Source organism: Nonomuraea sp. NPDC050478, from assembly GCF_044458265.1.
Classification (GTDB): Bacteria; Actinomycetota; Actinomycetes; order Streptosporangiales; family Streptosporangiaceae; genus Nonomuraea; species Nonomuraea ferruginea.
This window is the reverse complement of sequence record NZ_JBITHT010000016.1, coordinates 1-56,119: the sequence shown is the minus strand read 5'-3', so window position 1 is coordinate 56,119 and position 56,119 is coordinate 1. Positions and strand designations below refer to the sequence as shown.

The window sequence follows — 56,119 nt, the reverse complement described above, 5'->3', positions numbered from 1 at the left end:
AGGGCCTTCCGCCGTTTCCACAAAGTCGCAAGCCACCGACCTGCGGTTTCGCACCCGAACATGCCCTGGATCACGGATTAGCTGCGGAACGCGGGCGTCACGGCGTCTGAGCAGGTCGCGGTGCCAACGCAGGATAGTCTCCGGGCGCACCAGCAGCGCAAGGTGTCGCAGTTTCCCCCTCGGCAGGAGGCCGAGAAGTCCGGCGAGCACGAAGCGGTCACCGGACGTGAAGGCGGGCGTGGCCACTTGGCGCTGCAGGACCGTCAGCCCCCGGCGTCCTGCGCTCCGCAAGGCCATGACCTGGCCGGACGGGATTGTCGGCAGGCGCACAGTTGGCCGCGAACGGCCTCACGGCACGGCGTCTACTGCCCCGTATTTCCGCTCGGCCGTGGGGCCTGCTGTTGCCGGCGCCGCTCCCGGTCCTTTGGGTCCACATAGACCGTCACCTGCGGAGAACGTGGGCGGGACTCGGCGCCGTAGTTCGTGCGTTCGATGTCGTTGGCGATCTCGTCCAGCAGGTTGGCGTTAGTGGGGCCATAGAGGATGACGGTCATGAAGGTCGGCTCCCGACTCTCGGGCTCGGATCCGTCCCACATCTGCAGCTTTGAAAGGATGTAGGTGATGCCATGCCCCGAGGGGATCAGGTGCTTCACCGGTTCCACAGTCGAGTAGAGCGTCATCAGCAGATCGGACGGTATCTGCATTTCGCGGTTATCCAGCGCCTGAGCCGTCTGGAAGAGTCCCCGAATCACCGCAGCCGCGTGACGCAGGGCGCGAACCGCGTCGTCACTGCTACCGGGTGACGCCATGCCAGCTGTCAGTGCTCGGTTCTGGTGCCCGCACGGCGGCGGTCGTCCGCGCTGCGGCCCGATGGGCCCGGCCGGGACGGGCCATGCGTGCGCTGCCAGTTGGGCGGACCATCCTCCTCCGCGAGTTGCAGGCCCACAGTCACCGAAACCAGAGCCAACGGTGGCAGCCCGGCGAAGTCGTCGGCAACCCGCCACGAGGGCAGGCGGGCACGTCGTAGAACCCGGACCGAGATGGCGACCAACCCAGCCAGGTACAGATCGACGAGATCGACGGGGGTACGGGCCCGCTGCCAGTGAAACTCATCGAGCTGGGCAGCGCGCAACAGTCGGCCATGGGCGTACGCCACCTCGCTGACGAACTGGGTCAGGGCGAGCCGCGCCGGAGGCCCATCGGTCACGAGACCGGCCAGCGCCAGGCCGGCGCCCCACCAGTCGGCGAGGGCCGTCCCGGTCGCTCCGACCGGAGCCGACCCGCGAGCCTGCACCGCCTCCGCGAGGAATTCTGGCAGCTCGTCGCCATCAAGCATCTGGTCCACGTTCGACATTGCGGTCAAGAGCAGGGCGACCTGCTGCGCCGGGGCTTGCACGGCAAACCACCGGTCGAAGAGAGGCTGCATGCCAAGTGGAGGGGGAACGAAGTGATCGGTAAGCAGCGAACGGAGCTCCGTTGCGGCCGTGGCCGCCGGCCGGAGATCTCCGGTGGCGGCCACCCCCAGGAAGTCTCCAAAGGGGAGGCCGAGCTGCAGATAGCTGTCCGCAGCTCGCAGCAGGGCCCGTTTGCCGGTCTCGGTGTTCAGCAGGAGACGTGCCATGGCGCACTCCCGCCAGGCGTCGGCGCTCTCGGCGGTCCGGACCCACTCCGGGCGTCCTCTGTCTACCCTTTGATCATTGAGTCGACGGCGAAGCTCCTCCGTGGTCTCGCCGTCACTCACGATCTTAATGACAGCTTGCTGCCCCTCCGCAACAGGTCCGTCGCGGAGCAGTCCCATCAGCTGAGCTGGCGTGAACCGGGGCGGGCCGAGGTTTGCGTACGTGGCGTGGAAGCGGCCCCGGGCCTCGACCGCAGCAGACTCCAGGGCCAGGGCGGCCCACACCGGGGCCGGGAGAGTCATAGCATTTCCCGGATGTCCAGTAGCGCCACGGGATGCGTGAACGCCAGGTTCAACAAGACGTCGGTCTCGACCAGTGCGCCGGTGCTGTCCGGAGCCCAGCGCGTCGCGTAGAGAATCTGCCGCGACGGAACATTGACCTTCGCCGTCACCTCTCCCTGCAGGTACCAGGGCGAGTAGGAGCGAAGATGCTTCAGCTCCCGGACCTCCTCGGCGACCCCGGGAATCGTTGGAGCGGGTCGAACGCCCACGAGAACGTAGCAAATGAAGATCCAGCCCGGGCAGGGAGGGTGTCGCGGATCGGTGTAATCGGTGCAGGCAAACTCCAGCGCGGTGCGGAAGGCGCCGTGCGTGACATTAGTCTGCTTCGTAACGTCGCGGTCGACGACGCCTGCGGCGAGCGAGATGAATGGCGTTATCTGGAAAAAGTGCTTGCCGGTACGCGGATCGCGGCGACTGTAGTGGTTGACGTGTAGATCCAGATTCGGTTCAGTCAGGCGCCCGAGTATCTGGTCGAGCGGCAGTGGTGCGGCGGCCCCCAGCTCTAGCCAGCCCCGGCATCGGATGCCTGATCCGCCGCCGAGGATGTCGACGGCGGTGGCCTCGTCCAGCTTGGCCACACCCTTGCAGCACCATTGAACAATCATGTTGTACCGACTTCGCCCGCCTCGGGCAGGCCAACCTCGCCGCTGACCTGACGGAGTAGGGCATCGTAGGCGGCGGCAACCTTCTCCTGCGCCGTGCGATCGGCCTCTGCGGCGAAGTACGCGTTCCATCGCGGATCCCATCCGTCGCCGTACGCCTCGCTGCGGTTCCCATGCCTGGACGTCGGACCGGTGCGGAGTTGAGCGTTGTGGCCGGGCGCAGAGTACGTCTTGTAAGCCTTCGCGGAGAAATGTTCGTATGCCTCGATAGTCGCTGGCCGGAAGAATGGTCGATTGGCGTAGAACAGGCGGTCGAGCGATCTCTTCCGCTGCAAAATGTCCAGGGGCGACAATTCCTTCCAGTTGCCGACCCAAGCGAAGTAGCAATGGAGGTCGTTCAGCTCGGGGAGCGCCTCGCTCAGCAGAGCGATGCGCTTTTCCACCAGTTTCTGGTTCACCCACTGGCGGGTCTCCAGGCGCTTGGTGGCCTTGGTCACCTGGAAGGCTACGGCCACGACCGCCAGCGGCGTTAGAGCCGACACGATCAGCTTGGCGATCTCCAAGGTGCTCCACACTAGGTGGCTCCCTCTCATCTAGGCATCTCATTCTCCGCCACGAGGTGGGTCCGGCGACAGATGTCCTCGCAAGCTTCAGCGCGCCGTCCAATCGACTGCCCTGATACTGCTGCTCCGCCGCCTGCCCGTGCCGCAACGCGCTACCGGCCTGGATCTTGGCCTGCTCCAGGCTGCCCGCGTAGGTGTTCGACGCACTGCCCGCGCCGCGATGAGCCTTGCCCAGTTTGGCCAGCTCGCCGGGCAACGTCTGCAACGCCTCGGCGTACTTGACCGCGTCATCGCCGCGCATGTTCAGCGCCGACTGTTCCCCGACACCCCGTTCAGCCGGGCCGTATTGTCCTCGGCCAGCTTTGCCTGCTTCAACAGGCGCCTCGCCAACGCCAGCACCTGCGCCGGATCCCCCGGAGCAGGATCGCCCGCCAGCCCGAGAGCCTCCTAACCCGCGGCTTTCACGGCGAATTTGAGCCGACCTGATCATTCACATAAGAAAAGCGCCTCCGAGCTGGGAGGATCGGACTTGTCTAAGGCCCCGTCCAACCCAGATCAGAAGGCACTTTCCGAGTGAACTCTATCGCTTCTCGCCGCAAGATCACCGTGTCCGCCGACGGACGCGGGCTGGTCTCCCACAGTGGTGGTCTGCTGCTGGCGCAGACACTGCGCATCACCGGGCTGGACAAGGACCTGTCGCAGCGGCTGGAGCAGTGGCGGCCCGGTCGAGCCGTACATGACCCCGCGAAGATCATCACTGATCTGGCCCTCACCCTGGCACTCGGCGGGGACTGCCTGGCCGACATCGCGATGCTGCGCTCCCAGCCTGAGCTGTTCGGTCCAGTCGCCTCCGACCCGACCGTCTCGCGCCTGATCGACCGGCTCGCCGCCGATCCGGTCCGCGCGCTGAAGGCCATCCGCGCCGCTCGTGCCACCGCCCGCGACCGCGTCTGGCACCTGGCCGGACCGCAGGCTCCCGGAGCCGACGGCCAGCCCGTGATCGTCGACCTCGACGCCACCATCGTCATCTCCCACTCCGACAAGCAGCATGCGGCACCGACCTGGAAGAAGAGCTACGGCTTCCACCCGATGACCGCCTTCGCCGACCACCCCGACGGTGGCGGCGAGCCCCTGGCCCTGATACTGCGGCCCGGCAACGCCGGCTCCAACACCGCCACCGACCACATCGAGACCACCCGCCTGGCCCTGGCCCAGCTGCCCAAGCACCGGCGACGCAACGTCCTGGTCCGCACCGACTCCGGTGGCGGCACCCGCGACTTCCTCGCCTGGCTGACGCGCCCCGGACGATGGCTGAAGTACTCCATCGGCTTCACCATCACCGACGACATCGCCACCGCCATCCTCAAGCTCCCGGCCACCGCCTGGACGCCCGCCTACAACGCCGACCGCCGGCCCCGCCCGGGTGCCTGGGTCGCCGAGATCACCGGCCTGCTGCAGCTGACCGGCTGGCCCAAGGGCATGCGGGTCATCGTCCGCAAGGAACGCCCGCACCCCGGCGCCCAACTGCGCTTCACCGACCTCGACGGACACCGCTTCACCTGCTTCGTCACCGGCACCGCAGGCGGCCAGCTCGCCGACCTGGAACTACGTCACGCCGCCGAGCCCGCGCCGAAGACCGCATCCGCGCCGCCAAGGACACCGGCCTGCGCAACCTGCCCCTGCACGACTTCACCCAGAACCAGATCTGGCTCGAGATCGTCGCCCTGGCCTGCGAACTGCTCGCGTGGATGCAACTGCTCGCCCTGCATGGCACCGACGCCCGCCGCTACGAGCCCAAACGCCTGCGACTGCGCCTGCTCGCCGTCGCCGGCCGCCTGGTGCACGGAGGCCGCCGCCTGCGTCTCCGCATCCCCACGCGATGGCCCTGGGCTGGCCAGGTTCTTACTGCCCTGGCCCGCCTGCACGCCCTGCCGGCACCAACCTGACCAGCACCAACCCGCCCCACGATCAGGAAAGGAAACCCTGCGGGCCCGTGGAACCCCGCCCACCCGGCGCGACAGCCGGGCACCCACGCTGGGCACAGCGAGGAAATCCACCTCCAGCCGAAGACCTCAGCCGACCAACTCAAGGCCGAGAAAGATCGAGGCTAACCACCCGTCATGTGACCACCCAACCTCGCCAACCCCTGATGAGGTTTCGCGCGGATGTACGCAACCGGCCAAGCCAGCAGTTCAACAACCAAACCAGAACGGCATGGATCGACTACGCAACCTTGCCCTGACGGCCAAATGCGCTGACGTGTGACTGCTCGCAAGTTGCTCGTACGCGTTCTATTTCCGCGATATCCGGGCCTCCATGCCGCATGTGTAACCTCACCAGCACCGGCCCGCCGCGCGCGAGGCAGGGACAAATGGCGTATCACGTCGAATGGTCAAGAACGCATGGTTGCTCGGTGGTTGCTCGCGTGTGCACGGCACGGGCCGACACGCGTGGATAGCAACCGACACAGCGGTGAAGAAAATCGCGGAAAGAGCAATACAAAACAACACATTGCGACAGCGGACGACACTTACCGAGGATTCTCATAATCCGTGGGTCGTGGGTTCAAGTCCCACCCGCCCTACCCACTTCACCAGGTACGCAGCACCCTATCCCGCTTCCGCGGGCGGGGGAAGCGGCGCTTGGGGGACCGAAGGGGGACCGCCAGTTTCGGACCCCTCCTTCAGCATGATCTTCCGAGGCACCAGACGAACCGCCGCCTCCGCTGCCGCCCTGGCCACATCCGGCAGCACCGCCGTGTAGATGTCGGACGTGATCCCGATCGACGAGTGCCGAAGCATCGCCGACACGTACTTCATGTCCGTCCCCGCCGCCAGGCTGAGCGTGGCCGCGCCATGCCGGAGATCGTGAAGGCGGATCGGCGGCAGCCCGGCGGCGAACACCAGCCGCCAGAAGTGCTCCGACACCCAGTCCGGGGTCAGCTCCGAACCGTCCTCCTGCGTGAAGATGCGGCCGGTCTCCTTCCACGAGCTGCCCCACGCCAGCTTCTCCGCCAACTGCCGCCGGCGGTGCGCCCGCAGTACGGCCAGCGTTCCCGAATCCAGCGCGACGGCCGCCTCCGATGCCCGCGACTTCGGTTTCCCCTCCTCCACCCGGCCACCGACGTTGGACAGTTGCTTAGCCACCGTCAGAACGCCTTCCTCCAGCTCGCCGTCCACCCACCGCGCACCGCACGCCTCCCCGCGCCGCAGCCCCCGGAACGCCACCAGGTGATACAAGGCATAGAGCCGGTCCGGGACGGCATGGTCGAGGAACGCGCCGAGCTGGGCCGGCGTCCACACCATGACTGGCGAAGGGCGCGGCGTCGCCAGCCACACCCGGAACCGTTCCAACGGCTTCTGGGACTTCTCTTTCGTGGCCTGCTCCGCCGCCAGCCGCTGCTCGAACTCCGCGGTGAAGGCTTCCACTCGCGGTTGGGTCCACACCAGGGCTTGCGGCCTCTCCCCCGCATCCAGCTTCACCAGCGTGGCGGCGTTGAACGACACCAGGTGGTCTCGCTCGGCGTCGGCCAGCACCGTCCGGATCGTCGCCTTGACTCTCTGCTTCGTCGACGATCCGGTCGGACGCTTTCCTCGCACGCTCGCGCGTACCTGCGGGTCGTCGGACTCTCGCGCCGCGAGCAGGGCCGCGTTCTTCTCGTCGATCCGCGTGAACACTTCCTCGACCTTCGGCGCGAACAGCCTGTCGAGGCGTACCTCGTCGAGCACCTCACCGAAGTGCGTGTCGTGGTGCGAGATGTAGCCGATCAGCGTCGACTCTCGGATGTCCTTCAACCTGCGACGCCGGACCACCCATTGCTTCCAGTACTCGCCGAAGGTCATCGCCTGGAGCGGCTGACCGGCCCTGAACTTGCGCTGTACCTCCTCGTACTCCGGCATCGGCGCCTTCTTCCGATGCGCCGCTTTGATCACGGCGAGGATCTCCATCCGCGCCTGATGCCCGTCTGGGCCAGGATCGGGGATGTCGAGCAGGCGCCCGATCGCCTGGAAGTACGCGGTCACCTCGTCCGCCGAGGCGAAGCCGCCCAGCTTCAGGTAGCTGCGTTTCCCATCCGGCCCTGGCGGGAGTTCCTCCTTGCCGTACCAAACGCCGTGTCTGGGATTCCACGAGCCGTCCTTCCGGCGCAGCTTCGGGCACTTCGCGCCGAGCTCACGGCCGTTCTGTCGGCACTTGCATCGTCTGAACGGATTGCCCGTCAAGGCTCACCTCATTCCCGATTCGCGGCTAGATGCCTCCGACCTTTTTTGCTTCCTGGTAGTCCTCGACGCTCACCCCCAGTTCTGCGGCCAGTTCCTCAGCGGGCTGCCGGGGTTCTCGGCCTAGCCAGTGCAGGGCTATCCGGGCCGCTAGGCTTTCCAGGTGATCCTGGCGATCTTCCGGTTCCCGGTCGCTGATCTGCCGCAGCCTACGGTCGATTTCCTTCGTGACCGCGTCGGTGGGATGTGTGGTGCCGCGCTCGTAAGCGTCGATGACACCGATGGCGGCCTCCTGCATCCTGGTGCGCACCAGCGCCTCAGTGACGTGGTAGATGAGGTCCGGCACCACCCGTACCGGGGTGCTCGGGATCTTGGTGGTGAACAGCTCCCGCAGGTGAATGAGGTCGGCCACGATGCTGTGGCGCCGGCGGGCCTCTTGCGCTGGTGGGGTCAGGTCGCGCCAGTCGCCCATGGCCTGCAGGATCCGGTGCAGCGTGGCGTAGCCGGCCGTCGCCTCGTGCCAGGAGTCGGCGTCCCGCCAGAAGGCAATCGACTGCTCGGCTGTGTCCGGGTCGACTCTTCGCTGCGCCAGGAAGCCCTCGTAGGCGGCGCGGCTCTGCTCTTGGGCCAAGCGGTGACGCAGGCGGGCCCAGGCCAGGAGGAAGTGGGCGTACTGCTCTGTGGCGTTGCGGCCTTCATGGGAGACCGTACGGCTCAGGTCGTGCAGGTCCCGGCCTTCGGCGTCGTCCATGGGGAGCGGGAGTTCTTCCAGGGCGATGCCGAACACGCGGGCCAGCGCGATGGCCTCGTCCACGCTGATCGCACGACGGCTGCCGTCGGGCTTGGGGTTGACGATCTTAGAGATGGCGGACTGGTGGGTGGGACATCCGGCGTTGGTGAGCTCCTGGGCCATGCGTTCCTGTGACCAGCCGCGGCGGCGCATCTCCCAGGCGATGCGCAGGGCGACGTTCTCCTCACTGAGGCTGCGCACTCCCGACTGATTGGGCTGGTCTGGATCACTTCGTTTCCCGGCTGCCGACACGCGTCACTCCTTGACACCATCCGAGCTTCATCCTGAAGGGATGGAATATTACCAATGATCGGGTTGATCGGCCACCATCGATCATGCCATCCTGATCGCGAGCGTCAACCCATCCCATTCGCGATGAACCGCTCGGCGCTGTCCGACACGGTCCAGGCGGATCCCTCATCAGAAAGGCGCGTCCTCATGGCCGAGGCATTGACTACAGCGGAACTGCTTGCTCTGCCCGTCACCGTCGACATCGTGACCGCCGCACGAGCGTTCGGCATCGGCCGGACCAAAGCGCACGAACTCGCCCGCAAGGGCGAGTTTCCCTGCCCCGTCCTCCGGGTCGGCCACACCTACCGCGTCGGCCGCGCCGCCCTCCTTCGCTGCCTCGACATCGACGACCCCGCACTCTCGCCCGCGCCGCCCGCTCAGGCAACCGACCTCGCCTCTTGAGCCAGGTCGCCCTATGAACTCCCCGTACGCACGGATCTTGCAGGCGCTCTACGACAGGACCGGCTACGCCCCCCGCGGCTCACGCACTCAGAAGAGCGCGGTCTGTCCCGCCCATGACGATCGACAGCCGTCGTTGTCCGTCGGCGTCACCAGCGACGGCATCGTCATGATCACCTGCCACGGAGGGCCGAAATGCCCCGTCCAGGACGTCATGCAGGCGCTCGATCTGCCCATGTCCGCCCTATGGCCCGAGCAATTACGAAACCCACACTCCCCCAGGCGCTCTGGCGATCGCTGGATGCCCTGCGGTCACGACCGGGTGGCCGAGTACCTCTACCAAGACGAACAGGGCACCGTCCTGTACGGCGTCGCCCGGTGCAGCCGGAAAGGGAACGGCTGTCAGGGTTTCCGCCAGTGGCGACCCGACCCAGCCAAGCGCTCCGGCCGGCGCTGGAGCCTGTACGGCGAGGACGGCAGCATGGCTGTGCATCTGGTGCCCTACCACCTGCCCGACGTCATCACCGCCGTCCGCGAAGCCCGGGTCGTGATGATCGCCGAAGGTGAGAAGGACGTCGAAGCCCTCCGCGCGCATCCGGGGATCACCGCGACCTGCAACGCCATGGGAGCCGGGAGATGGCAACCGGACTTCGCCCGCTACTTCCACGGCGCCGACGTCTCCATCGTCGCCGACCGCGACCAGGCCGGGCGTGACCACGCCCAGGCGATCGTGCACAACCTCATGCCCGTGGCCCGCTCTATCTACGTCCTGCAGGCCCGGCACGGCAAGGACACCTCCGACCACCTCTCCGCCGGTGGCACCATCGGCGACTTCATCGAGGTCTGGGCACCCAAGCCCTACACCCTCCAGGGAATCGGCGGGTGACCGCCGGAAGCGGGCCGAACTGGGCCCCCGACATCACGAGACCGAGCGAGAAACCACCAGCCGAGGCGGAAGATGCCTGGGACGAGGTCATCCCTCTCGGCTCACGGCTCGTACCGCCCCCGTTCCCTCTCGACTGCCTGCCGTCGTGGCTGGAAGAGATCGTCAAGGCAGTGGCCGAAGAGACCCAGACCGCCCCCGACATCGCCGCGACCTTCGCCCTGGGTGGCCTGTCCACCGCGGCCAGCGGCAAAGCCGTGGTCCGGGTACGCGGCGGCTGGCACGAGCCGCTCAACCTCTTCCTCGCCGCGATCGCCCCGCCCGCCACCCGCAAGTCGGCCGTCTTCCGGGCCATGACCGCGCCGCTCTACCAGGCCGAGGAGCAACTCGTCATCGCCTGCCGAGCCAAGGCACGACAGGCCGAACTGCTCCGGTCACAGCTGGAAGAAGCCGACAAGCAAGCCAGAACCAAAGCGGTACGCAGCGGCTCGGCCAGCGACCTGGCCGAGGCCGAGTCCACCGCTCTGGCTCTCGAAGAAGCGGTCGTCCCACCCGAGATCCAGCTGATCGCCAAGAACGTCACTCCCGAGGAGTGCTCCACCATCCTGTCCGAGCAGGGCGGCCGACTGGCCATCTTGTCGGCCGAGGGCGACCTGTTCGACATCGTGTGCGGCCGTTACAGCAACGGGGTGCCCGCGCTGACCCCGTTCCTCGAAGCCCACGCCGGCGACGTGCTCAAGGTGAACCGTCGCGGCCGGGCCGAGTACGTGCGCTCCCCCGCCCTGACCATCGCCGTGTGCATCCAACCCACCGTGCTCACCTTCATCGCCCAAAAGCCCCGTCTGCGCGGCCAGGGCCTGCTGGCCCGGTTCCTGTACACGCTGCCGAAGGACACGGTCGGCTACCGCAAGAGCGAACCCGACCTCGTCCCCGACGAGGTCGGGCACGCCTACGAGCGGAACATGACCCACCTGGTCATCAGCCTCGCCGAGTGGGAGCGGCCCCAGATCCTCGCACTGTCCACGGAGGCCACCAAGCTCGTCACCGAATTCCAGGACGAGATCGAGCCCAAACTCCGAGCGGGCGTCGGCGAGCTCGACAACCTGCGCGACTGGGCAGGCAAACTCGTCGGCGCCGCCGTCCGCATCGCGGGCCTGCTGCATCTGGCGAAGCATCTCCACGACGGCTTCCGTAAACCCGTCACCGAAGAAACCATGCGCCATGCCGTCGAGATCGCCCGCTATTTCATCGCCCACGCCGCGGCCTGCTTCGGCGCGATGGCGGAAGACCGGCACACGCAACTGGCCCGGGAGGCCCTGGCATGGATCACCAAGAACGAGACCGTTATGAAGGCCCGACAGTTCAGCCAGCGCGATCTGCACCGCGGCATGCAGACGAAGCTCAAGGACGCCTCGACTGTCACCGCCGTGCTGTCGCTGCTGGACGCGCACGGCTACATCCGGGCCCTTCCGGAAGCGGCTCGCGGGTCGCGAGGTGGGCGCAGACCTTCCCCGAAGTACGTCGTCCATCCTGCGCTCTTCGCCCAGCCGTGACAGAACGGCCACAACCCGCACGACCTATGGAAACAGCCGAGACAAATGGTCCGACAGAACGGTGACGAAATCACCGGCAGCGACAGAGCGCCTTCCAGCGCGTCGTATACGCCTTCAAGCCCATGCGCGAGTGCGGTTCTGTCATTCACCCAGACCATTCGTCAGCGTTGCGTCGTCATACAGCCAAGTGCCAACGAGCCCGGTCACAGCAGGTGGGCGGTTCCTGTCACTTCTGTCATCGCCTCAAAGTCTTTAGTGACAAGATGTGGAAATTATCAATAGTTGAGTTCGAATCGTCCTTAGCATCTGGTTGCCACCCTCGGCCTCGACTTAAGACGCCCCCAGAAGGGCCCCTTCAACCACCTGCTCCACGTCCGGCACCGGCACTACCGCCTCTCACGGATTGAGGACCGCGATGACCTCCTTACCTCTCTCCTTAAGCGGTGACCCCACCAAGGTCGCCGACGTCTTGGGCAATCTAGACGGCTCTACCACGCGTTTCCTGGCCGCCCTGCTCGACCAGCCGCTCAAGGCTCGGGTTATTCTGCAGGCTCGGCGACCCGCGGTCACTGCGTTATCTCGGGAGTGCTGCCTACGCATGGGTTTCGCCGTCGACGACATCGCGTTGGTGCGCCGCTCCCAGCTGATCATCGACGCAAGAGATACGGTGATCTCGGCCAACAAGGTCGTCCTCGATGTCGGCCATCCCTTAATGGCCGATCTCGACCTTGGCACCGACATTCCGCTCGGCTACCTGCTCGGCGAGATCGAGCAACGCCGGGAGATCCTTAAGCGGGGTGTGCGGCCGTGGTCATGGGGATGTCCCGATCCTTTCAGCACGACCCGGGCCAGTGCCTGGCGCTCGTATTTGATCATCAACAGCGGCCAGCCCCTCTGCCATGTCGAGGAGGTCTTCCACCCCGATGTGATCTCGCCGCCGTCTGCTGCATCCGGTCCGAAACTCTGACGATCGCCTTGCACGGCTTCGGTGAACGTCGGATGCTGTCGCTGGTCTTTGGTCGACCGGCCCTTGGCGCTGTCCCACGCGGCTGCCGGCGCGGCCGCGGCGACCAGCTTCTTGTCCTTGCCCTTCAACAGCAGCCGGCCGTTCTTGCCCTCCGACAGGGTCAGGCCCTCGTCCTCGACGCCGACCCGCAGCCAACGGTTTCGACGGCCGCTGGCGCAGCACCACCTCGTGCCGGAACCCGTCCGGCAATGCTGTTACCACCAGATCGGCACCCGCGCCGGTGGCGTCGGTGTAGGTGGCCACGCTGCCCTTTTATCGTGGGCTTGGGCCGCGACGTCCGCTTCGCGAGGCCAGCGCGGACCTTTCCCTCGGTACGCCGTCAGCCCTCTGCTCTTCGCAAAGCCGTGACAAAACCGCTACGGCGGTGATGGCCTGGGGAAACGGCTGGAACAAGAGGCAAGACAGAACGGTGACAGATCTCATGACAGTGACAGAACCTCTCCCCTCGCTCGTCTTCACCCAGAGCTAAAGGCGGGAATCGGGTTCTGTCATTCACCGAGCAGATTCGTCGTGGTTCTGTCGCTGTTACAGCAGACGCCAATGGCCCAGATCAGAGCGAACTACCGGCGTACTGTCAGTTCTGTCATCAGCTTCAGGAAACGAGCCACGAATAACGGGATGCCGGAGACTTTTCACCGTCTCGAATATCCCCAGAAGAGAACATCACCTTGATATAATCGTGCACATGGAGGCCAGCGCCTTACGAGTGGAAAATTCGCACACCATCCATCTGGCGGGCACCAGCGTCGACCGCTACGACGTAGAGCTCCCCGCACCGGCCTGTCATACGGCGATCGCAGGCTGGGATCCGCGACGGCTGCGCGCCTCGACAGCGCCGGTGAACTGCCGCCGGTGTCTGCGACTCATCGAGCGGCAGCAACTTCCAGCCATCCTTCAGGACGCAATCTTCTGACCGTTCGCGGGGTAGTCGGACTGCGCGACCGGCAGACAGCCGACGAGCCGAGTCCGACGGCGGAAGCGTCTCACCCCACGCAGGTGAGACGCTTCGCCGTGGCAGCAGCCGTCAACCGGCGGTCTGGTCAAATCTCGAGGCGCACGTGACGCCTCACACCCTGACCAGTTCGTGCGGCGCCCACTGGGCCGTAGCGCGCAGTCAGACTAGGTCGGCCTCCGATTGATCTCGATGACCGGCAGCAAGGCCACCTGGCCGGTGTGCTGATTTGCCGGAAGTGTGGGCCCGGCGGAGGTAGGGACGCCGGCGAACTGGCCGAGCAGCTGGCCCAGGGCAGTCTGACCGTCGCCGACCGCGGCGCGTTCGTCGTCGGTGAGCGGGACGGCGGCAAGCATGCGCTGCTGGTTGCCCTCGCCCTCCAGCAGCAGCGCCTTGGAGACCAATATCCTGTCCAGGGCGCGTCAGGCCGGGCTCACCTGGCGTGAGATCGCCAGCGCGCCGACCACTCGTGTCAGGGACGAATGAATGCTGTGCACTTGATTGACCCCGTGTTGCCCCAGCAGAAGCGGAGGCCGTTCGGCTCGCCGCTAACGCCGTAGGTGTAACAGGCGCTCGTGGCCAACGGAGGCCCGTTGTACCGTTGGAGGCGGCCGTCCCGGTATCGCACCGTTGCCCAAATGGGAGGACCGCCAAGCAGCCTGCATGCGCTCACTTCCAGGTGATCGCCCGACAGCTGTGCGAATCCGATGTCGGTACCGACGCGCACTTGGTGAGCTTGCGCAGCCGGAGTCGCGGCAAGCATCGTCCCAACGGCGACGGCAGCCACCATCGACGCCCGCACGCCTCGGGCTTCCCTCAATCTCATGCTGGCTCCTCTCCTCGGCACTTCGCTTTCTGCCTCTAAAGGCTGCAATGCCGAAGATCCTGCAACCAGGACACCAGGAGGACTTTTAGCGGACATACCGGGGAAACGCCAGGTTCGGGGCACTTCAGGGCGACATCCGGGGGTGCGGCCCGCGTCCTGCCGTAGTGGGGGGAGCCACACCTGAGCCGAGAAGGCGGCCTTCAGCGTTTGCGGGCCACACCGCCCAAGACACGCACCCGCCCAGGAGTGAAGTCGTCGACAATGCTGTGCGGTTGCCAGCTTTGTACGTCCACCATGCCCGGCGGCAGCAGGTCCCAGTCCGGCTGATCGAAGAAACGGGCAATCTCCTCCACCGTCCGATACGTGATCGGGTTGCTGAGGTTGTTGGAGTTGGTCGCTATGAGAATCTTGTAGAGTTCCGGGTCCACGTCAGTCCTGCTGACATGGGAGAAGATCAGATAACTCCCGGACGGCGCCGCCTCCATCAGCCGGTAGACCACGCCGTAAGGGTCATCGGCGTCGGGCACGAAGTGCAGCACCGAGCACAACACGACCGCCCACGGCTGGGCGGGGTCCAGATGCCGCGTGGTCTCCGGGTGGCTGAGGATGCCGTGCGGGTCTCGGACGTCAGCCTGGATGTACCGGGTCCGGTCATCGCCGATGATCAGTGCCTGGGCCTGCGGCAGCACGCTCGGATCGTTGTCGACGTAGACGGTCCGCGCGGACGGGGTGACCGACTGGGCGATCTCGTGCACGTTCTCCTGGGTAGGCAGACCGGAACCGATGTCCAGGAACTGGTTGACGCCCTGTTCGGCGAGGAAGCGGATGGCACGGATCAGGAACTGCCGGTTGGCCGTCGCGATGGTCTTGATCTCCGGCGCGTAGGTCAATCCGCGTTCGGCGGCGTCCCTGTCGATCTGGTAGTTGGTCGTGCCGCCCAGGAAATAGTCGTACATCCGGGCGGGAGAGGGAGAGGACATCTCTTCGTCGGGCTGTTGCGTGCGCACGCCACTCCTCGAGTCACAGGGTGAGTTTCTCTGACATCGGGCCCATCAAGATCATAGTGAGATCTCGTACGAGTTGGCGAGAAGAAGATCCCTTACATCGGCTTGTGATCGCATTTAACGAACCCACACGCTGACCGGAGGTTCGCGACCGAGGGGCACCCTGATCGAAACCTCGCCGCGACCGGCCCAACACCGGCTCTTCCTACCTTGCGGCAGGTGACCACCGAGGTAACGAGCAGCCCGTCCCCCGTCGCCGACTCGCCCGCCCGACTGAGCTTGCCTCACCGCCCACGGTACGGAGAAACCAAGCCCCCTACACGAGAGCGGCCGAGACCGACCGGCCGCCCCTTGAGCCAGGCCCGTCCCGGCCTCCACCCCACCCGGGGCGGGCCTGCCAAACGCTCCGCCGGCAGCCACCGTGTCCGCAACGGCCGCGGGCTGCTGCTCATCGCGTCCTGTGCGGCGATGGCGGTGGTCATGGCTGATGCGGGGGTGACCACGCTGGTGGTCGGCGAGTTGGCGGCCGATCCGATGACCGATCAGGTGCCGGCGTCCCAGCTCACCTGGGTCAACGTGGTCAACTTCGCGGCCATCGCGGCGCTGCTGGTGGCTGCGGGCCGGTGGGCTGATGCGCTGGGTCGGCGCGGTGTGCTCGCGGTGGGGGTGGTGCTGTTCAGCCTGGGCGCCATCGCGGTCGCGTGGACAGGCAGTTGGCCCGTGCTGCTGGGTGGCCGGCTCCTGCAGGGGGTCGGCGCGGCGATGATGTTGCCGACCTCGCTCGCCCTGCTGCTGGGCGAACTGCCTGCTGCCCGCCGCCGCGGCGCGCTGGCGCTCTGGAGCGGCTGCTCTGGCCTGGGGGTCACGGTGGCGCAGGGCGGTGGCGGTGCGCTGATCGCCGCTCACGGGTGGCGAGTCGCCTACCTGTGCAGCGCGGGGCTGGCGATCACGCTCCTGGCGGTTGTCCCGCTGCTGCCCAAAGGCCAGACCCGGACGGCCCGGCCCGAGGTGGTGGGCACGCTCGTGCCCGCTGCCGGGATCGCGGCGGCGGTGCTGGCCATCTGGCACGGCGGCCAGTGGGGCTGGACCTCGCCGCAGACCGTGGGCTGCATGGCGGTCGCCATGGCGGCGGCGGGCGTCAAGCTGGCGATCTCGCTTCGCCGCGCCGCAGACGGGCAAGCGCTGTGGCGCCGTCCGGGGGTGGCCGTCAGCACGGTCGCGTCGGCCCTGTTCGGGGCGGTGCAGTACACGGTCTTGGTGATGACGCCGCTGTACCTGCAGCAGGTCCATGGGTTGCGGGTCGCGGAAGCGGGCTGGTGGCTGATCTCGATCTCGCTGGCGGTGCTCGTCGCCGCACCACTGGCGGGCCGGCTGGGGCGGCGGTGCGGCACTACTGTGGTGATCTATACAGGGGCGATCGCCGTGGTGGCCGGGTGCACGCTGTTGCTGGGCGTCGGCGAGCTGTCGGCCTGGATGGTGCTCGCGCTGGCGACTATCGGCGCCGGGATCGGCGCGCTGGCCACGGGCACCTTTACGGCGGGCACTCTGGCGGCCGAGCCGCGGCAGTTCGCCACGGCGGCCGGCGTGGTGACCGCGGCTCGCATGGTCGGTGGGGCTCTGGGGGTCGCGGGCTCGTCCATGCTGCTGGAGCAGCCCGTCATGTCCGGCCCGCCTGCCGGTTTCACCACGGTGCTCGTCGCTGTCATCGCCGTTGCCTCCCTGCTGGCGGGCGCTGCCGTCTGCACCGCGCTGCGCGCCGCCCGGGGAGCTCATTGCAGGGCGAAGACGAGGCGTGTCCCGTCCGAGCAGGAAGTACAGGAGCTGCATCGGCTGCTGGCCGAGCTGCGCGCCGCCCTCGTCCAGGTGCGCAGCGAAGCCGACTACGAGCTGTCCCGGCTGACCTCTGGTGTCCGCCCCGCGTACTCGCTGTCCCTTCACTCCTAGGAGAACCTCGTGCCTCAACATCGCGGCGACCAACTGGGTGTCCCCCTCCCCCGCCCTGCCTCCGACGCCCCTGGGGTGACGACGGCGCGCATCCCGGTGCTCAACGTGGCGTCCGCTGACCGGTTGTGCCGGCTGCAGCGCGTCCGCAACGTCTGCCAGAACGCGATCATCGCCATCGACGCGGCGCTCGACCGTCAGGGCGACACGGGATGACCATCTCATCCGGTGGGCACGTCACCGGGGTCACCGGCCGCGTCGCCCTGGTGACCGGAGCCTCGCGCGGCATCGGGGCCGCCGTTCGCGACCGCCTGGCCGCCGCGGGCACGCTGGTCGGCGCGCTGGACCTCGATATCGGCGAGCCGCAGGACCCGGCGCAGGTAGCCGCGTTCACCTGCGACGTACGGGATCCGGAAGCGGTCGAGGCAGCGGTCCGGTTGGTCGAGCAAGAGCTCGGCCCCATCGCCATCGCGGTCAACGTCGCCGGTGTGCTGCGCCACGGCCCGCTGGCTCAGCTGGGCGAGGACGACCTGCGCGAGCTGTTCGAGGTCAACGCCCTTGGCGTGATCCGGATCTGCCGGGCGGTGGCCGGGCCGATGGTGCGACGCCGCCAGGGGGCGATCGTCAACGTCGCTTCCAACGCCGGCCACGTGCCGCGCGTCGGCCTGGCCGCCTACGGGGCGTCCAAGGCCGCCGTCATCGCCTTCACCCGGCACCTGGCGCTGGAACTGGCTCATGCCGGAATCCGCTGCAACAGCGTCTCACCTGGCTCGACCGACACGGCCATGCTGTCCGCGCTCACCAGCGCCGACCGGGCGATCGCGGGCGACGCCGGCCGGTTCCGGCTGGGCATCCCTTTGGGCCGGGTCGCGCAGCCGGCCGACATCGCCGAGGCCGTGCTCTGGCTGGCCTCGGAGCGGGCCCGCCACGTCACCATGCAGGACCTCGTCATCGACGGCGGCGCCGGCCTTACCGGATAACCCCCATTCATCTCTTTGTTCTGGGAGGACGCTTCATCGTGATCGTGTCCGCACCACCACCGATTCCCCTGCGCACCCCTGAGCCGGGCGACGTCCCCGTACCGCTGCCGTTCGACTGCACCCCGACCTCCGTCGTGATGAGCACCCCCGCCCACACTCTGCTGGCCGACGGCGACGATCAGCAGGCGCCGGTGACCGGCCCGCTGACGGAGTTGCCCGGCCAGGTCGCCGCCGCCCTGCGCCGGCCCGGCATGGTCGCCGCCGGGCTGATCTCCTTCGACGCCGAGCACTCCCGGCTGGTGGTGTGCGGCGCTCCTCGCTGGTCGGATCCGCTGCTGGCCCCGTACTGCTTCGGCTGCCGCCACCCGGCATGGAGGCTCAAGCCCGATCCGGAACCGGCCGCCTACCTGGCGGCGGTGCGGCAAGCCCAGAACATGATCACCGCCGGGCGGCTGCGCAAGGTGGTGCTGGCGCGCAGCCTGCTGCTGGAGGCGGACCGGCCGCTGACGGTCCAGGAACTTCTCGCGCATCTACCGGGCCCGAACGCGCGGTACGTGTACGCCGCCCCCACTGGCGAGGACGGCGCCCTGATCGGCGCCAGCCCCGAGCTGCTCGTCTCCCGCCACGGCCGGATGCTGTCCACGACACCGATGGCCGGCTCAACCCGGCGCAGTTTCGACCCCACCGTCGATCAGGCGCGCGCGCTGGCCCTGCAGAGCTCGGGCAAGGACCTGCACGAGCACCGGGTGGTGGTCGACGCCGTCGCCCGAGCGCTCGCCCCGTTCTGCGAGCACCTGTACGTCCCGGCCCGGCCGGAGCTCACCGCCACGTCCACCATGTGGCATCTGAGCACGCCGATCACCGGGCGACTGCGCGATCCGGGCACGTGCAGCCTGACGCTGGCCGCGGCGCTGCATCCGACTCCGGCGGTGTGCGGCACTCCCGAGAACCTGGCCCGCGAGGTGATCGGCGCGCTGGAGCCGGTCGAGCGCGGCTTCTACGCCGGACTGGTCGGCTGGCAGGACGCGGCCGGTGACGGCGAGTGGGCGCTGGCGCTGCGCTGCGGCGCCCTGTCGGGCGACACGCTGCGCCTGCACGCGGGAGCGGGCATCGTCGCCGACTCCGAGGCGCAAGCCGAGCTCGCCGAGACCAGCGCGAAGCTCTCCACCCTGCTGCGCGCCCTGCGCATCCACACCGACCTGTGAAACCCCCGCGCGGCCGCCCCACCGGCGCGTGAACGGACGAGAGAGGAGCCGTCGTGGCGATTGCCGCCATTGCCCCCTACCTGCTGCCCGCCCTGCCCGACAACCGGCTGAACTGGACATTGGAGGCGGACCGCGCCGTGCTGCTCATCCACGACATGCAGCACTACTTCCTGCGCCCCTACGAGATGGACGCCTCCCCCATCGCTGACGTGCTGTCCAACCTGCTGTCCATCCGGCGGCGCTGCGCCGAGCTGGGGGTGCCCGTCGTCTACACCGCCCAGCCGGGCTCTCAAGACCCCGCCGATCGCGGCCTGCTGAGCGATCTGTGGGGTCCCGGCCTGACCGATTCCAAGTCGGACACCGACATCTGCGCCCCGCTCATGCCCGAGCCGAGCGAGATCTTGCTGGCCAAGCACCGCTACAGCGCCCTGGTACGCAGCCCGCTGGCCCGCCTGATGCGCAACTCCGGCCGGGACCAGCTGCTGATCGGCGGCGTCTACGCCCACATCGGCATCCAGGCCACGGCCGTCGACGCCTTCAGCGCCGACCTCAAGCCCTTCGTCCTCGGCGACGCGGTAGCCGCCTTCAGTGCCGATGACCACTCGGCGGCGCTGGCTTACATGGCCCGGCACTGCGCCCGCGTGGAGGCCACCGGCGAGGTGATCCGCGCTCTGCGCGGCTGCACGGCGCCCTCCCCTATGCGCCCGTTGACCTGATTCGGAAGGCGATCTCTCGTGCTCATTCCTCATCCACCGCCAGCCGGCGACAACGCGCCTGCCCTCCTGCCCCGTCCTGGCGCCTCTGCGCGGGGAGCGGCGGTGATCCCGGTGGCCGAGACGGTCAGCCAGGTGCTGGTCGCGCTCGGGGTCCGGACGGTCTTCGGTGCGGCCGTGGACGACTGCCCGCTCACCGCCGCGCTGGACGAGCGTGGCATGCGGGTGGTCTCGGCCCGGCGCCCGAGCGCGGCGACGACCATGGCCGAGGCCTATACCCGTGTCAGCGGACGGCCCGCGGTGCTGGCCTTCTCGCAGGGGTCGGTCCTGGCGAGCGCCATCACCGGAATCATGGAAGCGGCGCACAACCGTACGCCCTTGCTGGTGCTCGCGTGCCAGAGCCCGGACGGGCTCGGCGCGGCCCGGCAGGCGGCGCTGCTGACCGCCGCCGGGGCGCTCATCGAACCGGTCACCGACGCGGCCGAGACGGTCAGCGTCGTCGCCTGGGCCCTGCACGCGGCGCGTACCCAGCGCCGCCCGCTGGTGCTGACGCTGGCGAGGGAGGTGGTGGCGGCCTCCTGCCCGCCGCCGCCGGACGCCCTGCTGGCCTCGATCGGCGACCTGCGAGCCCTCGCGCCTCGGGTGCCGGATGCCGAGGCTGTCACCCGTCTGGCGGATGTGCTCGCCGCAGCGCGCCGGCCGGTGTTCATCGCCGGGCGCGGAGCCCGGCATGCCGGCCGGGAGTTGGAGGAGCTGGCCGAGCGGACGGGCGCGCTGCTGGCGACGTCCGCGGCGGCGCACGGCCTGTTCGCCCACCATCCGTGGGATGTGGGGATTGCCGGCGACTGGTCGACTCCGGCGGTCGCCGACCTGATCCGCGAAGCCGACGTCCTGGTCGGCTGGGGGTGTTCGCTGCATGAGCGGACCACCCGCCGCGGCGACCTGTTTGGGTCGGGTACCCGGGTGGCCCAGGTGGACATCGACCCGGCCATGCTCGGGGCCCGTCGCGGCCTCGAGTTCGGCGTGGCCGGCGACGTCGCCGCCACAGCCTCGGCCGTGCTGAAGAACCTGCGCACGACCCGTACGGGCTACCGCACCGGCGAGGTGCGCCGCCGCGTCGAGCAGTCCGGTTGGCATGACGTCGGCTACCAGCCGATCCTCCTCGACGGGCGCATCGATCCCCGGACGCTGTCGCAGCTTCTGGATGCGCTGCTGCCCGAGGAGCGGACGCTCGTCGTGGACCGCGGTGACTTCATGAGCTACCCGATCAGCCTGGTGCGGGTCCCCGACGCACAGGGGTTCTGCTTCTCACACACTTTCGAGGAAGCCGGGCTCGCCCTGGCTAGTGGCATCGGCGCGGCGCTGGCCAACCCGGACCGGCTGGCCGTGGCCGCGCTCAGCGACGCCGGCGCACTGCGAGCGGCCGCCGAGTTGGAGACCGCGGTACGGCTCGCGCTGCCCCTGCTGATCGTCGTCTACAACACCAGCGACGACGGCCCGTACGGGCTGGTCGACCTGGCGGCGCTCGCGGCCGGCTACGGGTGCGCGGCGGCCGTCGTCCGGCTGGGCCGGGATCTGAAGGCGGTTCGCGACTGGATGGCCGGGCCATGCCTTGGACCGCTGCTGCTCGACGCACGCATCGCCTCGGTGCGGCTGCCCGACAACAGCTCCTGGAAGGAGGCTTCATGACGACCTTCTACGTGCTGGATCAGCTCGGTACGTCGTCCGCGGCCCGACTGAGCCAGATCGATCTCGCCCCGGCAGGGCTTCCATCCCGCCATCTGACGGGCGGCTGGTGGCAAGCACCCGCCGACGGCGCTCCGCATCCGCTGCACAGGGCAGCCGGGCGGGCCGCCCGCCGCCAGCGGGAGCTGCTCAGCTACCTGTGGAACACCGACGTGCCGGTGGCCGACGTCGTGTGCGAGCGGGACCTGCGCCCCGGCCACGAGACCGTGACCGCCTACGGTGGTCTCCGCCTGAGCGATGCCGTCCATCACGTGTTCATCGGCGGCACCCCGCCCGCCGACTCGAGAGTGGACGATCTGCACGAGGTGACCGTCATCTCGGGCGGATGCCACTTCAGCACCCGCGCCGCCCGGCTGGTCACCGAAAGCGGTCGCAGCGTCCCCATCACCTCGCTGCGCCGCGATCAGGTCGGCGAACCGGTCGTGGGGCTGCGGCTGGACGACGATCTGACGGTCTCCGAGGCCGAGACCGCGGCCCGGCTGCCGGCCGTGGGCGCGGGTGTGCTGTCACGTGTCCCGCCCAGTGTTCCGGTCCGGGTGATGCTGGATGTGCCGGATACCGCCACCACGCTGACCTTGCTGCAGGCCGCGCAGCACGGTGAAGTCCCGGCGGGGCTGCTGCTGGAGTGGTGCGAGGCGGTCGCCGCCCGCCATCCCCGTCTGGTCGGCCTGCACGCCGAAAGCTGGCGAGCCGCCCTTACCTGCCCACCCTGGGTCCGGCCGGTGCGGGTGGAGGTCTCGGCCGAACTCGAAACTGTCGGCGCCTACCTGCGGCACGCCCTGAGCTGTGGCCGGGTCCCGTCGACCGCGGAGCTGGTCGACCTCGTCGCAGCCCAGGACCGGCTCTGGCGGCTGCTCGTGCAGGTCGCCCCGCCCACGACCCCGGTCGAGCTGGCCGAGCTCAGCTACGTCGCCGCCCAGCTGCGCGCCGCCGTCTCCACGCCGCACGCTCCGCGGCTGGCGATCGCGGTGGAGAACGTCTATGAGACCAAGATTCAGCAGCGCTCCAGCGCCTTGGCCCGCGCCTTACGCGCCGAAATGCCCAACGCCCGGTTCCCTCTGGTCGGGCTCTACCCGCTGGGCCGGCTCTGGGTCCGTGACACCGACGGCGCCATCCGGCTGAACCTGCACACCCACGACCCCGGCCGATGGGCGGTTGACGAGCACGGCCACAAGATCGACCTGATTCAGCTCGCCACCGGCCTGTACACGGCGGCGCCCCGTCCGCTGGCAGGTCATGGATGAACGGCGTGCGATCACCGTCCCGGTCATCGCGAAGCCGGCCGGTACCCCTTTCATTCCAGGAGAGCCGATGTGGCACTCGCTATCGGACAACGCCCGCGACGTCATCGAGGACCTGCGGCACCGCTACGGCGACCGGCTGTATGACTACCTGCGAACCGTGCTGAGCTCCGGCGAGGCCCGGCTCGCCCTGGCTTGCACGCTGGTGTCGGCCTGCGTGCACGCGGAGCGCGTGGTCGACGATGAGCACCTGCGCGCCTGGCTGTACGGGCTGGCTCGTGCGCATCGTACCTTGGCCGCCCAAGAGGGCTCTGCGTCGCACCGGGACCGGGACGGCCCGCTCGGTGAGGCGGGGGCCGGCCTGTCACCAGGCCAACGCGAGGTGCTCGATCTGGCCGTACGGCATGAGCTGTCCGACGTCGAGATCGCCTTGATCTTCGACGTCGGCGCGGTCCAGGTTGAGGCCCTTGTAGCCGAGGCACGCGAGCAGGTGGAGGCATGGCTTGCGGTGAACGCCGCCGGGGCTGACCTGGCCCGAGACGTACCGATCCTGACCGCGCCGGACACGCTGACCGATGAACTGCTCCTGGCCGAGCCGCTCGGCGAAGAGGAAGCGCTGTGGCGTGCGGACGAGTTTCCGGTTCAGCCATCGCTCCTGCCCGACGTTCGGCACACGCCCAGCATCCGGCTCCCGGCTGCGGCCGACGACCAGCCGTTTCGGAGCTGGGAGCAAGGCAGCGAGCATGTGGAGGAGTTCTGGCGGCGGCGCCCGGACGAGGCCGATCCCGAGGCCCGCCTGTCCTTGCGTCCTGTGGTGCCGGCGCTGCGGGTCTGCATGATGGTCGTCGGGGTGGTCGCGGGTGTGTCGCTTATCGGCATGGCCTGGTCGGGACTGCACCCAGCCCGCCAGGCACCAACCTCGGTTCCTGGGGCTGAGACGATTACCCTGATCGCCACGCATCCGCCGTTCGAGCCGGCGGTCGAAGAACCGCCCCTTGTGGCGACGTCCGCGCCCGTACCCCACCGCACCGGGTCTGCTTCGGACAACCGCGCCAGTGCCAAGCCCAGCCCCGCCGTCACCCGTACGGGCGATCCGGATCGGGCAACCGGGCGTACCGGCGTGCAGGACCCGACAGGTCGCGCCACCACGAGCAGTCGCCGGTTGCCCAAGCCCGCCGCGCCATCCGCGCGGGTCTTCCCGACCGGCATCAGCCTGGGCGCGGCGCGGACGGGCTCGTTCACCATCGAGTTCTCTCCGGGCAGCGGCCGCGTGGTTTCGGCCTCCGCCAGCGACGGCATGGTGGTCGACGGAACCCGCTTCATCGTCAGCGCGCCACAGGCCAAGCCGGGCTGCTCCTCGTCGAGAGGCGCAGGGACGATCACGCTCACCTGGCGCGCCACCAACACCGGCGACGGCAGAATCTCGGCCGGCACCACCACCGCGAGCGGTACGGCCACGGTCCACGTGAGCTGGACCATCGCGGCTGACAAGGGCGTCTGGATACCCACCGGCAACCACGTCGGCGACGGCCAGGGCCACTGGTCGAACTGCCCCCACGGCTGACCCTCTTCGAACGCCCTCCCTGGAGCATCCCAGATGAGACAGTTCTTCTCCGGCATCACCCGGCGAGAAGCGCAGTTCACCGTGGCCGGCAGCGTGCTGGCGCTCGTTGTGTGCATGCCGCTCCTGGCCAGGGCCGACCCCGGTATGGTCCCCGGCAACAGCCCAGCGGATCCCAGCGCCGAGCAGGCCATGGACGTACAGCGTGGCGATTCCTGCCGGGACCTGTTGCCTGCTGATACTCCGACCCACGTGGTCTGCTATTGGCTGACCCCACCGCAAGACGCCGCCGAGGTCGCCGCGTTCTGGGCCGCTGATGGCGGCGCCAACCTGGAGGCCGCCGAGCCGCTGTCTCCCACCGCCTCCGCCACGGTGCGTCCCAGCCCTCGCCGATCGGCCACGACGAGTTCGACCCCGGCCCCCACGCCGACGGCCACTCCCGTCGAGAGCCTGTCGCCCGACGCCACTGCAAGCCCTGCGGCGACAGACCAGCCGGGCACCACCGCGATCAAGGCCGCACGGGCGGCCGGGCTGCGTATCTGGGTGGAGAGTGACCTTGCGGACGACTATCTCGCCGGCGCCACGCGATTCCAGACAGCTCTGGACGCGCTCGCCGAGGCCGCCCGTCAGCCTGGCGTGATCGGTGTCAAGTTCGCCGACAACCTCGCCTACAGCGGGTTCGCGAGCGCGGACGACGTCGAGGCCTTTCTCAGCCGCACCGTTGATGCTTTGCGCCAGGCCGTGCCTGGTAAGCGGCTCGCGATCGGCGTGGTGGTGCCCGAGCTGGGCTGCGGCGCGGCCACCGCCTGCGTCGCGGCCATGCGGGACAAGGCGCCGCTGGCCACCAAGGAGCTCGTCGAGCGCTACATCAAGGCGAGCGCCGTCGAGCAGGTGTACGTCTCCAACGGGTTGTTCGCCTCCGCCTACCACCAGCATCGGCTGCGCGACCCGAAGACCGGCAAGCAGCAGCCCATCACACCCGCGATCGCCACCCGCGCCCAATGGCTGAGCATCAAGGCCCTCGACTGGGACACGCTGGCCCAGATCAGCTCGCGCGAGTACGGCCTGGCCCACAGCGGCACCGCCGCCCTCTGGGACGACGCCCAGGCCACGGCCCAGATCAACGCCCGCATCGGCACCGTCATCGGACTGGGCGTACCCACGGTGACGCTGTGGGGGCACCACGCCGTCGACGGCGGCCGCACCTACCGGCTGCTCGACGCCGACCTGGCGGGCAACCCGCTGTGGTCGCAGCTGATCCGCCAGCAATTGCGCGAGCGGCTCTCGGTGGTGTTTGACCCGCGTTCCACCGAGCTCGGCATCCGGCAGGACATCGCCGCCCTCAGCAAGGCAGCCGGCGAGATCTTCATCCTCGTGTGAACCACGTCGAAAGGGTGCGACACCTCATGCCGTCCGACCCTCCGAACCTGCCCGACGGCCGCTTCGACGGCGAAGAAGGCCCGGCCGCGTTCGCTGACGTCGGCGACGGATACCCCGTCGAACTCGGCCCGGACAGGCGGGACTCGTCTGCGGACGGCGGGAAACCGGACCCGCCTCTCACGCCGATCAACACACGCCGCCTGCACCACCCACCACCCGCACCTGCCACAGAGGACGAGGACGAGTTCGAGCCGGCCCGCACCGACTGGCGCAAGCTCATGCCTCTGACATTCACCCTGGCCGCCGCCATCGGCCTCGGCACCTGGCTGGCACTCGCCCCTCTGGGACAGCACACCACCGAACCCGACGAGCCTTTTTCGTACGTGCAACGCACCCCGCCCACCCGCCACCCACCGACAACTGCCGAGTCCAGCCCCAGCCCGACCTTCAGCGCGACACGCACATCGGTGTCCCCCCGCAGGACCGCCTCCACCAAGCCCCGCCCATCCCCCACCTCGTCGGCCAAGAAGCCCAGCAGGCGGCCATCCGACAGGCCTGTCAGGCGGGCATCCAGCAGGCCCGCCGTGACCGTCACCGAGACGGCACGTGCCGCACCCACCCGCACAGCCCGCACCCGTGCGCCCCGGCGCGCCGGGCCGGAGGAACCACCGGGCACACTGCTCGCTCCGACCTGTCTGACCTGGGCCGAATGCCACGACGGGCCTCCCCGGGGACGCCGATGACCACGGGGTTGGCCGGTAACGGCTGGCCGCAGTTCCCGCACACGGGCTTGCTTGTCGCTGCGGTCGCTGCCCTGATGGCCGCTTGGGTGGCCGCCGTAGCCGTCCACCGCCTGCGTAATCCGCGTCGCCGTCAAGGGTTGGCGTTGTGGTGGCGGCTGCGTCTGCGGATGTATCCGGGCGCGGGCTTCGCTCGCCGTCTGGAGCTCTACCTGCACTACGGGCTGCCGGCCGCTCGCAAGGTCGCCCGCCACGCGCGCCCGTCGGTGCGGGGCTGGTGGCGGCGGCGGTTGCTCGCGCACAGCGAGATCGCCCTGTTCCTCGGCTGGGCGCAGGGCTGGATCTTCCGTATGCGTACGTACGCCACCTTCGAGGACGGCCTGCTGTGTCTGGCTCCGCAGAAGGAGGGTAAGACCGCTCACCTGGCCGGGCGCATCCTGGACGCCCCGGGCGCGATGATCGTCACCAGCATCCGTGACGACATCGTCGGCCTGACCGCCGGGCTGCGCGGCGAGCGGCGGCGCGTCCACCTGTTCAACCCTGACCGGTTCGGCACCTGGGCCTCCACCGTCCGCTGGTCCCCCGTGGACGGCTGCCACGACCAGGCCACCGCGATCCGGCGAGCCGCGCACATGGTCGCCGCAGCGGAGACCGGCGGCGTATCCGACGAGGGATTCTGGACCAACCAGGCCGCGATGGTGCTGGCCTCGCTCATGCACGCCGCCGCTCTCGAACGGCTGACGATGGAGCAGGTCTACGCCTGGGCGCTGGACGAGGACCCGACTCCGTTGAAGATCCTCACCCGCCCTCGGCCGGGGCTCGACACCGACCGCGCCGCCGCCCTGGTGCGTCGATATCACGCCCTGCACGTCCGTACGCGCGACAGCATCTTCCTCACCCTCCGGCAGGTGCTGCGCTGTATGGACGACCCGGCCATCGCCCACATGATCTGCCCCGCTCCCGGCGAAGGGCTCGACCTGGACGATCTGCTGCGTCGTCGGGAAACCCTGTACCTGATCACCGGCGACGACGTCACCCCGGCCATCCCCGTGCTGTTCACCACTCTGGTCGCCGAACTCCACCACCACGCCCGCGCGCTTGCCTCCCGCCGTCCCGGACGCCGGATGGACCCGCCGGTGCTGTTCGTGCTGGACGAGGCTCCCGAGGTCTGCCCGATCCCCCGGCTGCCCGGCTGGCTGGCCACCGCCGCCGGCTCCGGCCTGGTTTTCATCGTCGCGGGCCAATCCAATGCGCAGTTCCGCCAACGGTGGGGGCCTGAGGGGGCCCGAACCATCTGGAACAACGCCAAGGCCAAGATGCTGTTCGGCGCCACCTCCGACCCCGAAGACCTCAAGACGATGTCCGAGCTGTGCGGCGAGATCGCGATGCCGTACTGGGAGACATCGATCGACGAGTCGGGCCGGCGGCTGCGCACCCGCCGCTGGGAGAACGTCCCCGTGCTGCCGCCTGAGCAGGCTCGCCGGCTGCCGACCTGGCGGGCCCTGGTCCTGCGCCGCAACGCCACCCCGACCATCGTCCGTATCGAGCAGATCTGGAAGCGTGCCGACTACAAGCGCTGGCGCAAGAATGGCCAGGTACCGTTGCCTCGCTTGGAGCCATCGCAGGCCACCTTGAGATCTTCCCTCAGACGGCCCGACCTGCCCGGCACCGTCCGCCGAAGGCCCCGTCTCGCTCGGCCCTGGCACATCCGCCGCCCCGAAGCGGACGACCGGTGAGCGATAGGCGCCACCAGGGTGGAGGCGACGCCCAGCCTGACATCATCACCGGTCTGGCCGCCGAGCTGGAAGAACTCGCCCGCACCGTCGCTCAGCTGAACGCCTCCTCCAGCGAGCCCCAGCCCTCCAAGGCCAAGGCGTCACCCAAGCGAAGCCAGCGCCCCTGGTGCTGGCCCCGGATGCCGCACGAGGAGAAGGCCGAGCGGCTGGCCGAGCTTGCGGACTGGGTCCGCGACGTGCTGTTCGCCTGGCCCGACGCGCCGCGGGCCATCCTGAGCTGCTGGCCCCGCCACTGGGACGTCATCGAGGAGCTGTCCATGCTGTACTGCGCCTGGCGCACCGCCTACACCTGGGACGGCGCCACATCCAGCGAAGCCGCCTACTACCTCGACCGGCTCCGGCCCAGCACGGTCGAACGCCTGCAGATCCGCATGCGGCCCTGCAGCCAACGCCACCAACCGGACGGCCCTCCACGCGACGACGTTGACATCGTTGACCGCACCATCACTGAACTGGACCTGCTGGAGAACCAGAGCGAGAACTGTCGGTCCCCATCCGTACCGTGAAGGCCCTGTCGGCGACGCCGAGGAGGACATGACGATGCCGAGCTCGTACGGATCCGCCGGCGCGTCCGCCCGCGCCCGCTACCGCACCCTCCAGACGGCCGACCGTACCCGCCGTCTGCTGGTCCTCCTGGCCGTCGCGATCATCGCCGGTGGGCTGGTGGCGTGGCTGAGCACCGTCTGGCTAGGGCTGATCGTCACCGTTCTCTCCTGCCTGATCATCCTGGTCCGGCAGAGACGTACGCACACGCCGGCGGCGGCCTGGCGCAAGGGCGCGGCAGGAGAGCGCGCCACCGCCCGCCGCTTGCGCACCCTGGAGTTGGCCGGCTACACCGTGCTGCACGACCTGGCGATACCGCACAGCAACGCCAACATCGACCACCTGGTCATCGGCCCGACCGGCGTGTTCGTCATCGACTCCAAGAAGTGGCACCGCCGCACTACTGTCCGAGCAGCCGCCGGCACACTCTGGATCGGCCGCACCCCGATCGACAAGATCGTCCGGCCGGTCCTCTTCGAAGCCCGCCGAACCGGCGAGGTCCTCAGCCAGGCGACAGGACGACGCATCGAGGTCACGGCAGTCATCGCAGTACACGGCTCCCGTTTGCCCCGCTTCCGGGTCATCACGGCTCGTGGAGCGACCCTGCTGCGAGCGGCCCGCCTCGTCGGCTGGATCACCCGCCACCCTCATCGCTACGACACGGTCGAGGTGTCCACGCTGACCAGCACCGCCACCACGCATCTGCAGCCCTACACTCAAGCGCCCGACCTCACGGACCCGCAAGAGTCCTTCGGCTGACCAGAGCCCATTGCGTTCTTGCTCAAGCGCGGGAGTTCCCGCTTGTGTGAGAGCAAGCCAGCACCCACGAGTTCCTCAATGCCTATCCCGACCATCCCCGCGTACACGGGGAGCACGGCCAGGGCGGCGGTTAGGCGCCACACGGCGGAGACCATCCCCACGCGCGTGGGGAGCACGAACTCGATGTCGTTGCCGATATTCCGGCGCGGGGACCATCCCCGCGTGCGCGGGGAGCAGCACGTGGACGACCAGGCCTTTCCGACCTTCGCGGGACCATCCCCGCGTGCGCGGGGAGCACATCACCGCGCAGTCCGCGCCCGTCACGATCACGGGACCATCCCCGCGTGCGCGGGGAGCACTAGGCGAGGCGGGCCCTGTAGTCGATGAACTGGGGACCATCCCCGCGTGCGCGGGGAGCACGCCAGCGCCTCGGCAACCGTCGCGTTCTGGCAGGGACCATCCCCGCGTGCGCGGGGAGCACCGAGGAATGACCCTCTTGGCACCGTGTTGCCTGGGACCATCCCCGCGTGCGCGGGGAGCACCCTCTCGGGCACCATTCGGGAGGACGAGCTGCGGGACCATCCCCGCGTGCGCGGGGAGCACTCGACGTCGACCCCGACGCTGATCGTGACCGTGGGACCATCCCCGCGTGCGCGGGGAGCACGGCGCCCCGGCCTGGTATCAGCGGGCCGGGGCGGGACCATCCCCGCGTGCGCGGGGAGCACAAGAGGACCGGCGGCCCGCCGGGCAGGTCCGCGGGACCATCCCCGCGTGCGCGGGGAGCACATCGCCCGCTCGAGCGAGCGGGCGGCCGCGGCCGGACCATCCCCGCGTGCGCGGGGAGCACGGACGCTTCCACGTCGCGGACCGCCTGACGCAGGGACCATCCCCGCGTGCGCGGGGAGCACAACGCCACCGACGCCACGGGAGCGCGCACCTACGGACCATCCCCGCGTGCGCGGGGAGCACGGCCTCCGGGTCGGCCTCGATGCACGCTTGGAGGGACCATCCCCGCGTGCGCGGGGAGCACACTCGACGACCTGCAGGTTTGTCACGTGATCAAGCAGATTTCGAGCACTTTCGAAGAGACGGACATTCAAGGCAAATCCGCAAGAGGAGCCCCGATTGGGAGTTTCGCGACGTCGTAGATATGTCGTTTCCGCGCTGCCGCAGGTCAGCGTTGTCCGTAACGGCGTCGTTTGGCCGCCTTGCTCCAGTTGCGAGGTGGAGCGCTCGCGGCGCCTGGGCCCAGGTCCTTCGGCCGACGCAGCAGAATGAGACCCTCGTGATCGATCGGATGCCACTTGTGATCGTGGGTCTCGAACGTAAACCCCTGCTCGTTGTCGGTGGTGTACGCGAGAAGGGCTCGTCCCGTGTCCGCGTAATTTTGAACCTCCAGCCACAGGGCTTCCCTGATTCTGGCTGATGGCCCGCCGATGAAGACGCCCGGCGAGATCTCCATCAGCCATCGGGTGAGGAAACCACGCAGCCCTGACGGACATCGGGTCAGCACGATCACGGTCACCAGGGGACCTCGATGTCGTCCTGATCCGCGTAGTTGCGGCCCGACTCGACCTCTCCCTCGTCGCTCTGCAGCGTGACGATGTCGATGTCGTCGGGGTCGTCCAGCGTGGTCTCCTGGAGGAGCAGGTGCTTGATGTCGTTGACACAACGCTTCAGCAGAGCGCTCTTGTTGACGTGATCACGGATGGCTCTGCGCGTACGAGCGCCGATGTCTTCGATGCTCTCGGCGGCGACGTCGAAGGCGATCGGGATGGCGATCTCGGTCTTGTAGAGATCAGCGATGTCCAGGACGAAGGCGAGTTCGTGCCCGGAATGAATGAAACCGAGGCCAGGAGCGCAGCCCAAGGCAGTGACCGTGGTCTGGGCGATGCCGTACATACACTGGGCGGCTGCGGTCACCGCCTGGTTGGCGGGATCTCCGGCGTTGAATTCGCCGGGTACGTAGATCCTTCCGTTCCAGGGCACTCCTGTGCGCTGCGCTTCTCGCCGATAGGACTCCTTGACCCTGCGCCCTTCCCTCCCGAGCAGTTCGTGACGGGTCAGTCCGTCGGGGTTCTCGCCGGGGAAGCGCATGCGGTACATCTCACGGGCCACCTCCAGCCGGGTGCGACGGTTGGCCCATTTGGCCGCCTGCGCTTCCACCAGAGACGACGAGCGGTTCAGCGACCGCCCGCCCGAGTAGAAGCGCACGCCGCGTTCGCCCACCCAGACCACTCCGGCTCCGCAGTCGCCCAGCAGGCTCATGGCCTGGTGGGTGACTCGCGTGCCGGGACCGAGCAGCAGGGTGCCGATCGTGGCGGCCGGGATGTGGGTCACGCCCTGAGCGTCCTCGGCCGTTATGGCGTTGTCTTCCCGGTGTAGGACGCAGCGTTCCAGGTAGACGAAGGAGATGCGGTCGCCCATGCGGGTGAGTTCGCGTGGTGACGACGCCCCCCGCTGTCCGACCGTGGCCACCGCTACGCCTCTGCCAAGGTCATGAGGCCGCAGCCGTACGCTTTGCCCCGGCCGAGCCCTCGGGTGAGGGTACGGCTGAGCGCTTCCGGGTCGGTGACCTCCAGGCGACCGTCGAAGGTGACCGTGAGCAAGGTGACCGGCTTGGCGTTGCCGCGCTTCTTGAACGTGAGCTGACGCCGGTCGTGGATGACGAGCTCATGGGAGTCGTGGCCAGGTATGAGCTGGTGCTCCGCCGGCTTCTCGATCACCTTGAAGCCGGCGCTCTCCTGCCGTTGCAGCAGCCAGTCGATCTGGTGCTTCTGGCTGACGTGTGCGGTGAGCTTGGTGGGCTCTTCAGCGTTGCGGCGAATGCTGTGCACCGGGTTGGCGGTCAGCCGGAAGGCCCATCGATTGCCCTTGGCGAGCCGAGACAGCAGCGCTTGGTAGTCATAGGTCTGCCAACGCCCGGTTTCCGGCCAGCCGGCCTGCTCCACCAGGTGGGTGAGATCGGGCTTGTCCGGGCTGACGATGTAGAGGCAGGTCTCGACCTTGCTGTTGCGGTCGATCCGCCACAACACCCGCGGCCCCTCTTCGTTCACGGGCGGGATCTCGGCGAACGAAGACATCACGGCGGCGTGGAGGGCCTGAGGTGAGGACAGCAGCTTGCGCGCGCCCACGCGGGCGGTGTTCAGGCGAAACCGTGTCAGATGCATCAGGCACCTTCCAGTAGGGAGGTGGGATCGTGAACCGGCAGGGCGACCGGGTTGGGCACGCTCACCGGGATCCGGCGCACGCCTCTCAGCGCATAGCGGCGATGCAGGGGATCGAAGCTCAGCGGCTGGTCACGCAGGCTGTCGCCACCGCCTTCGGCGGGGGTGGCCTCGACGAGGATTTCCAGGTCGATCTGCTGGTCGTGACGGCGGCGACGCTGGTGCCAGGGGGCTGCCTGCCAGGGCACGTCTCTGAGAGCTTGTTCGAGGGCATGCTCGTGGTCGGCGCCGAGTTCCAGCGGGCGTGCCGGAGGGCACGAGCGACGTCCGAGGTAAGGCAGGAACACCGGGCAGCGCAGCGCGGCAAGCAGGTCGTCGATGAGTTCCGCGTCGCCTTCTACGCCGGCGACGAAGACGGCGTCGGCCAGGTAGTAGCGGTCGGAGATCGGCTGGGCGTCACCGGTGGCGAAGTGGTGGGCTGTCTGGAAGTCGCGCAGCAGCACTCCACGCTGATCGGTGCGCACGCCGAATCGCAGCGCCGCCAGGTCGGCGAGGTCGTCGGTGCGTTGCCGTCCCAGGGCCGCCGCCAGCAGACCGATCACGCCGCTCTTGGTGGGTGCCGCCTCGGTGGAACGCCGGGAGAACCTCGAGGACGCCCCCCATGACTGCAGGGGCCCGGCGAGCCGCATCAGCAGGACGCTCATCCCTGGCCCTGCCTCCCGGCGATCTCCTCGCCGACGGCCGCCACGAGCTCCGGAAGCGATACCTCGATCCCGAGGTCGGACAACGCCTGGGTGTTCTTGCCGACCCTCATGACCCAGCTCGGCGCGTCGTTCGCGACCCCGTACACCTGCTCGACCTCGGGGAGATAGGAGGCCAGGGCCTGGGCGGCGTGGCGCACGTGCCCGCCGGTCTCCGGCTCCGCGCGGCAGGGCTCCTCGAACGCCGCCACGGCGTTGATCGGGCGCGACGATCGCACCTTCACCACCACCGCGTCGGGCAGGGTGTGGTTGCCGAAGGTGTTGATCTTTCCGGTGGGCAGGGACGTGATGAAGCTCTCGACGAAGGCTTCTGCGGCCCGGCGCACGGGCTCGGTGACGGGTTCGTCGTCGCGCAGGCCCTTGCCGAGGTTCTTGCGCAGGAGATCGACGTCGACCGCGGCGTACCGGTAGAGGGTGGCGGAGTTGAACTCGACGGTGCCGATCATGCCCGCGCCCAGGTCGTCGGTGTCCCTGTTCTTGTAGTCGTCGACGGCGGTGTAGTAGTCGGACTCGATGTCGGCCTGGTGGACGCTGATGGCATGCGCCACCTGGGCCGCCGCGTCGACGTTGACGTCGGCGCCGTCGGCGACCATGCGGCCGAACAGCGCGATGTCCACCGAGTGCCGGGTGTTGGCGATCTGCCTGGCTTCCTCCTTGACCGCCTTGTCCTTGAAGAAGTCCTTGCCGGCACCGCGCGCCTTGATCGCCAACGCGGCCAGCCCGTCCAACTGGTGGGCGCTGAGGAACATCAGGTATTTGGACTCAGGAGCGGGAGGCCCCTCGGCATTCGCCTTGGCGCGCTTGGGCGGCTCGATCTTCGATCCCGTGGCCACCTGAATCGTCTCGGCGGCCAGTGCCCACGCTTCGGTCGTCTCGACGGACTCGTCGATCTTCCGGATCCGTTCGGTCAGCAGTTCGGCCACCCTGCGGGTGCGGACCCCGAGCTCGGCCGGGTCCAGCATGTCGTGGAAGCGCCGCCGGGTGGCGCGCTTCCATGCCTGGCTGGACACCCGGGCGCGGCGGACACCGCCGTAGGTCGCGGTCTTCGGGGTGCCGGTGTCGTCGCGGTTGAGGCAGCTCGGCGGGACGGTGTGCAGCACGTGCAGTTCGAGGATGGTTCGTGTCATCGTGCTTCCTTCTCGGGGGATGCGGCGTTGTCGGCGCCGGTTTCTGTCGGTGACGTGCGGCGGCGGTAGGCATGGAAAGCGCGTCCCCAACGTTCACGTACGCGCCGCATGCCGTCGGGATCCTGGGCGAGGTAGAGCAGCCGCGCGAGCAGGGCGTAGTCGAGTTCGATGGAGTCGCGGCGCAGCAGCGTGACGATTTCGCGCAGGCGGTTGGCCAGCGCCTGGCGGGTGGTGGCGGTGCCGAGGCGGACGAACCGGCGCCTGATCGTCTCGTCGATGCCGTCGTCCGGCATCAGGCGGCGGACCGCCTCCCCCAGGTCGACGCCGTCTTTGTGCATTCCCTGGCTGTCCTGGGACTGCTGGTGGAGCGCATACAAGGTCACCGCGAGGAAGAGCGCGGCCTCCGCCCTGACCGCTTCCTTCTCGGTCAGGTCCCGCTCTTCGTACAACCGCTCGATGCCGCAGACTCCCCACAGCTCGGGCACCTCTTGCGGCAGCTTGCCCGCCCCTCGGCGCAGCTGCGCGAGGGTCGCCACCGCCCAGCTCTGGTCTTTCAGGTAGCCCTTCTGCAGCTCGCTGATGTAGGCGCCGGCGCTGGAGCCTACGAGTTCGGCGATCTGGCGGGAGGCCGCGGGAGCCGTGATGGTCATGACTGTGCCTCGGCTTTCTGTAGCTGGCCGGTTCCTTGATCTCCCCCGGGTATGGCGGCCATCGGCAGCGCCCTGCGTAGGCGGAACCGGAAGGACAGATCGGCCTGGGACGCGCTGAGCCAGAAGGGGCGTCCCTTCACCTCGATGACGCGCCCCTCCCAGGCGGGGTCGCCCGCCGCAAGCAGAAGATCGCCGGCGAGGCGGCTGATGAGACGGTGCGCCTGGCTCTGCCAAGCGGCCCTTCGCTCCTCCGGATCATTTTGAGGGGTGAGGTGCCTCAGCCAGTCCCGGAACGGTCCATCAAGTGTGCTGAAACCAAGAGACCGTGCGGCTTCCTTGGCCGTGTCGGTTTCGGCTCCCGCTGCTCGGGCCAGGTCTGCGGCGAAGTCGCCGAGCACGGTCACCGCGTCCTCGGCGTCGCCGACGGCGTTGATAGCCGTCTGCCCAAGGCGTTGATCCTCCTCGTACAGCAGCACCAACGGCATGGCCACCGCGTCATCGATGATCTCGTCGATGACAGACTGCTGGGTGCCGTACTCCGCGCCGAACAATCGCGCCCGGATCAGCAGGTCGAGTGGCAGCTCACCTTCCACGGCCAGCCGGGCGGCCCAGCCGAGAATTCTGGGCCGGACAACCTGCGCAGCTTCCTTGCGCTGCTCCCAGCCGGGGGCGCGCCCGGTGACCAGGGCACCCAGGCCGCGCCACGCGCTGCGGCTGCGATCATGCTCGCGGGGCATATAGACCTGCGGCAGGCCGAGCTTCTTCTCCTGGGCCTCGCTGCGCCGCCAGCCGGTCATCGGCTCGTACTGGTGCATGTTGTGCGCGTCCAGCGGATCTCCGTACGAGAGGATCGCGCCGAAGACGCCTTCGGCGTCGAAGGCCAACCGGATGCGGCGGGACTGCCAGGTGTACAGATCGCGTAGACCTGCCGGTCGCCGAGCGAGTTCGAGTTCATCGGCCTGGCCCGGCCCTGTGGGTGGGCGTCGCCAAGCGGGTCGGTCGTGTGCGGCGTCGATCCGCAGATTGTCAGTGTCGAAGGCGACGAGGTTGAGCAGCAGCGTCTGCTGGAGGTTGGCGCCCTCGATCAGGACACCGCCCAATCTGCCTGCCCAAGCGACGCCGCGGGGGTAGGCCTTGCCTCCCTTGACCAGCGGGTCTCCCACGACACCGGTCTTGATGCCGGAGGTGTCGTAGGCCTGGGCGTGCACGACCCAGCGGGCTGCTTCCGCGTAGCTCAGCCGATCGACACCGCGGGCGCGCATGGTGAAGAAGGGCGCCCCGTTGGGGACGTCGGCCACCAACCGGTCCAGGGATGTCATGTCCCCTCTGGTCGTCTGCAGACCGGAGGTCTGGAAGAACGGCTGACCGGGGTCGAGCAGATCGAAGCGATCCCGGTGCTGATCCAGGTAGCCGTGGACGCGCTCGACGGGGAGCCCCGCATCCCAGAACTCCTGCCACTCCTCCAGGTCTAGCGGACCGTCGATCGCGTCGTGAACGATCGCCAGCAGCAGCCGCAGCAGCGCGAACTCCTGCGTCGGAACGTCCCCGACCAAGCGGCGGAGCTCGCCCGCCTGGGCGAAGACCTCCCGCAGGGAGACCTCCTCCTCGCGGCCGTCCCGGCGCTGCACCGGGAGCCACCGCTCGCGGGTCAGGTCGAAGGACGGTGCGGCAGAGTCATTGAGCACGAGTCACCTCCAAACCATCAGCAGGGGTGTAACGCAGGTCGAAGCCTGCCAGTCGGCGGCGACAGTTTTCGTCCAGCACGAGAATCAGCTCGCCCGCCAGCCAATGGGACTCCTTGGTCTGCCATGCCGAGATGTAGTCCTTCTCCAGCTCCTCGATCGCCTGGTCGAGGACTTTCGGAAATGTGAAGGCGAACGGCAGCCGCAGACCGCATCCGGCCACGATCTGTGCAAGCTTGCGGTCGGGCGGAGAGTCGACGGAAAGCTCCAGCCCGCCTCGTCCCCTCGTGAGATGGGGCAGGGTGACAAGTGCGCCGTCCGGGCGGCGCTGGACGACGAGCACTTCCAAGCTCTCTCGGCTGTCGCGGACCTGGGCGCGGCCCTTCCGCGTGTCGTCGGCGTCACCGACGCCTGCCTCCAGCCAGCCGAGCAGCGGCCGACCTGGTCGTCCTTCAGCCGCGATCTGAAAATCGAGCGCCCTTTTGTGCTGGTCGGCGTGATGGAGATCTTGCTGCCGCCGCGCCTGTTGGAGAGCCTCCTGCCACTGTGACGGCCCGACCTCTCCCGCGCCGTAAGCCTGCTGTACAAGTGCGCTGATGTCTTCGGGCAGCCGTACGACGTGGTCGGTGTCGGCAGCGCCGGACAGGTACGGCTCCAGCACCGCGGCCGAGCGCAGCAGAGCATGCCTGCGGTAGACGGAGACGGACCCGGACACCGGCTCGACCGGGACCGTCGTCCAATCCACGCCAGTCACCAGACAGCGCGCGGTACGCAGCCGTGGCGGGCGATCGCTCTGACCTTCACCTCGTCTGTGCCGATGTGTCCTGCCCATACGCTGCAGTAGGAGGTCGATGGGACACAAGTCCGACACCAGGAGATCGAAGTCGATGTCGAGGGATTGCTCGGCCACTTGGCTCGCCACCACGATGTGCGGCCCGCTCGGGCGTCGGTCCTTGCCGGGCTCCGGTGGGCCGAAACGGTCCAGCAGATCGGCGTCCTTGGCAGCGCGATCCAAGTCGACGAATCGGGCGTGCGCCACGGTCACGTTCTCTGCGCCGAACCGGCCCCGTAAGAAGGCCGCGGTGTCCAGCACGCGGTCGACGGTGTTGCGCACGACGAGCGCACAGCCGCCGTCCGCGAGTTCCTCGGCCAGCCGGTCGCCCAAGACCATCAGATCATCGTCGAGCCGTTCCACATGCACATCGGCCCTACGACCGGAGGCGTCCACCGTCTCAGGTGCGTGCGGCCGGCCCGGTTCGACAGCCGTGAGCAGTGGGTAGCCCTCGGCAGCTTCGATCCGCGTGAAGTCAGTGATCGGTTCGGTCGTCCCGGCGTACGCCTCGGCCAGTTCACGCCTGCGCCCGGCCGGCAGAGTCGCGGACAGCACGATCACGGGCACGCGGTAGGCGCCCAGCCACGACAGCACCCGGTCCAGGTACGAGTTCATGTACGTGTCGTACGCATGAGCCTCGTCGATGATGACGACCTTGCCCGCCAGCGCTAGGTGCCGCAAAGCCAGATGACGGCTCTTCAACCCCATGAACAGCAGCTGATCGATCGTTCCAACGACGAACGACGCCAGCATGCCCTTCTTCCTGCCGCGCAGCCAGTGATGGGCCACCATCGCGGCGGAGCTGACGGCGCGATCCTCCTGCGGACGGTAGTCATCGGCACGGCCGTCGACGTCAACGGCGAGGAGGGGGCGGACGCCGGAGCGCGCCATCCTCGCGTAGTGCTCGTTGAGAGCCGCCTTGGAGTGCGCCAACTGCACCGAACGGACCAGGGTCTCGGCCTGCTCCCCAGGCACCCGCTCCAGCCACTGCAACATGCGCGGGAACATGGCGCTGCTCGTGGCCATGGTCGGCAACCCGACGAATAGGCCACCAGCACCGGATCGGGCGGCGAAGACCTCGGCCACCGCCAGCGCCGCCTCAGTCTTGCCCTCCCCCATCGGCGCTTCGATCATCATGAGGCCCGGCGCCGACATCGACCGCGCGACTTCGACCGCGCGTTCCTGTACGGGCCGGACACGAGCCCCGTCCGGTAGCCGAAACCGCGAGAAGATCAGTTGCTCTGCCTCGCCGGTGAACTCGCACGCCCGCCAAGGAGACGGCAGGCCCAACGCGTGCCAGGCCCTTTCGGCCCGCTCGCTCTCGCTCCTCCCCCACGCCTCCGGCGAGTACGGAAACAGGTCGGCGTCGCTCGCGATCCAATCGGCCACGATGACCAAACCGGTCAACAGGACCTGCGCGGGCTGGGACAGCTTGACCGCCGCCCAGTCCGGCAGTCTGCCGACGACGCCACACGCTTCGGCGCAGCGATCCAAGATCTCCCATTGCACCTGCTGCCACAGCGCGGCACACGCCGGAGTACGCACCAGATGCGAGTGCGAGTCCAGATCTCGGATGCTCTCGTGGGTGGGCGGGACGCCATGGTGCCCGCCGGCGATAACCGTGAACTGATATGTAGCCGAACGTTTCCAGCCATACCGCTCGACCAGCCAGTCACGCAGAAGCACCTGCCCGGCAAGACCGTGAGGGGCCAACTTCCTATCGGGCATCCGGCTGTGCAGCGACATATCCAGGCCGGCCGATCTCATCGCATCGGCAAGTGACTCCACCTGGCAGGCGAATGCCGGAGTCGCCTTCCCGATGTCGTGAGTGGCGGCCAACCAGACCGCGAGCCGACGCCCGTCTTCCAGGCCGCCGGGAAGCGGTTCAGCGATCACCTGCTTGACCTGAGCAGGGAGCCATCGGTCCCATAGCCGACTCGCAACCGTACCAGCGTCTGCCAAATGCCGCCACAAAGGCAGCCATTCGTCTGTAGAACGATCATGTTTCGCCCAGACCGAAACTATGGCTTCCGATAGGCCGACATTGAAGAGGTCCGGAAATTGCTGATCGTTCTGCACGAGGGTATTAAAGGTCATGATCTCGCACGACGCTTAGCAAACGATGAAATTTCCCGAACATCCTGTTTGAGCGGCGGTGCCACCTCACGCACATGTTCGCCATGTTCCTTACATAGGAGCACAAGCCGCCCAGAGGTGCCACCCAACGACTTGGTGCAGGGCGGCTCCCCTTGGCTGTCCCCGCATGCACGGGGAGCACTTCATAGCGCCACTTCCTGTGGGGCCATCCCCGCAGCAGGCGGGGAGCACATCGAGATCAGGCGGTCGAACCGTCTGCCGTGATGTCGCGCCGCGGCTCCTGACATATCTTGTCAGTTGTTACCCGACCCTCTGAGTACCGCCATCGCCCAGAGAAGTCCAGCACCGGCAGCCGCACCACTCGCCAGCAGCGTCTGCGGCAGGCCCACTCCGGACATGTGTGTGAGTATGCCCGCGGCCGTGCCGACCAGGGCCGCGAATAACAGCAGCACAAAGGTTACAAGATTGAGTGGATTGGAGTTCTCCATACGCACCTCTTCTCGCTAAGGGTAGCTTGCTCCACTTCCTGTGTTCGCGTGAAGTGGTGGAGGGACATTAACACGGCCACTAGATCTCGGGAGATGTTTCGGGGAACCCCTCTGTCGGTCCGCTGTAAACGGCCACCAGGAACTTCAGGTCGGCGGCCACTCATGCCAGGGCGCGTGCGCGGGAGCACCGCCCTCCTCGCCACCATGGAGGTGCCCTGATCGGACCATCCCCACGTGCGCGGGGAGCACTTGAGCGCCTGCTCGACCTGCCAGTCCAGCTCGGGACAATCCCCGCTGCGCGGGGAGCACGTAAGCCATCGTTCTCCTTAGAAACCCAGGCGGGGAGCATCCCCGCGTGCGCGGGGAGCACGCCCTGTTGGCGGAGATGGGATGGTGCTTGATGGGACTATCCCCGCGTGCGCGGGGAGCACCGTCGAGGCGGGTCACTTGCGCCGTCCGAGGAGGGACCATCCCCGCGTGCGCGGGGAGCACGGCGCAGCCGAGGAATAGAGATAGACGCTGTGGGGACCATCCCCGCATGCGCGGGGAGCACATGTTCTTCACGACCTGGATGACCTCGGGCGCGGGACCATCCCCGCGTGCGCGGGGAGCACAGGCCGTCCGGGGAGGTCCTAGGCGAGTGGATGGGACCATCCCCGCGTGCGCGGGGAGCACAGGCCGTCCGGGGAGGTCCTAGGCGAGTGGATGGGACCATCCCCGCGTGCGCGGGGAGCACTCGGAGATGTCGTAGACGCCGGGGATCACGTCGGGACCATCCCCGCGTGCGCGGGGAGCACGGTGACATCGCCAGCACCTCGGCGGACCTGCTGGGACCATCCCCGCGTGCGCGGGGAGCACAGCATGTTGAACCGCTGCCAGGGGCTGGGCGTGGGACCATCCCCGCGTGCGCGGGGAGCACTACGGGCTCCTTTACGCTCAACGCCTCCCTGGGGGACCATCCCCGCGTGCGCGGGGAGCACGCCCCTACGGACGTGATCTGGAACCGCAGATCGGGACCATCCCCGCGTGCGCGGGGAGCACGGACGCCTTCGGGTCGGCGTTGATCCGGGCGAGGGACCATCCCCGCGTGCGCGGGGAGCACTCCGGCACCGTCACCGACGGCACCCTGTACACCGGACCATCCCCGCGTGCGCGGGGAGCACCTGCGCCACATCGGCACCAAATCGGACAAACGGGGACCATCCCCGCGTGCGCGGGGAGCACCGCCGGGCTTTGTCGTTTCCGAGCCTACTCCTGGGACCATCCCCGCGTGCGCGGGGAGCACTCTTCCTGACCTGGCACGATACGGCCGCCTGCCGCTGTTTTTGAGCACTTTCAGAGAAACCGACATTTCGCATATTTGGAAGCTCCGAGGCAAATACCGACAATCGACGTTTATCTTCGCTTACACCAACTCCTCGCGGACCATCACCTATCGTGCCCTTGATCGCGGCTTGCTTTCTCCCGGTCGGGCAAACGGGATTTCTCCATCTGACGTTCAGCATGACGGTTACCAAGCTGGTCTACGCTTCGCCCTGAACGAGACTCCGCGGCACGCTCCAAGCGGACGGCATCTTCAACACCGCGCCGTTCAGGAGACAGCGTCCTGCGCCGGGCGACTTCCTGCTCCACAGCAGCATGCTCCCGTCGCAACAGCACTCGGTATCTGCGAGCGGCCTCCGCCCGCCGCTCGGCATCAACCACATCCTGGGCACGAGCACCACGTTGCGCAGCGGTGAAGTCTCGATCCAGGTCATCACGACGGCGCCGTACCAGCGGCCAAGCGACCTTCGGTGGTGCCTGTTCAGCCGCCTCCTGGGCGGCCTGCCGCAGCTCCGGCATACTCTCGGCGAGAGCATCACGTCGTTGCCGCAGCTGCGTCCGCTGTTCATCCACCCCCCTCAGGGCGGCTTCCAACTCGCGACGGCGTGATCGTTCCCATGGTCGCAGCGTGCCGAGTTCACCGACGAGGTCATGCTCACGCTGACGGAGTTCATCGAGTTCTCGGCTGTCCGTCGCCGCTGCGATCGCCCGACGTAGTCGCCCAGCGGCCGATGACGCCGCCTCGATCCTTCGGGCCTGCTCGTTCAAACGATCCCGCTTGGCGATCAGCTGAGTCTCGACAGCGCCACCGCCGGCTTCGGCGAAGCGCCGGCGATCCCGCTCGGCGGCCCGGAGATCGGCTTCGGCAGCGGTGATCTGCCGGTTCAGCTCGTGCAGGCGCCTGTGCAGTTCGCCCTCCGCGAGCAACCCCACCCCGTACTGCGACTGCGCCAAGGCCAACGCAGCCGCCGCCCGCCGCACCGCGACCAGCGCCTCACGCTCAGCATCGCGTTGCGACCGGCCATCACCAGGCTCCGAAGTGACCTCGTCAACGCGAGACACCTGCCGGCCGGTGTCACGCTGGTTGTCCCGGTCTCGGCTGATTCCAGGCTGGCGTTCGCCTGCCGAGCGCTGGGCGACCGGCTCGGGCTCGGGCGTGAGGAACTTGTCCGTACGGTCGCCTCGTAACGTGGCGGCGTAGGCCGCCATCGCTCGCTGCAGTTCGTGATCCTCTCCCCTTACCTCGCCATGACGCGCCCGATCTTCGTCAGCTTCCAGCAGTTCCAGCGGCAGGTACAAGCGGGCGGTGGCGCGGTCGCGGGCCATCGCCGAGTACAGCGTGTGCGGGTCCAAGCCCATGCCGTAGACCAAGGCGTACTCGGCTGTCAGCCCCTGAGCGGCGGCCACCGTCATCGCCGTCCCGTACGACAAACCACCCTCGGCGATGAACCGCCGACTGATCCACTCGGTGGCCAGGGCGAGCCCGTCCGGGCCGGTGTGACGCCACTCGACCTGCACCTGATCGCGCGCGTCGATGGCCACCACCGTGCCGCGGTAACCGTTTAGCACGTTGAGCTCGCCCTCGCCGCGCCGGGCCCGGTAGTCGTTGCGCCGTACGCGGACGTGATCCCCGACCGCCAGGGTGATGTTGCGGCCGCCGGCGATCCGGTAGGTGCGCTCCGGGCCGGTGATCTCGCCGAGTTCGCGTCGCAGGGCCCGAGCCGCGAGGTTGAGCCGTTCGACGGCTTCGTTGGTGCCGGCCAGGACGAGCACATCGGCGAGTTCGTCGTGCACCGCCTCGCGGTCGCCGGTCCGATAGGGCTGCCTGGCGTGCGCCCAGTCGGCGATCAGCCGGGCCATGGTGTCGTCGGCACCGCGCCCGGAACGCACCCGCTCGCCCTGGCTCCACACGTGCAGGGCCTCACCCCGCTGGTGGGCCCGCCACAGCTCCAGGGCTTTGCGTTCCAGCGGATCTCGCTGGCGGCGGTTGTGCCGCAGGGTCAGCCCGCCGATCTGGCGGTGCACCGTGCCGAAGCCGCCGCCGATGCCGACCGCGCGCAGTTGCAGCGGGTCGCCCACGAGCACAACTTTGGTGCTCCTGCGTTCGGCCTCCTGCAGCAGCACGGCCAGTTCGCGATCGTCGACCATCGCGGCCTCGTCGACCACCAGCACGTCCACCCCGCGCAGCCCTCGCCGCTCGGGATCGCGGATGCGGCGCAGCCAGTCGGCGACGGTATGGGAGGCGATGCCGGATTCGGCGGTCAGGTTGGCAGCCGCCACCGCGGCGGTGGCCGCGCCGCGCACCACCAGGCCGCGCGCCTCGAACGCGGTCTTGACGGCCGCCATGAGCGTGGTCTTGCCTGCGCCGGCCACCCCGGTGATCGCCTCCACTCCGTGCCCGGCCATCAGCACCCGCTCCACAGCGGCGCGCTGCTCGCCGGAGAGTTCCACGGCGTTGCCGACCTCAAAGGCGTCGATGGCCATGCGCACGGTCCGGGCGTCGAGCACGGCCACGCCGCTGTCGTACCTGCTCCGTGCGCTGGCCAGGATCGCGTTCTCGGCGTCCAGGACGTCCTGGGAGGTGAAACGCTCCGCGTTGCTCAGGTGGCTCGCCCCGGATTCCGGTAGTTCCACGGCGGGGGCGTGCCGCAGGACCTCGTCGGTGAGCGCCTCAGCCTCGGCTACGCCGGCCACTCCGTCGGGCAGCGCGTCGATGACCGCGGCCAGCACATCGGCGCGGGTCACCACCTTGCGGTGCGCGGTCAGCCCTCCTCCGGCGCACCAGATCCAGGCGGCGACCTGCTCCGCGCTCGGCCGCGGCGGCAGCTCACCGCCCTGTCGGCAGGTTCGTACCAGGGTGTCCGCGTCGATGCCCTCGGCTGCGAGCTGGCGGCGCCAGTCCGCCCGCAGGTCGACCTCGTCGGTGTCGTCCTGTTTGCGCTGGCGGCTTTCCGCGGAAGCCACCTTGCGGGCCTGGCGCGAGGCCTCGTCGTAGGGCTTGCCGAACCGGGCCAGCAGGGCCTTGACCTGCCCGTCCCGCTTGGAGAACAGGACGCGTACCTGCTCGGGGATGGCCGCGATCTCCCACGCGCCGGTGTGCGGGTCCCGGATCCAGGAGATGCCGTACCGCTCGGTCAGCACGCGGCGGATGCGGGCCTTGAGGAGGGCGTCGGCGGCGTGCGCGTGCCGGTGGATGTCCCGCCCGCCGGCGGCGATCGCCGACCACCGGCCGTCGCCGCGGCCGCGCACCATGTTGGCGATGGTCACGTGGGCGTGCAGGTGCGGGTCGGGTGCCGCGCCGTCCACCGGCCGGGCGGTACGGTGCCACATCACCCATCCGAGCAGCCCGGTCGACTCCTCCCGATCGGCTACCTGGCCGTCGCCTTGGTGGCCGCGCAGACCGTAGGCGGCCCAGCCCTCCACCGCGCCCACCGTCTCGACCACGGCGTCGGCGAACACCGTCTCGAGCTCGGCGGCGAACTCTCTTCCGGCCAGCCCGTACAGCACCGACAGGCTCTTGGTGACGTCCAGGGTCAGGTCGTAGCCGCGGTTGCCGACGCGTACCCGGGACTTGCGCCACCGGCGTGCGACGGCCAGTTCGTCGGCTGTGTACGCCTCCCCTACGTCGACGCCGGCGGCGCGGGCGACCTGCTCGATCTCGGTGACCGTCATGAGATGGGCCTCGCCCTGGCGGGCGATGCCGCGCGCCATGCGGGCCACGCGCCTGGCCACCGCGGGCCGGTCGGATAACCGCTCCTGCACCGTGGTGCCCTGCTCGGCCGCGGCCGCTTCCAACGCCGCCAGGAGCGGTGCGGCAGGCAGCTTGGCGCGGGGGTCGACCTCGTGCTTGGCGGGCACCAGAACCTTGCCACTCCAGGGATGCACGCCGTCCATCAGCGCGCGGGCCGTGGCGTACTGGTCGGGGGTGAGCGGGGTCTGCGGGATGATGCCGAACTCGTGCAGGCCTTGGCCGATCCACATCAGTCCGCGTTCGTCGGCCAGCCGGTAGGTGAGCTGCTCGTGCGGTTGCTGGGGCGTGCCCTGGGCCTGGCCGTCATCGCGGTGCGCGCCGCATCCGGCGCCGCCCTGCAGCCGGTACTCCACCTGTTCCATGGAGGGTCCGATCACGCTCACCCAAGCCAAGGTGATCCACCTCCCCTGGCGGCCGGCACGGCTGCGGACCAGGCGCGAACATCGCAGATACCTTGGTCCAAGGACATGATCAGGTTGCGGAGAAGTGAGATAGATCGTCAAGATCATGCTGGTTGCAGGTGGGTTGGCGGCAGGTAAGGATTTCGCCGCGCTGTACTCCCCTGCGGGATGAGGGATGAGATTGGGGCGCGGATTCCCCGAGATCGTGTGCTTCCGCGCCCTCGCCAGGCACACGGCCGGCTCCCGCTTATCGGTCGGACGGGGTGTGGGTGCCCAGCACGCGCCGCCTGAACCTGCGCGGGGAGGTGGGACAGGCGGCAGGAACACCACGCCGGTCGTCGCGCTGGATACTGACTACGGCGGCGCCGAACCCGACGAGTACGAGAACGCCGAGGGCAATACCCGCTGCGGCGATGAGAGTGCCCCAATCGAGGGCGATGGTGCGGAGGAAGACGTTGCGCATGGAGGGCTCCTGTCTGCTGAAGGGGCCGCTTGCGTGAGCGGCGCCCGCCTTGGGTGTCCCGGCAAGGGCGACTTCGCAGGCGAAGGAGCGAAGGACAACTTGCCCGTCAAGATGTTTTGCGCAGCAAAAGATCTTGAAAGGGGCGGGTTGTCCGCAGTGACGGCCTGCGAGGCTGACCTGGCTCGGGACGCCAGCCCGGGGGACGCGGAGATGCCGCCCGCGCGCCAGCGAGCCGCAAAACAGACGGCCGTGTTCGAGGCCAAGGCCGGGCTTGGGATGAGCCGAAAGCGCCTGGCCAGACCGCACGGCTCGCACCTCGTCGCGTGCGCCTCAGGGACGAGCTGGTCAGTGGAGAAACTTCCGGCCGGTGCCGACCGTACGGTCTGGCTCACGCTGAAGAGATGGTTCGGGCCTCGGCGGCGGGAACGGAGGGGGATGGCGGGGTAACGCGCGGAGCGGAGGCGTAACGGAGACGGAGCGCCAGCGAAGCCTCCGTGAAGCCGACGTGGAGCGCGCCGTGCACAGGGTCGGCCGCAGGCCGATCGTGGGCGACGCGAGCGCAGCGAGCGCCCTGTGCGCGGAATGGCCTGCTGCCGCGCCCGCTGCGGCGAGGTAGGTCCGGGTCGGCGAGTAGTGACGACGGCGCCCAGCGGACCGAAGTACGGCGGCGCGCGGTAGAAGCGGCCGGCCTGGAGGGGCGGGCTGTGCTCTGGACTGAGGAGCGATGGAGCGAAGCGACTGAGCGACGAGGGAAGAGCGCAGCCTCAAGCGCCCCGATACTGGCCGGCCGCGGTACGGCGGCCAGCCGGCCCGGATAACCAGTCCTCCCCGCCAGGCAGTGGGCCTACTCGATCGCTCATGGCGCGGCTTCCCCTGTGATTAAGGGTGAGACCTTCTGGCGCATCTGTTCGATAATCAGGTGAGTGAAGCTCAAGCGCTTTGAGATCATGAGCTGGCCGTCCGGGAGAGGACGGGCGGCGCCAGCCTGGCGCCGCCGTGGTCGGCCGCGTCCGTGAGCCCTTCGCCCCGCCTGCCTCGAAGGAGATCCCGTGCCCACCTCCCTGTCCCAGGTACGTCTGCATGCCGACCAGGACGGCCACCGCTACGAGCTGACCCTGACCGTCGACGGTGACCGGCTGCACATCGAGATGCGCGGCAACGACGCCGACGGCCAACTACTCGCCGACTTCAGCACAGCCGAGCCCATCCCGGAGGCTCACCTGCCGGTGCTCGTCCAACTGCTGGCCGGCGGCCAGGCCGCGCTCGCCGGAAACCGGCGGACACCGACGCTGCAGGAGCGGCGGCACACACACAGCAACTCGCACCGCCCCTGGACCCCCGACGATGACCAGCGGCTCAAGGACCTGGCCGCGGCTCCTGACACCACCATCCGGGATCTGATGCAGGTCTTCGGCCGCAGCCGCGGCGCCATCCGCTCCCGGCTGGAGAGGCTGGGCATCGAGCTGGGCGGCGACACGGACAAGGGCTGAAGTACCGCCTTCCCGTGTTCGGCGCTGCCTAGGAACGGCGTGGCGGAGCTCGTACCGTCCGCCACGCCGCCCTCGGTTGGCCTTACGCGGTCGTCGTCAGGCCCTCCTGCGCTCGCTGCGCAGCCTTGGCCGAGGCGCTGGCGAGGATGTCGGGCAGGTGCTTCTTGACGAGGGTGCGCAGGCGGCGCTCATCGGTGCCGAACCGGCTCGCGACCTCGCGCACCAGCGGCTCGACGTCCGCCAGGTCGGGGGTCGGCTCGGGCAGGACGCCGGCCTCGTCCGCGCGCCTGAACAGGCGCTCGAACTCGCGGCACCACTCCTGCCGCTCGCCGAACTCCTCCATCTCCTCACGGCTCATCGGCAGTGCCTTCAGCACGTCTTCCGCGTGCCGTGGGTAGGCCTGCACCTCTGGATCGGTGAGGAGGAAGCGCACCAGCGGGTCCTCGGAGGCGGCCAGCTTCTGGTACGCCTCGGCCTGCTTGGTCTTGTCCGCCTTCTCCACCTCTCGCAGGGCGGCGTCCCGCTTGTCCTGCGCTTCGAAGTAGGCTGCGACCTGGTCGGGAGACATGGTGTGGTCCCATTCCGGAACCGGATGTGCGCGGTACACGCGGTCGGTCTCGATGCGGAGATTCTGGTCGCGATGGCGTCGAAGAACGCCTTAACCTCGGGCAGCATGATGGAGAGCTCTCCTTCTTCCCGTGCTGATGGATGGGCTGCCGGAGAAGGGGTTAAGGGGTGAGGGCCCGGGCCGAGGCGGTGGGCTTCCCCTTCCGGCGAAGAGCCGACAGCGGCACGGCGAAGCGACCCGCGATCGTCCGGTTCTGCCTGCTTCAAGAAGTTTTGCGCCAGCAGAAGATCTTGAAGCAGGCAGAACTCGCCCACGGGGACCCGCAGAGCGGGGCGAGAGGACGGTCGCGGGTCGCGCCACAGTGCCGCAGGCTGCGAAGCCGGAAAGGAGAAGACCGGAGTGCCCGGAAGCCGCACCCCCGGCACCCTGAGGAGGGCTGCCATATCAGCGGCGTGGAGCGGGGACATGCTGGACGGCCGCTGGTGATCGCGGCCGCCAGCACACCCTGAGGCTCAGTGCCGGGTGGCGGTCCTGTCCTCGTCGGTGAAGCCGTACCGCCCGCTGCGGCTGCCCCGGCGGACCATCTCGCCCGCGGTGGACAGCGCTGTCTGGCTGAGGTCGTGGTCGTAGTGGATGGTGGTCTCCTGCCGGATGCCGAGCATGCCGGCGAGCCTGGTGACGTAGGAGCCCGCGCCCAGCAGGACGAACACCCACTTGCGTTTCTTGGCCTGCAGGTCCTCGATCCAGGCACGTAGGCGCGGTGCGTCGTAGCGGTGGGAGGAGTTCTCCGCGCCGTCGGTCAGGATGACCGTGATGATCTCCTCGGGGCGTTCCGGCTTGGGCAGTGCCAGCACCAGGGTGCGGGCCCGCTCAATGGTGTCGCCGATCGCGTCGAACAGGGCGGTGGCGGCACGCGGCTGCAGCCGGATCTCCGGCACCTCCGCCAGCTCCACGTTGCTGAAGACGAGCTCGCCGACGTCGTCGAACTGGTACAGGGTGACGGTGGTGCGGCCGGGCACCTCCCGCTGCGCTTCTAGGAAGGCGCGCAGGCCCGCCTCGGTCTGGGCCGTGATCGGGTGCATGGACCCGGAGCGGTCCAGGACGATCTCGATGTGCCGCCAGCGGGCGGCGGTGTCGTCGGTCACCGCGTTCTCCTTCAATGGGCCGGTGCGGCGAGCCGGGGTGGCCCGCGCTTGGGCCGCATCAACCACGGGTTCCAGGCGCGGGGGCGGCCGCGCCGGCCGGGCTTCGGTGGCCGCGCCCCCGCGCCGGGGTTCCGTGGTAGGCCCAAGCAAGCGCGGGTCCATCCGGCACGGGACATCCGCCCGGAAGTCAGCCAGCGGCGGAGGTCAGGCGGCCTGAGCGCGGCGGCGTAGCTCGGCCAGCGGCAACGGGCGCGTCACGCCGGCCCGTCGTCGCTTGAGGATGGCGACGTCGCCGAGTTCGGCGCGTAGCCGGCTCTCTTCGTGCTCGGCACGCAGGAAGCGGTCGGGATGCGTGCGCAGGTGGTGCAGCCATTGCCGCTGACCGGCCCGTACGCAACTGCCGCCGCAGTTGTTGTGCCGGTAGCCCTGGTCGTACAGGCGGGGCGGGCGCAAGCCCAGCGCCCGGGCGGTCTGCAGCATCTGTCCCTGGGTCAGGAAGGGCGGCTCGGCCATCGGGAAGCGCACCCGCCACGGTGCCCAGCCCCGCTGGATGCCGGGGATACGGCGTCTTTCGGACCAGTCGATGCCGACGTACACGATGGTGGTCCGCGGGTCGGCGTGGGCGGTGAGCCAGTCGCGGCAGGGCTTCTGCTTCAGCCAGTACGAGCAGGGGGCGATCCTGGCGTTGCCCAGGAAGCGGACGTCGGCGAACACCTCGAACGGGGTGCGGCCGTCGCAGACTACGGTGAGGTCCACGCCGAGCTGGGCGGTGGCATCCCGGTTGAACCGGTACAGGTCGTCGTCCTCGACGAGGGTGTCGGCGAACAGCAAGGTCAGCCGATCGGTCCCGTGCTCGGCCGCGACGCGCTGAGCGGCCGCCCAGCTGCCGATGCCACCGGAGAACTGGACCACATGGCGCATCATGCGAGCTCTTCGGGCGACGGCCTCCGGGGCCAGGACACGAGCTTGCCCTGTGCGATGGCCTGCCGGCGCAGCCGGACGCAGGCGGGGCACAGGGCTTGGCGCTGTACGAGGGGATCGCCGCGCCGGGCCGGATTGCCGTCGGGGTCGACCGGGGTGCCGGTGGCTTGGTGAATCAGGACAGACACGGCGTTGTCGGGATCGACAAGGAGCGGCCGCATGCCGCACCGGCAGCATTCGGTGATCAGAAGCATGTGCCCCTCGAACGGGAGCGGCTCGTGCTCGCCGGGGTCGCTCACGGACATGCGGGATCGGCCTCCTTCGGCGTGTGGGCGTGAGTTCGGCAGGTCACAGGTCCGCCCACCCGTCAGGCATATGCCGGATGTGGCGGATTTCGTTGGCGGTGCGGACTTTGAGCAGCGCTCCCCCTTCCCGGACGGCCAGCACGACGGCGGGGCCGCGGCCCGGCACCGAGAGGATCTCCCCGCAAGCCGTGGGACGGCCGGGAGCGGGCGTTGGGGCGTTGCCAAGCACGGAGGCGAGTTCGCGCTCGTCGATGTCGTCGCTGAGCAGGCGAGCCAGCTCGGCGATGACATGCAGCAGAGCGGGGCGCAGATCCGCGCCCGGGTCGTTGAGCACGGCGCCGACGAAGTTCAGCAGGTCCGTCAGGTCCGCGCACGTCGAGGTGGACATCATCGGGGAACGTCCTCCACAAGGAGACAGGAAGCCGCCGTGCCTGCAGATGGCGGCTGGGCCGGAGGCACGGCGGAGGGAAAGGGGTCGTGCAGAAGGCGCGGTGCGGGGCCCGCCCGGAGGGAAGCCGGGCGGGCCCGCCGGATGTCAGAAGTCCGGCTCGTCACCTGCCACCGCGCCCGCGGGAACCGGCTCGCCGTTGGCCTGCTGCCGCTCGGGGAATGAGCTCTCCCACGGGTTGTCCTGCGGCGGAGTGTTCGGGCGGTTGCGCCGGGTCTTGTTCACCTGGGCGGTGGCGTGGCGCAGGGACGGGCCGATCTCGTCGACCTCGATCTCGTAGACGGTGCGCTTGTCGCCGTCCTTGTTCTCGTACGAGCGCTGCCGGAGCCGGCCCTGGACGATGACGCGCATGCCGCGGGTGAGGCTCTCGGCGGCGTTCTCCCCCGCCTGCCGCCAGACGTTGGCGGTCAGGAAGAGGCTGTCGCCGTCCTTCCACTCGTTGGTCTGGCGGTCCATGTACCGCGGGGTGGAGGCGATGCGGAACCGGGCCACCGCCTGACCTGTCGGGGTGAAGCGGAGCTCGGGGTCGTCGACGAGGTTGCCGACGATGGTGATGACGGTGTCGCCTGCGGCCATGATGATTCCTCCTTGTGGCGTGGTTACTGCGGGTTCCGAAACGAGGCGGGACGGGAGGCGGCGGGGGCCGGAGCCCCCCGCCGCCCGCGTGGGCTAGTAGGGGATCTCGTGGTCGGCGACCGCGGACTGGCGGTAGGCCTCGACGGCCTCGCACACGCACCCCAGGCAGATGCGGCCACCGTCGAGGGTCTTCCAGCTGTGCTGGAGGGTGACCTCGTTGCCGCAGCGGGTGCAGGCGGTGATGTCGGTGGCGTAGAGGGGGAGGTCGAGGCTGAGTCGCATGTCCGGCTCCTTCCGTACGGTGCCCCTGCTGGGCGGCCGTTCCGCGTTTCGGTGAGGGAGGACACGCAGGTGGAAGTGACGGAAGGCAAGGCGGCGGCCGCGTACGGGCTAGATGTTTTGGCGCCCGTTCCTGCTCTTGCGCCAAAAGATCTTGACCGTACGGGGTGAGCGCAGCGAAAGCCGCCTTGCCTGGAGGAACGTGCCTGCGAGGCTGACCGGTCCGAAATGTGGGGCGGGTGACCGGCAGGGACATACGGCAGGGCCTGCCATCGGCGTCAGATTCGACCGCTCAATCGCACCCGCCTCAGCCACCGTCTCGGGACTACGGCGACGTGCTCACCCGGCTCGGCCGGGCCCGAACGCGTCCGCTGTCCAAGCGGCTCGGTGAGCGGCTCGATCGGTCACTGTCGACATGAGCGCGTGCGCCGCGCGACGGAGTTGTTCACGAACAAGGCCGGCCTGGGCGTAAGAGAGGGCGAGAAGATCGCTTGCCGGCACGATCCTGGGGCGGCGCGCTCAGGATCGCCCAGATGAACGATCACCATGGCCATCACAGGCGGCACGCGCGCGACGGTGACTGGCCGACAACGCGACTGCTCGTCGGCTCATGCCTCCAACGGAGCCGGGGCAGCCGGTTGGTGGCGTGGGGCGGCAAGGTCGTGGGCGGAGCGGGCCAGCCAGATCATGATCAGGACGCTCGAGACCACACCGAGAGCCTCGACGGCGCTTCCCTCGTCCGGGAACGGCAATGCCGCCAGTATCAGGAAGATCGGCGCCACCAGGGCGGCGATGCCATACGCGACGGTCGCCGTCCACCAGCGGTCGTCGTACCCTTGGGCCCGCAGAACCAGCACCGTCCAGGCCAGAACGGCCACGCCGCAGATCAGCTCCACCCCACCCGGGACGGGCCAGCCGACGAGGTCGAGTACGCCGATGACGGTGAAACCGCCGTACCCGAGCACCCCCGCGCCCCGCATGTACTGCCGGTCGCCGCCCAGCACCCGCATGAACAGCAGCACGACCACCCACATCGCCGCAGTGTCGAGCACGGACGCAACCGCCCAGACCAACGACGGGGCGATGTGAACCAGCCACGTCGTAGCCGCCGCGACGTAGAGCGCCACGGGCAACCACAGGGTGTTCCGGTCCTGCTGGGGCGGCCCCGCCAGCGGCCCGCGCAGGATCTGCCAGATCCCCCATGCCCAGGACAGCCCGGCTACGACCAGGAGGAGCACGTTCTGTCCTGTCGCCGCGACGCCTTCGGTCACGGTCGCGAACAGCGTCAGCCACCACAACGGGCCGAGGTCGCCAGAGATCAGGGCGATGACGACGGCGACCGTCAGCGCGGCGCCGTACGAGGCGGTGACGCGCACGGCGGGCAGGGCTGAACGGTGACGAGGTAACACGGGGCGCTTCCTGTGAGGTTCGTTGGACATGGGAGCGAACGCCTCACCCTACAAGCGATCATGAGGATTCGAGGTAGTCGGTCAGGGTCCACTGCAACGGCTGGAGCCATCCCGGCCCGGGCGGTCCCATCAGGATGTCGATCTCGTCGAGCGTGGGCATGCGGTCACGAAGCACGCCCGGAGGCACATTGAAGTGCAGCGCCATCTGGAGCAGCAGGGCCATCGAGTAGAAGGGCTCCTTTGCCAAGACCTTGTCGACGGCGCGACGGGCGACATCCCGCTCGCCCAGGTTCCACGCGGCGCAAGCCAATAGTGAGCCGACCGGGGCCAGGAACGCGGGCTCGATCCGATCGGCCACATCGAGCAGCACGGCGGTCATGACGACCGGCTCGACCTGCGAGGCCAGCCAGGCCTCGTCGCGGACGCGGACGATCCGCAGATCCATGCTGAGGCGGATGGCGGTGGCGTCATCCACACTGCCGCCCTCCCGGTAGCGGCTGATCGTCTGGTGCAGCCGGGTTCGGGCTTCGTCCACGATCTGGCCGGTCGGCGGCTGGGCGCGCAGTTGGTCGGCGAGTTCGGTGGCGAGCCGGCGGGTGAGGTGCCGCAGCCATGTGGCACGGTCTCCGGCCGGCTGGGGAACGGGCAGGTTGGTCGACGTCATAACGGGCTCCTTGTTGATCGAGCCGCTGTCCGGGGAACCGGTCCCTCCGGACGGCGGAGATGACGCGAAAGGGCTCATGGGTGGTGGGCGATGGCCGCCTCGTCGGGGGTGCGGCTGAAGACCAGGTCGTCGGCGTAGGCCGACGCGGCCCGGTCTTCACCGAGGAACCAGACGCGCTGCCGGCCGAGGTGATTGACGGTGTCGATGCGGGCCAGGACGGGCATCCACCCGCCGCCGGCCGGGGTGTCGCCGGCGGCGAGGCGGACGAGCCAGCCCGGCTCGATGGTCCGGGCCAGCCGGTAGTCGCCGGTCATGCCGGCGCCGGATGGTGTCCGAGGCCGAGTGCGGCGCCCAGCTTGGGGCCAAGCTCCAGCGCGTCGCGGACGGCGGGCAAGGCGCGGCGCTGCCAGCCCTCCAAGGCGACGGGCAGGTCAGCGCCGTGGCGCAGGTGCTGCGTCAGCGCGGCGACCAGGGAGGTGGCCTGCTCGATGCCGTTGTTGGCGCCGCGGGCGGTGTTGGGCCGGACCGGGGCCAGCGCGTCGCCCAGCAGGACGGCGTGGGCGTGGCGGCCGACCGGGTAGACCATCCGCTCGGGCGGGGCGATGTCGACGATGGGGGCGGCGGTCCAGGCCGGAGTGGCCTCGATGATGTCGGCGGCCGTGGTGGGCAGCAGTTGCCGTGCGTGGCCGGTGACGTGCTCGCGGGCGTACGGGGTGATCTGGTGCGGCAGGACGTAGGTGCGGCGGGTCGGCTCGGCGTCCAGCAGGGTGTGGAACTCCTGCTCGGAGTGGTTGAGGTAGAAGGTCCAGTCGGTGGCGGTGCTGCCGTCGCGCTGCAGGATCGGGAACAGGTGGAAGCCTGCGCCGTACGGTTCGAGACGGGTGTAGTCGCGCAGGTCCTGCGGGAGGATCGGTGCTTGGCCGCGCCATGCGACGTATCCGCCGTAGCGGAGCTTGCGGTCCGGGTCGAGCAGGCGGCGGCCGATCGAGCGGCGGCCGTCGGCAAAGACCACCAGATCGGCGCTGATCGGATCGGCGTCGGCGATCTGCAGCTGGGCGCGGCCGTCGGGGCCGGAGGTAAGACCGTGGACGCGGCTGCCCAGGCGCAGCCATCCCTCGGGCAGGCGCTGCAGCAGCGCGGTGTTGATCAGGTGCCAGGCGGTGGAGCGGCCCGGGTAGAAGGTGTGGGTGCGGCCGGCCTCGCAGCGGTCGGCGACCTTGACCGCGACCACGCGCTCGCTGGTGAAGGGGACGAACTCGTGCTGCGGGACACCGATGGAGTCCAGCACGTCCAGGGCGCTGTGCTCCAGGCCGATGACGCCGCCGGCCTGCGCGTGCAGGCGAGGGGAGGCGTCCAGGACGGTGACGTTCGTCAGGCCGGCCTGGTGGAGTAACAGGGCCAGGGTGGGGCCGGTGATGGAGGCACCGACGATGGCGATCGCAGGCTGGTCGTCGGACTGGGAGGACGGTGCGGGGCGCGCGGGGGCGAGCGAGATCACGGCAGCTCCTTGCCGGGTTGGCTGATGGGCTGCCGGATGGGGGGCCTGGTGCCGATCTGGCCGAGGCGGCGGGGCTTCCCCTTCCGGCGGCGGCCGTCAGCGACGCGGGGAGCTGCGCCCGCAACCGTGCGTGGCTGGCGGTTCCAAGATGTTTTGCGCCAGCAAAAGATCTTGGATCGCCAGGCCTCGCCCTCCGAAGGCCCCGCTATGCGGGGGCGAGAGCAGGGTTGCGGGAGCGGCGATCGTGTCGCAGGCTGCGAAGCCCGGAAGGGGAGACCGTCGTGCTAGTCAGGGCATGCCAGGCAGTCCCGCGTTCCGCAGCTAATCCGTGATCCAGGGCATGTTCGGGTGCGAAACCGCAGGTCGGTGGCTTGCGACTTTGTGGAAACGGCGGAAGGCCCT

The 56,119-nt window shown here is 68.9% G+C and carries 49 protein-coding genes, 1 pseudogene and 2 CRISPR repeat arrays; of the genes and pseudogenes, 19 read left to right on the top strand and 31 right to left on the bottom strand.

The features are described 5' to 3' along the window. The 5 genes from ACIBF7_RS44370 to ACIBF7_RS44350 form a co-directional block, all read right to left on the bottom strand. Positions 1–246: hypothetical protein (locus ACIBF7_RS44370; protein ID WP_397199851.1), on the bottom strand; the 246-nt coding region annotated here is incomplete at its 3' end. Positions 247–362: 116 nt separating this feature from the next. After that, positions 363–809, bottom strand: coding sequence for a hypothetical protein (locus ACIBF7_RS44365; protein WP_364446118.1), 447 nt, complete (start codon positions 807–809; stop codon positions 363–365). 8 nt (positions 810–817) lie between these two features. Further along, complete coding sequence (locus ACIBF7_RS44360) at positions 818–1,621, bottom strand: hypothetical protein (RefSeq protein WP_364446121.1); 804 nt, start codon at positions 1,619–1,621, stop codon at positions 818–820. Between the two features lie 296 nt (positions 1,622–1,917). Further along, positions 1,918–2,538, bottom strand: coding sequence for a hypothetical protein (locus ACIBF7_RS44355; protein WP_364446123.1), 621 nt, complete (start codon positions 2,536–2,538; stop codon positions 1,918–1,920). A 23-nt stretch (positions 2,539–2,561) separates the two neighbouring features. Next, positions 2,562–3,125, bottom strand: coding sequence for a hypothetical protein (locus ACIBF7_RS44350; RefSeq protein ID WP_364446125.1), 564 nt, complete (start codon positions 3,123–3,125; stop codon positions 2,562–2,564). Between the two features lie 573 nt (positions 3,126–3,698). Between ACIBF7_RS44350 and ACIBF7_RS44345 the strand changes: the two are divergent. Continuing rightward, positions 3,699–5,071: pseudogene (locus tag ACIBF7_RS44345) on the top strand (IS1380 family transposase). 663 nt (positions 5,072–5,734) lie between these two features. On the opposite strand, the gene ACIBF7_RS44340 reads toward ACIBF7_RS44345, so the two are convergent. After that, on the bottom strand, positions 5,735–7,345 hold the full coding sequence (locus ACIBF7_RS44340; RefSeq protein WP_397199850.1) for a tyrosine-type recombinase/integrase: 1,611 nt from the start codon (positions 7,343–7,345) through the stop codon (positions 5,735–5,737). 25 nt (positions 7,346–7,370) lie between these two features. Continuing rightward, a complete protein-coding gene (locus ACIBF7_RS44335) occupies positions 7,371–8,384 on the bottom strand; it encodes a hypothetical protein (protein WP_397199849.1) in 1,014 nt (337 codons plus the stop codon). Between the two features lie 54 nt (positions 8,385–8,438). Between ACIBF7_RS44335 and ACIBF7_RS44330 the strand changes: the two genes are divergently transcribed. The 5 genes from ACIBF7_RS44330 to ACIBF7_RS44310 all read left to right on the top strand — a co-directional run bounded on the left by ACIBF7_RS44330 (position 8,439) and on the right by ACIBF7_RS44310 (position 13,198). Next, the gene (locus tag ACIBF7_RS44330) at positions 8,439–8,825 is read left to right on the top strand and encodes a hypothetical protein (RefSeq protein WP_397199848.1); all 387 of its coding nucleotides are present in this window, start codon (positions 8,439–8,441) and stop codon (positions 8,823–8,825) included. A gap of 37 nt (positions 8,826–8,862) precedes the next feature. Then, positions 8,863–9,708: a hypothetical protein gene (locus ACIBF7_RS44325; protein ID WP_397199847.1), complete on the top strand. Its 846-nt coding sequence runs from the start codon at positions 8,863–8,865 to the stop codon at positions 9,706–9,708. After that, positions 9,705–11,258, top strand: coding sequence for a YfjI family protein (locus ACIBF7_RS44320; RefSeq protein WP_397199846.1), 1,554 nt, complete (start codon positions 9,705–9,707; stop codon positions 11,256–11,258). Before ACIBF7_RS44325 ends, ACIBF7_RS44320 begins: the two co-directional genes overlap by 4 nt. 415 nt (positions 11,259–11,673) lie before the next feature. Then, a complete protein-coding gene (locus ACIBF7_RS44315; protein ID WP_397199845.1) occupies positions 11,674–12,225 on the top strand; it encodes a chorismate pyruvate-lyase family protein in 552 nt (183 codons plus the stop codon). Between the two features lie 745 nt (positions 12,226–12,970). After that, a complete protein-coding gene (locus tag ACIBF7_RS44310; protein ID WP_397199844.1) occupies positions 12,971–13,198 on the top strand; it encodes a hypothetical protein in 228 nt (75 codons plus the stop codon). Positions 13,199–13,404: 206 nt separating this feature from the next. Here the strand turns inward: ACIBF7_RS44310 and ACIBF7_RS44305 are convergent, their stop codons facing one another. Further along, complete coding sequence (locus ACIBF7_RS44305; RefSeq protein ID WP_397199843.1) at positions 13,405–13,641, bottom strand: hypothetical protein; 237 nt, start codon at positions 13,639–13,641, stop codon at positions 13,405–13,407. A gap of 622 nt (positions 13,642–14,263) precedes the next feature. After that, positions 14,264–15,070, bottom strand: coding sequence for an SAM-dependent methyltransferase (locus tag ACIBF7_RS44300; protein ID WP_397199842.1), 807 nt, complete (start codon positions 15,068–15,070; stop codon positions 14,264–14,266). Between the two features lie 276 nt (positions 15,071–15,346). On the opposite strand from ACIBF7_RS44300, the gene ACIBF7_RS44295 reads away from it, so the two are divergent. The 12 genes from ACIBF7_RS44295 to ACIBF7_RS44240 all read left to right on the top strand — a co-directional run bounded on the left by ACIBF7_RS44295 (position 15,347) and on the right by ACIBF7_RS44240 (position 29,672). Then, the gene (locus ACIBF7_RS44295) at positions 15,347–17,011 is read left to right on the top strand and encodes an MFS transporter (RefSeq protein ID WP_397199841.1); all 1,665 of its coding nucleotides are present in this window, start codon (positions 15,347–15,349) and stop codon (positions 17,009–17,011) included. 9 nt (positions 17,012–17,020) lie between these two features. After that, the gene (locus tag ACIBF7_RS44290) at positions 17,021–17,224 is read left to right on the top strand and encodes a hypothetical protein (protein WP_397199840.1); all 204 of its coding nucleotides are present in this window, start codon (positions 17,021–17,023) and stop codon (positions 17,222–17,224) included. Next, the gene (locus ACIBF7_RS44285; protein WP_397199839.1) at positions 17,221–17,988 is read left to right on the top strand and encodes an SDR family oxidoreductase; all 768 of its coding nucleotides are present in this window, start codon (positions 17,221–17,223) and stop codon (positions 17,986–17,988) included. The genes ACIBF7_RS44290 and ACIBF7_RS44285 overlap by 4 nt, the downstream gene beginning before the upstream one ends. Before the next feature lie 44 nt (positions 17,989–18,032). Next, on the top strand, positions 18,033–19,193 hold the full coding sequence (locus tag ACIBF7_RS44280; RefSeq protein WP_397199838.1) for an isochorismate synthase MenF: 1,161 nt from the start codon (positions 18,033–18,035) through the stop codon (positions 19,191–19,193). A gap of 53 nt (positions 19,194–19,246) precedes the next feature. Beyond that, complete coding sequence (locus ACIBF7_RS44275) at positions 19,247–19,909, top strand: isochorismatase family protein (RefSeq protein WP_397199837.1); 663 nt, start codon at positions 19,247–19,249, stop codon at positions 19,907–19,909. A 102-nt stretch (positions 19,910–20,011) separates the two neighbouring features. Next, positions 20,012–21,595 (top strand): thiamine pyrophosphate-binding protein, encoded by a 1,584-nt coding sequence (locus ACIBF7_RS44270; protein ID WP_397199836.1) that lies wholly within the window; start codon positions 20,012–20,014, stop codon positions 21,593–21,595. After that, complete coding sequence (locus tag ACIBF7_RS44265) at positions 21,592–22,896, top strand: hypothetical protein (protein WP_397199835.1); 1,305 nt, start codon at positions 21,592–21,594, stop codon at positions 22,894–22,896. The genes ACIBF7_RS44270 and ACIBF7_RS44265 overlap by 4 nt, the downstream gene beginning before the upstream one ends. After that, complete coding sequence (locus ACIBF7_RS44260; protein WP_397199834.1) at positions 22,889–24,457, top strand: RNA polymerase sigma factor; 1,569 nt, start codon at positions 22,889–22,891, stop codon at positions 24,455–24,457. Before ACIBF7_RS44265 ends, ACIBF7_RS44260 begins: the two co-directional genes overlap by 8 nt. A 33-nt stretch (positions 24,458–24,490) precedes the next feature. Further along, complete coding sequence (locus tag ACIBF7_RS44255) at positions 24,491–25,834, top strand: hypothetical protein (RefSeq protein ID WP_397199833.1); 1,344 nt, start codon at positions 24,491–24,493, stop codon at positions 25,832–25,834. Positions 25,835–26,714: 880 nt separating this feature from the next. Next, on the top strand, positions 26,715–28,310 hold the full coding sequence (locus tag ACIBF7_RS44250) for a type IV secretory system conjugative DNA transfer family protein (RefSeq protein WP_397199832.1): 1,596 nt from the start codon (positions 26,715–26,717) through the stop codon (positions 28,308–28,310). After that, positions 28,307–28,876, top strand: coding sequence for a hypothetical protein (locus ACIBF7_RS44245; protein WP_397199831.1), 570 nt, complete (start codon positions 28,307–28,309; stop codon positions 28,874–28,876). Before ACIBF7_RS44250 ends, ACIBF7_RS44245 begins: the two co-directional genes overlap by 4 nt. Before the next feature lie 28 nt (positions 28,877–28,904). Continuing rightward, positions 28,905–29,672, top strand: coding sequence for a nuclease-related domain-containing protein (locus ACIBF7_RS44240; protein WP_397199830.1), 768 nt, complete (start codon positions 28,905–28,907; stop codon positions 29,670–29,672). An 87-nt stretch (positions 29,673–29,759) separates the two neighbouring features. Then, positions 29,760–30,702: a CRISPR direct-repeat array (repeat unit 28 nt; unit sequence GGACCATCCCCGCGTGCGCGGGGAGCAC). 144 nt (positions 30,703–30,846) lie between these two features. Here the strand turns inward: ACIBF7_RS44240 and cas2e are convergent. From cas2e to ACIBF7_RS44185, 11 genes are all read right to left on the bottom strand, one after another. Next, positions 30,847–31,197, bottom strand: a complete 351-nt coding sequence (gene cas2e / locus ACIBF7_RS44235) for a type I-E CRISPR-associated endoribonuclease Cas2e (RefSeq protein WP_397199829.1) — start codon at positions 31,195–31,197, stop codon at positions 30,847–30,849. Next, complete coding sequence (gene cas1e / locus ACIBF7_RS44230) at positions 31,194–32,150, bottom strand: type I-E CRISPR-associated endonuclease Cas1e (protein WP_397199828.1); 957 nt, start codon at positions 32,148–32,150, stop codon at positions 31,194–31,196. Before cas1e ends, cas2e begins: the two co-directional genes overlap by 4 nt. 2 nt (positions 32,151–32,152) lie before the next feature. Further along, positions 32,153–32,842, bottom strand: coding sequence for a type I-E CRISPR-associated protein Cas6/Cse3/CasE (gene cas6e, locus ACIBF7_RS44225; RefSeq protein WP_397199827.1), 690 nt, complete (start codon positions 32,840–32,842; stop codon positions 32,153–32,155). After that, on the bottom strand, positions 32,842–33,543 hold the full coding sequence (cas5e, locus tag ACIBF7_RS44220; RefSeq protein WP_397199826.1) for a type I-E CRISPR-associated protein Cas5/CasD: 702 nt from the start codon (positions 33,541–33,543) through the stop codon (positions 32,842–32,844). The genes cas6e and cas5e overlap by 1 nt, the downstream gene beginning before the upstream one ends. Beyond that, positions 33,540–34,727: a type I-E CRISPR-associated protein Cas7/Cse4/CasC gene (gene cas7e, locus ACIBF7_RS44215; protein ID WP_397199825.1), complete on the bottom strand. Its 1,188-nt coding sequence runs from the start codon at positions 34,725–34,727 to the stop codon at positions 33,540–33,542. Before cas7e ends, cas5e begins: the two co-directional genes overlap by 4 nt. Beyond that, a complete protein-coding gene (casB, locus tag ACIBF7_RS44210) occupies positions 34,724–35,377 on the bottom strand; it encodes a type I-E CRISPR-associated protein Cse2/CasB (protein ID WP_397199824.1) in 654 nt (217 codons plus the stop codon). The genes cas7e and casB overlap by 4 nt, the downstream gene beginning before the upstream one ends. Further along, positions 35,374–37,062: a type I-E CRISPR-associated protein Cse1/CasA gene (gene casA / locus ACIBF7_RS44205; RefSeq protein WP_397199823.1), complete on the bottom strand. Its 1,689-nt coding sequence runs from the start codon at positions 37,060–37,062 to the stop codon at positions 35,374–35,376. Before casA ends, casB begins: the two co-directional genes overlap by 4 nt. Next, a complete protein-coding gene (cas3, locus tag ACIBF7_RS44200; protein ID WP_397199822.1) occupies positions 37,052–39,970 on the bottom strand; it encodes a CRISPR-associated helicase Cas3' in 2,919 nt (972 codons plus the stop codon). The genes casA and cas3 overlap by 11 nt, the downstream gene beginning before the upstream one ends. A 311-nt stretch (positions 39,971–40,281) precedes the next feature. Beyond that, a complete protein-coding gene (locus tag ACIBF7_RS44195; protein WP_397199821.1) occupies positions 40,282–40,476 on the bottom strand; it encodes a hypothetical protein in 195 nt (64 codons plus the stop codon). A 220-nt stretch (positions 40,477–40,696) separates the two neighbouring features. Continuing rightward, positions 40,697–41,761: direct repeats of the CRISPR family, unit length 29 nt; unit sequence GGGACCATCCCCGCGTGCGCGGGGAGCAC. A 143-nt stretch (positions 41,762–41,904) separates the two neighbouring features. Then, on the bottom strand, positions 41,905–45,933 hold the full coding sequence (gene mobF, locus ACIBF7_RS44190) for a MobF family relaxase (protein ID WP_397199820.1): 4,029 nt from the start codon (positions 45,931–45,933) through the stop codon (positions 41,905–41,907). 265 nt (positions 45,934–46,198) lie between these two features. Further along, a complete protein-coding gene (locus ACIBF7_RS44185) occupies positions 46,199–46,414 on the bottom strand; it encodes a hypothetical protein (RefSeq protein ID WP_364237760.1) in 216 nt (71 codons plus the stop codon). A gap of 1,049 nt (positions 46,415–47,463) precedes the next feature. On the opposite strand from ACIBF7_RS44185, the gene ACIBF7_RS44180 reads away from it, so the two are divergent. Next, positions 47,464–47,904 (top strand): hypothetical protein, encoded by a 441-nt coding sequence (locus tag ACIBF7_RS44180; protein ID WP_397199819.1) that lies wholly within the window; start codon positions 47,464–47,466, stop codon positions 47,902–47,904. 82 nt (positions 47,905–47,986) lie between these two features. Here ACIBF7_RS44180 and ACIBF7_RS44175 read toward each other — a convergent pair whose 3' ends face one another. The 11 genes from ACIBF7_RS44175 to ACIBF7_RS44125 all read right to left on the bottom strand — a co-directional run bounded on the left by ACIBF7_RS44175 (position 47,987) and on the right by ACIBF7_RS44125 (position 55,717). After that, positions 47,987–48,472 (bottom strand): hypothetical protein, encoded by a 486-nt coding sequence (locus tag ACIBF7_RS44175; protein ID WP_397199818.1) that lies wholly within the window; start codon positions 48,470–48,472, stop codon positions 47,987–47,989. A gap of 512 nt (positions 48,473–48,984) precedes the next feature. Continuing rightward, a complete protein-coding gene (locus ACIBF7_RS44170) occupies positions 48,985–49,617 on the bottom strand; it encodes a hypothetical protein (RefSeq protein ID WP_397199817.1) in 633 nt (210 codons plus the stop codon). Between the two features lie 204 nt (positions 49,618–49,821). Beyond that, positions 49,822–50,541, bottom strand: a complete 720-nt coding sequence (locus ACIBF7_RS44165) for a hypothetical protein (protein ID WP_397199816.1) — start codon at positions 50,539–50,541, stop codon at positions 49,822–49,824. Further along, a complete protein-coding gene (locus ACIBF7_RS44160) occupies positions 50,538–50,843 on the bottom strand; it encodes a hypothetical protein (protein WP_397199815.1) in 306 nt (101 codons plus the stop codon). Before ACIBF7_RS44160 ends, ACIBF7_RS44165 begins: the two co-directional genes overlap by 4 nt. A 43-nt stretch (positions 50,844–50,886) precedes the next feature. Further along, positions 50,887–51,234, bottom strand: a complete 348-nt coding sequence (locus tag ACIBF7_RS44155; protein WP_397199814.1) for a hypothetical protein — start codon at positions 51,232–51,234, stop codon at positions 50,887–50,889. A 144-nt stretch (positions 51,235–51,378) separates the two neighbouring features. Beyond that, positions 51,379–51,867 (bottom strand): single-stranded DNA-binding protein, encoded by a 489-nt coding sequence (locus ACIBF7_RS44150; protein ID WP_397199813.1) that lies wholly within the window; start codon positions 51,865–51,867, stop codon positions 51,379–51,381. A 93-nt stretch (positions 51,868–51,960) separates the two neighbouring features. Then, entirely contained in the window at positions 51,961–52,149 is a 189-nt protein-coding gene (locus ACIBF7_RS44145; protein ID WP_219546491.1) for a hypothetical protein, read from the bottom strand. A 605-nt stretch (positions 52,150–52,754) separates the two neighbouring features. Continuing rightward, positions 52,755–53,555: a hypothetical protein gene (locus ACIBF7_RS44140; RefSeq protein ID WP_397199812.1), complete on the bottom strand. Its 801-nt coding sequence runs from the start codon at positions 53,553–53,555 to the stop codon at positions 52,755–52,757. A 58-nt stretch (positions 53,556–53,613) separates the two neighbouring features. Beyond that, complete coding sequence (locus ACIBF7_RS44135; RefSeq protein WP_397199811.1) at positions 53,614–54,219, bottom strand: DUF4192 family protein; 606 nt, start codon at positions 54,217–54,219, stop codon at positions 53,614–53,616. 74 nt (positions 54,220–54,293) lie between these two features. Beyond that, the gene (locus ACIBF7_RS44130) at positions 54,294–54,533 is read right to left on the bottom strand and encodes a hypothetical protein (RefSeq protein ID WP_397199810.1); all 240 of its coding nucleotides are present in this window, start codon (positions 54,531–54,533) and stop codon (positions 54,294–54,296) included. Continuing rightward, a complete protein-coding gene (locus ACIBF7_RS44125) occupies positions 54,530–55,717 on the bottom strand; it encodes an FAD-dependent monooxygenase (protein WP_397199809.1) in 1,188 nt (395 codons plus the stop codon). The genes ACIBF7_RS44130 and ACIBF7_RS44125 overlap by 4 nt, the downstream gene beginning before the upstream one ends. Positions 55,718–56,119: the final 402 nt, after the last annotated feature.

What these genes read in the sequence shown, in the direction of transcription:
- ACIBF7_RS44285 (WP_397199839.1), top strand. Translation starts at nt 17,221, where the DNA reads ATGACCATCTCATCCGGTGGGCACGTCACCGGGGTCACCGGCCGCGTC.
- ACIBF7_RS44160 (WP_397199815.1), bottom strand. Translation starts at nt 50,843, where the DNA reads ATGTCCGTGAGCGACCCCGGCGAGCACGAGCCGCTCCCGTTCGAGGGG.
- casB (WP_397199824.1), bottom strand. Translation starts at nt 35,377, where the DNA reads ATGACCATCACGGCTCCCGCGGCCTCCCGCCAGATCGCCGAACTCGTA.
- ACIBF7_RS44260 (WP_397199834.1), top strand. Translation starts at nt 22,889, where the DNA reads ATGGATGAACGGCGTGCGATCACCGTCCCGGTCATCGCGAAGCCGGCC.
- ACIBF7_RS44360 (WP_364446121.1), bottom strand. Translation starts at nt 1,621, where the DNA reads ATGGCACGTCTCCTGCTGAACACCGAGACCGGCAAACGGGCCCTGCTG.
- cas6e (WP_397199827.1), bottom strand. Translation starts at nt 32,842, where the DNA reads ATGCATCTGACACGGTTTCGCCTGAACACCGCCCGCGTGGGCGCGCGC.
- ACIBF7_RS44265 (WP_397199835.1), top strand. Translation starts at nt 21,592, where the DNA reads ATGACGACCTTCTACGTGCTGGATCAGCTCGGTACGTCGTCCGCGGCC.
- ACIBF7_RS44310 (WP_397199844.1), top strand. Translation starts at nt 12,971, where the DNA reads ATGGAGGCCAGCGCCTTACGAGTGGAAAATTCGCACACCATCCATCTG.
- ACIBF7_RS44130 (WP_397199810.1), bottom strand. Translation starts at nt 54,533, where the DNA reads ATGACCGGCGACTACCGGCTGGCCCGGACCATCGAGCCGGGCTGGCTC.
- ACIBF7_RS44135 (WP_397199811.1), bottom strand. Translation starts at nt 54,219, where the DNA reads ATGACGTCGACCAACCTGCCCGTTCCCCAGCCGGCCGGAGACCGTGCC.
- ACIBF7_RS44175 (WP_397199818.1), bottom strand. Translation starts at nt 48,472, where the DNA reads ATGTCTCCCGACCAGGTCGCAGCCTACTTCGAAGCGCAGGACAAGCGG.
- ACIBF7_RS44185 (WP_364237760.1), bottom strand. Translation starts at nt 46,414, where the DNA reads ATGCGCAACGTCTTCCTCCGCACCATCGCCCTCGATTGGGGCACTCTC.
- ACIBF7_RS44145 (WP_219546491.1), bottom strand. Translation starts at nt 52,149, where the DNA reads ATGCGACTCAGCCTCGACCTCCCCCTCTACGCCACCGACATCACCGCC.
- ACIBF7_RS44195 (WP_397199821.1), bottom strand. Translation starts at nt 40,476, where the DNA reads ATGGAGAACTCCAATCCACTCAATCTTGTAACCTTTGTGCTGCTGTTA.
- ACIBF7_RS44240 (WP_397199830.1), top strand. Translation starts at nt 28,905, where the DNA reads ATGACGATGCCGAGCTCGTACGGATCCGCCGGCGCGTCCGCCCGCGCC.
- ACIBF7_RS44165 (WP_397199816.1), bottom strand. Translation starts at nt 50,541, where the DNA reads ATGATGCGCCATGTGGTCCAGTTCTCCGGTGGCATCGGCAGCTGGGCG.
- ACIBF7_RS44315 (WP_397199845.1), top strand. Translation starts at nt 11,674, where the DNA reads ATGACCTCCTTACCTCTCTCCTTAAGCGGTGACCCCACCAAGGTCGCC.
- cas7e (WP_397199825.1), bottom strand. Translation starts at nt 34,727, where the DNA reads ATGACACGAACCATCCTCGAACTGCACGTGCTGCACACCGTCCCGCCG.
- ACIBF7_RS44365 (WP_364446118.1), bottom strand. Translation starts at nt 809, where the DNA reads ATGGCGTCACCCGGTAGCAGTGACGACGCGGTTCGCGCCCTGCGTCAC.
- ACIBF7_RS44330 (WP_397199848.1), top strand. Translation starts at nt 8,439, where the DNA reads ATGATCGGGTTGATCGGCCACCATCGATCATGCCATCCTGATCGCGAG.
- ACIBF7_RS44150 (WP_397199813.1), bottom strand. Translation starts at nt 51,867, where the DNA reads ATGGCCGCAGGCGACACCGTCATCACCATCGTCGGCAACCTCGTCGAC.
- ACIBF7_RS44255 (WP_397199833.1), top strand. Translation starts at nt 24,491, where the DNA reads ATGAGACAGTTCTTCTCCGGCATCACCCGGCGAGAAGCGCAGTTCACC.
- cas5e (WP_397199826.1), bottom strand. Translation starts at nt 33,543, where the DNA reads ATGAGCGTCCTGCTGATGCGGCTCGCCGGGCCCCTGCAGTCATGGGGG.
- ACIBF7_RS44155 (WP_397199814.1), bottom strand. Translation starts at nt 51,234, where the DNA reads ATGATGTCCACCTCGACGTGCGCGGACCTGACGGACCTGCTGAACTTC.